The following is a 56,327-nucleotide window of genomic DNA, read 5'->3' on the forward strand; positions in this document are numbered from 1 at the left end:
CGCCCGCTCACCGCCTCAAGGGTGCCGCTCAGGCCGCCGAGCTCGCGTTCGCGCACCTCGCGCAGCAGCCACTCCATGCCTTCAAGACGCTGGCGGATCTCGTCGAGCACGGCTCCCTGAGTGCGCTGCTCGTAGACATGGTCCTGGGCGGCGCGCGCGAGGAGGTCTCGCATCCTCTCGGAGATGGCGGACTGGCCGCCTGCCTGAAGAAGGGTGGTGTGGTTGGAATGGTCCACCGAAAGGCTCCTTCGCTCGCCGACGGTCTGCCGCGCAGCGGTGGGATAGGTCCGGTTTGCAGATGAAAGGGCGAGTACGCGGGTTACCGCATAAGGGGGAGAACTCCCGCCCGTCCACCTTAGCCTTTCGATCAAGGTCAGGCGGCGTCGAAGTGAAAGATCGTATTTAGCGGAAGAATGACCGCTTTGGAGTGTTCAGGCAGGTGGAAGGGGGTTGCAGATGATAACTGAAGGCTTATCGAGAATGCGGGTCAGGATAATGACGATCGAGTTCTCGCCGGAAAGGCGGAGATCGGCGCGCAGGCGTTCGATGTCGATCGCCGACGCGCGTTTCTTGATGGTGACATTTCCGATCCGCCGTTCGCGGAGAGCCGCGCGGAGTTTTTTCAGCGAGAACGGCATGACCTCGTCCACCTCGTACCCGGAGGCCCAGGGGGTGTGGCTGGGCTCGTCGGCGGTGATGTAGGCGATCATGGGGTCGGGCAGGCGTCCGCCGATCAGCTCGGCCACCTCGCCGACGAGGTGGGCCCGGATCGCGGCGCCGTCGGGCTCGTAGACGTAGCGGCCCATCGGGCCGACGGCGGCCTGGACGCCGGTGGCGGTCAGCGTGTGCCCGCCGGGCAGCAGGGTGGCGCGCCGGGCGGGACCGACCTGGGGGCCGGTCCAGAGGGTGGCCTCCTTGACCTCGCCCTTGTAGGAGACCCATTCGGCCTCCGCGCCCTCGGGGATGAACTCGTACGGGATGCCGGGGGCGACCTTGAGGCAGGCCCGCGGCGCCCGTGCGACCAGGTCGAGCACGACCGGCCAGGGCGGCGAGTAGGCCATGGGGTCGAACGTCCGGCCTTTGCCGCTGCGCCGGGCCGGGTCGGCGAACAGCGCGTCGTACTCCTCGGGCCGGACCTGCGCCGCGTCGCCCACGCGCACCCGCACCCGGCCGGCCAGCCCGAGCGCGTCGGCGTTGGCGCTCGCCACGGCGACGGTCAGCGGGTCGAGGTCGACGGCGTCGACCTCGCAGCCGGCGCGGGCGAGCGCCAGGAGGTCGCCGCCGACCCCGCAGCAGGCGTCGATCACCCGTCCGGCGCCCATGCGCCGGGCGCGGTGGTCGGCGACCTCCCGGCGGGTGGACTGCTCCAGGCCGTGCGGGGTGAAGTACATGACCGCGGCGTCCGCGCCGAACTTCGCCGCGGCGCGCTCGCGCAGCGCCGCCTGCGTCAGCGCGGCGGAGGTGAGCGCCGCGTCGTAGGTGCGGCGCAGCCTGGTCGCCGCCGCGACCGGATCGGTCCCGGCCAGCTCAGCGGCCTCGGCGAGCGCCCGCTGCCCGCGCGGGGTCAGCAGCTCGCCGAAGGCGTCGAGATCCATGTACGCACTCCGCTCGCAACTCGGGATCGTTCACAGGGAGGTGTCGCCCAGGGAGACCAGCAGGCTGCGCAGCAGCCCGGCCAGGGCCTCGCGCTCGCCCTCGGACAGCCCGGCGAGCAGCCGCTCCTCGTTGGCGGCGTGCAGGACGAGCATCTCGTCGGCGACCCGCCTGCCCTCGTCGGTGAGGGCGACCAGCGTCATGCGCCGGTTGTGCGGCGCCGGCCAGCGGTGGACCAGGCCGCGCCGGACCAGGTGGTCCATCCGGTTGGTGAGCGCGCCGGGGCTGACCATGGCCGAGCTGGACAGGTCCTTCATGCACATCGTGGCGTCGGCGCCGCTGCGCAGCAGCGTGGCCAGCATGTCGAACTCCCACGCCTCCAGCCCGTGCTCGGCCAGGAAGTCCTTCACGCCGCGCTCCAGCAGGCGCGAGGCGCGTGAGATCCGGCCGATCACGCCCATCGGGGACACGTCGACGTCGGGCCGTGTCCGCGCCCACTGTCCGAGAATCACGTCCACCGCGTCATCCACGGGGCTCACCCTATCAAAGCTTCGACGTTGAAATGTTCGGCGTCGTGCGGTACTGTCCACGACGTCGAAATGTTCAACGTAGAAATTTTCGAGGTAGGTTCATCATGAAGGTGCTGGTGCTGGGCGCGACGGGGTACATCGGCGGCGCGGTGGTCGAGCGGCTGGCCGAGCAGGGGCACGAGGTGGCCGTTCTGGTGCGGCCCGCCGCCGACGGCTCCCGGCGGGTGCCGGGCGTGGCGGACGAGCGTCACGGAGACCTGGCCGACGTCGCGGGGCTGGCCGCCGCGATCACCCCGGACATCGACGCCATCGTGGTCGCCGCCCAGCTCGGCGGCGACAAGGAGGCCGACCTGGCCGCGATCGGCGTGCTCACCGCGTCGGGCCGGAAGGTGGTCTTCACCAGCGGCGTGTGGGTGCTGGGCGCCACCGCCGACGGGCACGAGGACAGCCCGGCCGACCCGATTCAGCTCGTGGCGTACCGGCACGAGATCGAGCAGCTGGTCATCGACGGCGGCGGCTCGGTGATCCGGCCCGGCGTCGTCCACGGGCGCGGCGGCGGCATCCCCGCCATGATGCGCGCGCAGGCCGCCGAGCGCGGCGCCGGGGTCTACGTCACCGCCGGCGGCGAGCCGCACACCTGGACGTTCGTGCACGTCGACGACCTGGCCGAGCTCGTCGTGGCCGTCCTGGAGAGGGGCGGCGCCCGCGTCTACCACGGCATCAGCGAGGAGGCCGTGCCGGTCGCCGAGGTGGCCGAGGCGGCGGCCCGGTCCGCCGGCGTCAAGCCGCAGGCAGAGCCCTGGCCGCAGGCCGAGGCGGCCCAGGTGCTGGGGGCGGGCTTCGCCGAGGCCCTGGCGCTCGGCCAGCGCATCAGCGCGACACGCACGCGCGCCGAACTCGGCTGGAACCCCTCCCGGCCCGGCGTCGTCGCCGATCTGACCGAGGGTTCCTACGTCTGATCGCTCTGAGCAGACGCGTTCGTGTTGACTGTCAAGGCCCTCTTGCATATGTTTCCTGTTGGCACTCTCACCTTGAGAGTGCCAACGTGCGACGAGGCAGGTCTGACACCCGCGACGGCAGGCCCCGCTGGTCGCCTCTTCTAGATCATTCAAATCTGAAGGGGAGGTCCGATCGTGACGACCGCCACCAAGGTTCCCGTTAAGCCGCTCGGCGACCGCATCGTGGTTCAGCCGCTTGAGGCAGAGCAGACCACCGCTTCCGGTCTGGTCATCCCGGACACCGCCAAGGAGAAGCCGCAGGAGGGCAAGGTCCTCGCGGTGGGCCCCGGCAACTGGGATGAGGACGGCGACAAGCGTATTCCGCTCGACGTCTCCGAGGGCGACGTCGTCCTCTACAGCAAGTACGGCGGCACCGAGGTCAAGTACGGCGGCGAGGAGTACCTCGTGCTCTCCGCCCGCGACGTTCTCGCGATCATCGAGAAGTAAGCCGGTTGTGTCGAGCCCCGGGCGCTCTTGAGGGCCCGGGGCTTTCGACGCCAGGAGAGGACTTTCAGCATGGCGAAGATCCTGCAGTTCGACGAGGACGCCCGTCGCGCGCTTGAGCGCGGTGTCAACGCCCTCGCGGACGCCGTGAAGGTAACCCTCGGCCCGCGTGGCCGTAACGTCGTCATCGACAAGAAGTTCGGTGCGCCGACGATCACGAACGACGGTGTGACCATCGCTCGTGAGATCGAGCTGGAGGAGCGCTACGAGAACCTCGGCGCCCAGCTCGCCAAGGAAGTTGCCACCAAGACCAACGACATCGCGGGCGACGGCACCACCACCGCCACCGTGCTGGCCCAGGCCATGGTCCGCGAGGGCCTGCGCAACGTGGCCGCCGGCGCCTCGCCGCTGTCGCTCAAGCGTGGCATCGACAAGGCCGCCAAGGAGATCAGCGACCGGCTGCTGGCCAGCGCGCGCGAGGTGGGCGACAAGAAGGAGATCGCCAACGTCGCCACCATCTCCGCCCAGGACGCCAAGATCGGCGAGCTGATCGCCGAGGCATTCGACAAGGTGGGCAAGGACGGTGTCCTCACCGTCGAAGAGTCCAACGCCATGGGCATGGAGCTCGAGTTCACCGAGGGCATGCAGTTCGACAAGGGCTACCTGTCGGCCTACATGGTGACCGACCCCGAGCGCATGGAGTCCGTCCTGGAGGACGCGTACATCCTGCTCACCCAGGGCAAGATCTCCTCCATCGCCGACTTCCTGCCGCTGCTGGAGAAGGTCGCCCAGACCAAGAAGCCGCTGCTCGTGGTCGCCGAGGACGTCGAGGGCGAGGCCCTGGCCGTCCTGGTCACCAACAAGATCCGCGGCACCTTCACCTCCGTGGCCGTCAAGGCCCCGGGCTTCGGTGACCGCCGCAAGGCGATGCTCCAGGACATGGCGATCCTCACCGGCGGCCAGGTCGTCAGCGAGGAGGTCGGCCTCAAGCTGGAGCACGTCGGCCTCGAGGTGCTCGGCACGGCCCGCCGCGTCGTCGTCACCAAGGACGCCACGACCATCGTCGACGGCGCCGGCGACCAGCAGGCGATCGAGGACCGCGTCAAGGAGATCAAGATTGCCATCGAGCAGTCCGACTCCGACTGGGACCGCGAGAAGCTGCAGGAGCGTCTGGCCAAGCTCGCCGGCGGTGTGTGCGTGCTGCGCGTCGGCGCCGCCACCGAGGTGGAGCTGAAGGAGAAGAAGCACCGCCTCGAGGACGCGATCTCCGCGACCCGCGCCGCGATCGAGGAGGGCATCGTCTCCGGCGGTGGCTCGGCCCTCATCCACGTGGGCAAGGAGCTCGACGACCTCGGCCTGACCGGCGACGAGGCCACCGGTGTCGGCGTCGTGCGCCGCGCGCTGGTCGAGCCGGCCCGCTGGATCGCCGAGAACGCCGGCCTGGAGGGCTACGTGGTGACCCACAAGGTCGCCGAGCTGCCCGCCGGCCAGGGCCTCAACGCCGCCACCGGCGAGTACGTCGACCTGATCGCCCAGGGTGTCATCGACCCCGTCAAGGTGACCCGGTCCGCGGTGCAGAACGCGGCTTCGATCGCGGGCATGCTCCTGACGACCGAGGCGCTCGTGGTGGACAAGCCCGAGGAGGAGGCTCCGGCCGCCGGCCAGGGCCACGGCCACGGTCACGGCCACTGACCCGGCTGTTTCCCCCGCGCCCGTACGGCCCGCCCGGTTCCCTCCGGCGCGGGCCGTCGGCTTCCCACGGCCCGTCCCGGTTCCCTCCGGCGCGGGCCGTCGGCTTTCAGCCAGACCGTCACGTCCCTGCCACGGCTGCTGCGATCTCTTGCCTGAGACCAGGGATCAGAACTGGGCTCCCACGGCGTCTTCGCCCTACCGCCGCTGTCCCGCTCTACTTCTGCGACTCGGCCAGCCCCTGGCAGTGAAGCTCCAACGAGGACACCAACGGCCTGCTGCGTAGTACCTCCCCCGAGGGCACCGACTCGGTCCACACCCGCGAGGGCCCCGGTGCCGTCGCCGCAGAGTAACCCGTCCGACCTCGCAGGACGATGGACTGGGACACCTGGCTGAACGCCTCACGAAGCTCCTGGCGGCCTGCGCCTGAACCCCGAAGCGGGGAGGCCGGGAGTGCGCCTGTCTCTGCAACCTTCGATCACGGCGTCGTTTGCGCGAGTTCCTCAAGCTGCTGGACGACCCTGTCGATCGGCGCAGAAGCGTCGATCTCGAGCGTGGAGGTGGCCCTAAGCAGCGGCTCCACGTGGGCCAGGTCACTCAGGACGGCTTCACGTTCCTCAGGGCGCTTGCCGAAGGGGTTGTCGGTGCGCGTCGCGATGCGAGCAAGCATGACCTCAGCGGGCGCGCTGAGCAGGACGACGTGGTCGAACTGCGGGTGGAACCGGCCCTGATTGGACTTGCAGCCGGCCACGAAGAGCGCGCCCTCACCGTGGTTGGTGAGTAGGTCGCTGATGGCCGGCTCACGCCACACCCAATCAGTGGATCCGTCCGACAAGGTCACCCAGTGGCTCCACTGGTCGGTATCGGTATCGACGGCGCGATGGCCCCGGGCCGCCAGCATCTCCAACGCCGTGGACTTGCCGGTTCCCGACATCCCCGTGACCAAGATCTTCGCCATCGGGCGAGACCACCGAACCGTCCCGACCTCGACCGGCTTCAGGTCACCCACGTCGGGATCTGGCGGTGTCCGGTCATGGGCTTCCGCAGTCCCTGCAACTCTGACTACGGAAGCCCGCTCGGTTCGCTTCGCCGGCCGCCGCCGGTCAGTGATCACCGCGTTGCGACGCCCCTTGAACACCCCCTTGGGCGGACCGGTGGCTTTCACGGCGCCTTCGGTGGGGGAGTCGGCCTTCCGTGGTCCGCTTCGGGCCGGCCGGTGTGGTGCGTCGGCTTGTCGTGGTCTGCCTCCTGGCCTTGGCGGCGTCGGTCGTCGCCGTGCGGCGGGCCCGGGGGCGGGAGCGGGGGCGGCCCGGGGGCGGGTGCGGGGAGGGGGCTGGTGGGTTTCGCGTGGTGGTGAAATGCGGCTGGGGCTTACGGGGCGGAAGGGGGTGGGGGCGGGGGAAATTGGGGGAAGAGGTGGATTATTGGAGTAAACCGGCAGTGCCGGTTAAGCGTCGGGGTCTGGCAATTGTCGTGCATTTCGGCTTATGGAGTGAAACATTATGTCAGCTCATCAGGCTTAGTGTGGTCGGCTGATTACTGCTAGTTATCGTCGCTTCAATGTGACCAATCCGTAGCCGTTCGCCATGGGGACAGGCCCGATCAGTGCGGGCATCATGCCTATCGTGAGCGAGGGAAGCGTCGCCGACGCCAAAATTGGGGTAAGGCTCGCGTCGAGACTTCCGGCACGGACGGATGACTCCGACCTTAGGGAACTGACGAGCCTCGCCGTGCAGGGAGATCGCAGTGCGATCGAATCCCTGCTCGGGGAGTTGCGTCCCATGGTGGTGCGGTATTGCCGCGCCAGGCTGGGCAGGGTTTCAGGGCAATATCACATTGCCGATGACGTAGCCCAGGAGGTGTGCATCGCGGTGTTGTCCGCGCTGCCGCGATACCGGGACATGGGGCGGCCTTTCGCGTCCTTCGTGTTCGGGATCGCCTCGCACAAGGTGGCCGACGCGCTGCGCAGTTCGGTGCGCTCGGCCGTGCCCACCCAGGATCTGCCCGACGGGCCCGACGACGGCCCGGGGCCCGAGGAGACGGTGGTCCGCTACATCGAGGTCGAGCACGCGCGCAGGCTGCTGGCCAGGCTGCCCGACAACCAGCGGGAGTTGCTGCTGTTGCGGGTGGTGTCGGGGCTGTCCGCCGAGGAGACCGGTAATGTACTCGGCATGTCACCAGGTGCGGTCCGCGTAGCCCAGCATCGGGCGCTGGCCAGGTTGCGGCAGATGGCCGAGCTGGAGTCGGCTTGACGCCGGAGGACGAGCTCCATGCGCTTCTCGAGGCCGACGACCTGCTCAAGACCGACGAGCTGCTCGACGCGGTCGCGCGGGGCCGGGCGCGGGACTCGTCCGACCCTGCGGTGCGGTTGCTGGGCGCGCTACTGGACGATGTCTCGGAGGAAGTCGATCAGCGGCGCTCCTCCGTGTCGATGACGCCGTCGACGTAGCCTCGGGCGTACTCCCAGCTGACGTAGTCGGCGGGGTCGGGGTGGAAGGCCGGCTCGTGCACCTGGGGCTGGCCTTTCTCGATCATCTGGCGAAGGTTGCCGCGCAGCAGCTCCCAGTCGAAGAAGTGCTGCTCGCCGCACTCGGGGCAGTCGAGCACGAGGCCCAGCACCCCCTGCGGTTCGAGCAGGGAGCGAAAGACCTCGACGTCTGCCAGGTCGGTGATGGCCTCGTCGCGCTCGGCCGCGGTGAGTGGCTCGGCGTCGTCGAGAGCGCCCATCGCCGAGGACGGGTCGTTCGGGTCGTCCGCGAACGGGTCGCGGGGGACGTCTTCCAGCACCTTCCCACCATATGACCGAAGCGGCCCCGGCGGAGAGTATTAGCTGAGCCATCCCCGTCTGGCGGCCTCCACGCCGGCGTGGAAGCGCGACTGCGCGCCCAGCTCGGCCATGGCGTCGGCGAACCTCGCCCGCACCGTACGGACCGAGACGCCGAGCTGGCGGGCGATGGAGTCGTCGCACACGCCCTGCGCGGCCAGGCGGAGCACCTGGACCATCCCGTCGCCCCTGCGTCCCCAGGGCAGCGGCACGGCCCGGCCCCAGAGCTCCTGGAACAGCGAGCGCAGCATGCCGACGACGATCGGCGTGCGCACCAGGTAGAAGTTGTAGGCGTGGTCGGGCAGGTTGCCGCCCCACAGCGCGGGCAGGCCGGCGACCTCGGGCCCGGCCGTCATGAACCAGCTCGGCACCCGGTCGAGCGTGCGCACCTTGCCGCCGGTGTCGAGGAGCCGGGTGAGCTGATCGCGTACGCCCGGCAGGCTCAGCGTGGAGACCGGAATGATCGCCTGAACGGTAAGAAGTTGCCGTTTTTGCGCATCAATCCATGGGTCCGCAAATTTACGAACAAAATCTGCCATTGTGCGCTCGTCCGGGATTGCGGTCAACAACTCCATGGGCGGCGATTGCACGGCTATGCCGACGACGCTCTCGTAGAGGACGTCCGCGCCGTTCACCATCTCCACCGGGAATGTGCCGCTCTGATAATCGCGGCCGGCGTCGTAGTCGTGGATCAGGCCGCGGATGGAGCCGAGCGCGGAGTCGATCCTGCGGCTCTCCTCGGCCAGCCGGTCGAGCCGCTCGGCGATGACCCGGCCGAGCGCCGCCGCCGGGTGCCTGGCCAGGTACTCGCCGGACTGCTCGTCGACCACGCCCAGCCTGACCAGGTCGTCGAGCTGGCGGCCGACCTTCTCGACGGGGCCGTCCATGGCCTGGGCGAGGTCGGTGCGCGTGGCCCTGTGCAGGCGTAGCAGCGCCGTGTAAAGGGCGGTCTGCGCCGGGTCGAGGCCCAGCGTCTCGAAGGGCTCTGCGACGCGCCTGGGCTGATTACGCATTATGGGCGGCTCCGTCGGGGGGACACGGGCGTGCCGCGAGGATAACCCCGTCCCGCCCGCGTGTCCGGGGCTTGCCGCGGAATCGCCGGCGGAACGTGCAACTTCGTGCAATTGCACGTTTTCACATTGCGTCGTGCCGTTGAGTGACGCAGGCTTTACCTAGCGTCGGCACCCTGAAGCGGGGCCTTGCGGCAGCCGCCATCAGGACGCGGAGGGGGGTTCGGTGGCGTGAACACGCCGCCAGGCCTGGGTGCCGGTGGCCGGGGGATGGGACGGATCACCGACCGTCCCATCCCCCTGCACTTTGCGCGTTCCGGACGGCGACGCCGGGCGCACGACGGGGCGTGGGGCCGTCGTGCTCCCGGCTTCGTTGCGTTTTGGAGGCAGGCCCTAGACTTAGGTCAATCAGCGCAGAGGTCAGGAGGGGGCCGAGGCATGTCCAAGTTCACCGAGATGGGTTTGACCTTCGACGACGTGCTGCTGGTGCCCGGCTACTCCGATCTCCAACCAGGTGAGGCCGACACCAGATCCCGTCTGTCACGGGACATCACGCTGTCCATCCCGCTCGTCTCCGCGGCCATGGACACCGTCACCGAGGCCCGCATGGCGGTCGCCATGGCGCGCCAGGGCGGCATCGGCATCCTCCACCGCAACCTGTCGGTCGAGGAGCAGGCCCAGCAGGTCGACCTGGTCAAGCGGTCCGAGGCCGGCATGGTGACCAACCCGGTGACCTGCAGCCCCGACGACACGCTGGCCGACGTCGAGCGGCTGTGCGCGACGTACCGGATCTCCGGCGTGCCGGTGACGGACGTGGCGGGCACGCTGGTCGGCATCGTGACCAACCGCGACATGCGCTTCGAGACCGACCAGACCCGTCCGGTGCGCGAGGTCATGACCAAGATGCCGCTGGTCACCGCGCCGGTGGGGGTCTCGCGCGACGACGCGTTCGCGCTGCTGCGGCAGAACAAGATCGAGAAGCTGCCCCTCGTCGACCCCGACGGCAGGCTGCGCGGCCTGATCACGGTGAAGGACTTCACCAAGAGCGAGCAGTACCCGCTGTCCACCAAGGACGCCGACGGCCGCCTGCTGGTCGGCGCGGCCGTGGGCGTCGGCGGCGACGCCGAGCTGCGGGCCAAGGCGCTGATCGAGGCCGGGGTCGACGTCGTCGTCGTCGACGTGGCCCACGGTCACTCCAAGGGCCTGGCCGACATGATCGCCAAGCTCAAGGCCAACAGCAAGGTCCAGGTCATCGGCGGCAACATCGCGACCAGGGCGGGCGCCCAGATGCTGGTCGACGCGGGCGCCGACGCGGTCAAGGTCGGCGTCGGCCCCGGCTCCATCTGCACCACCCGCGTGGTGGCCGGCGTGGGCGCGCCGCAGGTCACGGCCATCCACGAGGCGTCCAAGGCGTGCGCACCGGCCGGGGTGCCGGTGATCGGCGACGGCGGCCTCCAGTACTCCGGCGACATCGTCAAGGCCATCGCGGCCGGGGCCGACACGGTCATGCTGGGCTCGCTGCTCGCCGGCTGCGAGGAGTCGCCGGGCGAGCTGATCTTCATCAACGGCAAGCAGTTCAAGTCGTACCGGGGCATGGGGTCGCTCGGCGCGGTGCGCAACCGCGAGCGCGGCGGCACCTCCTTCAGCAAGGACCGCTACGCGCAGGCCGACGTCGGCGGCGACGACAAGTACATCCCCGAGGGCATCGAGGGGCAGGTGCCCTACCGCGGGCCGGTCGCGGCCGTCGCCCACCAGCTCATCGGCGGTCTGCGCCAGGGCATGTGGTACGCCGGCTGCCGCACGATCGAGCAGATGCACACCGACTGCGAGCTCATGCCGATCACGGCAGCGGGCCTCAAGGAGAGCCACCCCCACGACATCCAGATGACCGTGGAAGCTCCGAACTATCACAGAAGGTAAGTTCATGACTCAGCAGGTGGAGATCGGCCGGGGCAAGACCGGGCGGAGGGCGTACGCGCTCGACGAGATCGGGCTCGTGCCCTCGCGACGCACCCGTGACCCGGAAGAGGTGTCGATCGCCTGGCAGATCGACGCCTACCGGTTCGAGCTGCCCGTCGTCGTCGCCCCCATGGACAGCGTGGTCTCGCCCGCCACCGCGATCGAGATCGGCCGGCTCGGCGGCCTGGCCCCCCTCGACCTCGAAGGGCTCTGGACGCGCTACGAAGACCCGTCCCCGCTGCTGGAGGAGTGCGCCGCCCTCGACGCCGCGGCCGCGACCCGGCGGCTCCAGGAGATCTACGACGCGCCGATCAAGGAGGAGCTGATCGGGCGCCGGATCGAGGAGATCCGGGCGTCCGGGGTGACGACGGCCGTCCGGCTGTCGCCGCAGCGCACGGTCCAGTACCACAAGGCCGTGATCGACGCCGGCGTGGACATCTTCGTCATCCGCGGCACCACCGTCTCCGCCGAGCACGTCTCGGGCCGCGCCGAGCCGCTCAACCTCAAGCAGTTCATCTACGAGCTCGACGTGCCGGTCATCGTCGGCGGCTGCGCCACCTACACCGCGGCGCTGCACCTGATGCGCACGGGCGCGGCGGGCGTCCTGGTCGGCTTCGGCGGCGGCGCCTCGCACACCACCCGCAACGTGCTGGGCGTGGCCGTGCCGATGGCCACCGCGATCTCCGACGTCGCCGCGGCGCGCCGCGACTACATGGACGAGTCCGGCGGCCGGTACGTGCACGTGATCGCCGACGGCGGCATGGGCACCTCGGGCGACATCGCCAAGGCCATCGCGTGCGGGGCCGACGCCGTCATGGTGGGCTCGCCGCTGGCCAGGGCGTCCGAGGCCCCCGGCCACGGCTTCCACTGGGGCTCCGAGGCCCACCACCCCGACCTGCCGCGCGGCCGTCGCGTGGAGTTCGGCACGGTCGGGACGCTGGAGCAGATCCTGCACGGCCCCTCCAGCGTGGCCGACGGCTCGATGAACCTGATGGGCGCGCTCAAGCGCACGATGGCCTCCACCGGCTACTCCGACATCAAGGAGTTCCAGCGGGTCGAGGTCGTGGTCGCGCCGATCCAGCGCTGAGGCGGCGACTGACCGACGTCTACGACGGCTCCCGGGGGTTGCGACCTCCGGGAGCCGACTGCTTTCCGGGGGCCTCACCGGCCCGCCGGAGCCGACTGCTTTCCGGGGTCCCCGCCGGCTCGCCGTGTCGAATCGGGACACCGCCGTTCGTGTAGGACGCGCAAGGTGACGCGCGTGTCGGCGAGGTGGTTGCAGGATGTCCGATCAGGTCGAACAGGCCTTCCGGGAGGAGTACGGCCGGGCGGTGGCGGTGCTCGTCCGCGTGTTCGGTGACATCGACGTCGCCGAGGAGGCCGTGCAGGAGGCGTTCGCGATCGCGCTGCGGCAGTGGCCGCAGGCCGGCCCGCCGCCGAGCCCGGCCGGCTGGATCATCACGACCGCCAGGAACCGGGCCATCGACCGGCTGCGCAGGGAGTCGGGCCGCCACGACAAGTACGTGCAGGCGGCGCTGCTGCACGCCAGGGACGAGCCCGTCGAGGAGGGGCCCGTGCGGGACGAGCGGCTGCGCCTGATCTTCACCTGCTGCCATCCGGCGCTCGCCCCGCACGCGCGGGTGGCGCTCACGTTGCGGCTGCTCGGCGGGCTGACCACGGCCGAGATCGCGCACGCGTTCCTGGTGCCGGAGGCGACCATGGCCCAGCGGCTGGTCAGGGCCAAGAGCAGGATCCGGCAGGCGGGGATCCCGTACCGGGTGCCGGCGGCGGCGGACCTGCCGGACCGGCTGCGCGCGGTGCTGGCGGTGATCTATCTGATCTTCAACGAGGGTTACACGGCCAGTTCGGGCGAGCGGCTGGTGCGCGAGGACCTGTGCGCGGAGGCCGTCCGGCTCGGCCGCCTGCTCGCCGAGCTGATGCCGGACGAGCCCGAGGTGTGGGGCCTGCTGGCGCTGATGCTGCTGGTCCAGTCGCGCCGGGCGGCGCGCACCGCGGGCGGCGGCGAGCTGGTGCCGCTGCCCGAGCAGGACCGCGCCCTGTGGGACCGCGCGCTGGTCGAGGAGGGGCAGGCGATCGTACGGCGCTGCCTGCGGTGGGGACGGCCGGGGCCCTACCAGGTGCAGGCCGCGATCAACGCCGTGCACGGCGACGCGGCGAGCGCGGGGGAGACCGACTGGCGGCAGATCGTCGAGCTCTACGACCTGCTGCTGGCGTTCACGCCGGGGCCGGTCGTGGCGTTGCACCGCGCGGTGGCGGTGGCCGAGGCGGACGGCGCCGAGGCGGGGCTGGCGCTGGTGGAGGGGCTGGAGATGACAGGCTATTACCTGTTCCACGCCGTACGGGCCGACCTGCTGCGGCGGCTGGGACGCGACGAGGAGGCGGCGCGGGCGTACGGCGAGGCCATCGCCCGTGCGGGCAACGAGGTCGAGCGGGAGTTCCTGCGCCGCAGGCGCGCGACGTTGAGGGGGACGTGAGATGGACCGGGTGTGCGTGGTCACGGGGGCCAACCGGGGGATCGGGCTGGAGGTGGCCAGGCAGCTCGCGTCGGCGGGCGACACGGTGGTGCTGACCGCCAGGGACGAGCGCAAGGCCGTCGAGGCGGCGGCCGGGATCGGGGGCGAGGTGCTGGCACGGCGGCTCGACGTCGCCGACGAGCGATCGGCGGCCGATCTGGCGCGGGAGCTGGAGAAGACCCACGGGCGGGTCGACGTGCTGGTCAACAACGCCGCCATCCACTACGACACCTGGCAGCGGGCCAGCGACGCGGACCTGGGCGTGGTGTCGGAGGCGCTGGAGACGAACCTGCTGGGCGCCTGGCGGGTCACGCTCGCGCTGCTGCCGCTGTTGCGCGGCAGCGCGCACGGCCGGATCATCAACGTCTCCAGCGAGATCGGCTCGCTGGCCTCGATGGGCGGCGGCACGCCCGCGTACACGGTGTCGAAGACGGCGCTGAACGCGCTGACCAGGATGCTCGCGGCCGAGCTGCGCGGGGACGGCATCCTGGTCAACGCCGTCTGCCCGGGGTGGGTGGCGACCGACATGGGCGGCCCCGGCGGGCGGCCGGTCGCCGAGGGCGCGCGGAGCGTGTTGTGGGCCGCGGACCTGCCCGGCGACGGGCCGACCGGCGGCTTCTTCCGCGACGGCCGATCCATCCCGTGGTGACGGGCTCGTAGGGCAGGCGGGCGTATCCTGCCTTAGCATGGCCGATCTCGTGCACACCCACGTCCTCGACATCGACGGCGACGTCGTCACCAAGCGCTACGTCGACGGCAAGGAGGGCGCGGCCGAGCGCGAGTGGCGGGCGCTCACCCTGCTGGCCGAGCACGCGCCGGGCCTGACCCCGCGGCCGATCGCCTTCGAGGACGGCGTCGTCCGGATGACCAGGATCGACGGCGTGCCCCTGCGCGGCCTGGCGGCCGGGGAGGCGCCGCTGACCGCCATGGCCGAGGCGCTCACACGGCTGTACGAGGCCGTGCCGCCCGGCGTGCTGGCGGCCGTCCCGGTACGCCCGTGGCAGGTCGAGGCGGTCACCGGCCAGGTCATGGAATGGCTGGCCGCCTGGCGGCCCCGCGGTCCGGAGGCCGACCGCGCGGCCGAGGAGGGCCTGCGCTGGCTGGCGGGCTGGCGTCCGGGGGAGTCGGGCGTACGTCCGGCGTTCGGGGCGGGCGACGGCAACCTGGCGAACTTCCTGTGGGACGGCGTCCGCGTGCGCATCGTCGACTTCGAGGACTCCGGGCGCAGCGACCTGGCCTTCGAGCTGGCCGAGCTGGCCGAGCACGTCTCGATGTGGGTGGACGGCGAGGTGGAGATCGCCGACCGGTTCGAGCTGAGCGGCCCGCAGGCGCGCCGGCTGCGCGACTGCCGCAGGCTGCAGAGCCTGGTCTGGCTGTTCCTGCTCTCGCACGACAGCCCGCGCAATCCGCCCGGCACCTTCGATCGTCAGGTCGACAGGGTGCTGCGATCATTGGGGGCATGAGACTGGCGCAGGAGGCCGACAGGGCCGCCGTCGAGCAACTCGTCCATGACGCCTATCAGCCATGGGCCGAGATCATCGGCACCCGGCCGCTGCCCATGGAGGCCGACTACGCGGCCCTCATCGCCGCGGGCCGGGTGCACGTCACCGACGGTCTCGAAGGGCTGGTCGTGCTCATCCCCGAGGAGGGCGCGCTGCTGGTGGACAACGTGGCGGTGCGGCCCGACCTGCACGGCAGGGGCATCGGCCGGGGCCTGCTGGCCTACGCCGAGCGGGAGGCCGCCCGGCTCGGCCTGCCCGCCCTGCGTCTCTACACCAACGTCAAGATGGCCTCGAACATCGCGCTGTACACCTCGCTCGGCTACGCCGAGATCGGCCAGGCCGACCTCGACGGCCGGTCGGCCGTGGTGATGCGCAAGGAGCTCAGCCGGTGAGCACGCCCAGCAGGTGACTCACCTCGCGGGCCACGGCGTCGCGGCCCGCGTTGAGGTATTTGCGGGAGTCGACCACCCGCTCGTCGTGGGCCAGGTAGTCGCGGACGGCCCGGGTGAACGCCTTGTTCAGGTGGGTGGCGATATTGATCTTCTTCATGCCGTTGGCCACCGCCTCGCGCAGCACGTCGTCGGGCACGCCGGACGAGCCGTGCAGCACCAGCGGCACCGGCACCGCCGCCCGCAGCTCGGCGATGAGCTCCAGGTCGAGCACGGCGTCCTTGGTGGTCATGGCGTGCGAGGTGCCGACGGCCACGGCGAGCGCGTCGACGCCGGTCCTGGCGACGTAGTCGACCGCCTCGTGGGGCTTGGTGCGGGCGCCGGGCGCGTGCACGCCGTCCTTGCCGCCGACCTCGCCGAGCTCGGCCTCCACCCAGACGCCGCGCTCGTGGCACCAGGCCGCCACCTCGGCCGTGGCCGCCACGTTCTCCTCGTCGGGCAGGGCGGAGGCGTCGTACATCACCGAGCCGAGGCCCAGCGTCACCGCCTCCTCCACCAGCGCGCGGTCGGTGGCGTGGTCGAGGTGGACCGCGACCGGCACCTCCGCGCGGCGCGCGACGGCCAGCGCGGCCAGCGCGACGGGTTCGAGCGCGCCGTGGTAGCGCACGCAGTTCTCGCTGATCTGCAGCACGACCGGCAGGCCGAGCGCCTCGGCGCCGGCCACGATCGCGGTGGCGTGCTCCAACTGGATCACGTTGAACGCGCCCACCCCTGCGGGGGACTGCCGGACGATGTCGCCGATTCCGGCGAGGGCCATGACGAGCTCCTTACGTGATGACGATCTGGGGGTGTATGTCGGCGTAGACCTCGCCGTCGAAGTCGCCGGCGACCGGCGCGGCCACGGCGGCCGCGCCCAGCGCCGCGGCCCGCCGCAGCCGGTCGGGCCACGGGGAGCCCTCGACCAGGCCCAGCGCCAGCCCCGCGACCAGCGAGTCGCCGGCCCCGGTCGGGTTTCCCCGCACGGTGTAGGGCATCCGCGCCCGGAAGGTGCCCTCGCCCGTCACGGCGAGCAGCCCGTCGGCGCCCATGGAGACGACCACGGCCTCGGCCCCCCGCTCGCGCAGCGCCTGGGCGCCCTCCTCGGGGGTGCCGCCGGGAACCGCCCTGGCCAGCTCCTCGGCGTTGGGCTTGACGACGGCCGGACGGCCCTCCGGCGCGTGCCGCAGCGGGTCGCCGTCTGCGTCGACGATGGCCGGCACGCCCGCGCGGGCGGCGACGGCGGCAAGTGTCGCGTAGAAGTCGGCGGGGACGCCGCGCGGCAGGCTGCCGGAGACCACCACCGCGTCGGCCCCGGCCAGCAGCGACCTGTAGTGCTCCACGAACGCGGCCAGCTCGGCCGCCGTCACCTCGGGGCCGGGCTCGTTGAACAGTGTGGCCCCGCCCGGCTCGGAGACCACCAGCGTGGTGCGGGACTCGGCGGCGATGCCCGTCAGCGCGGCGGGCAGCCCCGCGGCTTGCAGGTCGTGCTCGATCGCGCGACCCGTGGGCCCGCCCGCCAGCCCCGTGACCAGGACCTCCTGGCCGAGGGCGGCCAGCACGCGGGCCACGTTGACGCCCTTGCCGCCGGCCCGCCGGTGGACGGCGCCGACCCGGTTGACGCCGTCCCAGGCGACGGACGGGACCTCGTAGGTCACGTCGAGCGCGGCGTTGAGCGTCACGGTGATGATCATCAGGGCTCCGTGATCCAGTCGCCGTTCTTCATCACGCCGTCGACCTCCAGCTCGCCGGAGAGCACCACCAGGTCGGCCGCCTTGCCGACGGCGATCGAACCGATCTCCTCGGCCAGGCCGAGCACCCTGGCGGGGGTCAGCGAGGCCACCTGGACCGCGTCGGGCAGCGACATGCCGAGCTCGCGCACGCCGCGGCGGAAGGCGGCGTCCATGGTGAGGGTGGAGCCCGCGATGGAGCCGCCCTCGACCAGCCTGGCCACGCCGTCGGTCACGCGCACCCGCATGGGACCGAGCACGTAGTCGCCGTCGCCGAGGCCCGTGGCCGCCATCGCGTCGGTGATCAGCACCGTCCGGCCGGGCCCGGCCACCTCGTAGGCCAGGCGCAACATCGCCGCGTGCACGTGGACGCCGTCGTTGACCAGCTCGACCGTGACGCGCTCGTCCTCCAGCAGGGCGGCGATCGGGCCGGGCGCGCGGTGGCCGAGCTGCGGCATCGCGTTGTACAGGTGGGTGGCGACGGTGGCGCCCGCCTCGATGGCGGCGATCGCCTGGTCGTAGTCGGCGTCGCTGTGGCCGAGCGCCGCGATCAGGCCCTCGCCGACGGCCGTGCGGATCGTGTCGAGGCCGCCGGGCAGCTCGGCGGCGAGGGTGACCATGCGCGCGTGCCCGCGCGCGGCCTTGACCAGCCCCGACAGCTCCTGCGGCGACGGCTCGCGCAGCAGGGCGGGGTTGTGCGCGCCGCAGCGGGCCTTGGCGATGTACGGCCCCTCGAAGTGGATGCCCGCCAGTAGCCCCTCCTCGCACAGCTCGGTCAGCGAGGAGGCGGCCCTGGACAGCTCGTCGAGCGCGTCGGTGACCAGGCTGGCCATCATCGTGGTCGTGCCGTGCCGCCGGTGCAGGGCCACGGCGTCGCGGGCCTTGTCCTGGTCGCCGGTGGGGAACGACCCGCCCGCGCCGCCGTGGTTGTGGATGTCGACGAAGCCGGGGACGACGTGCCGCCCCCCGAGGCTCAGGCCGGGGCTGGGGGCCGATCCGTGGCCGACATGCGTGATGCGGCCGTCTTCGATGGTCAGCCACCCTTCGTGCACCCCTTCGGGGGTCACGATCCGGGCGTCGGCGAGAGTAAGGCTCATGAAGAAAGGATCACAGATCGCGTGAGGTGCATGGGCTCGTCGGGGTTCAGCCCACGGGCGAAGGCCCGCGCGACCGCCACCCGCTGGGCGCGCACCAGCTCGGCCATGGGGTCGAGGCCGCTGTCGAAGAACGTGCCGCCGGTCGCCTCGACCTGCTCGCGCAGGCCCTCGGGGGCGTCGCCGAGCATCCACGTGACGCGGCCGGGGCCCGCGATGCTGATCGGGCCGTGCCGGTACTCCATCGCCGGGTACGCCTCCGTCCACGACCGGGACGCCTCGCGCATCTTCAGCGCGGCCTCCTGGGCCAGGCCGACCGACCAGCCGCTGCCGAGGAAGCTGAACTGCTCGGCCTCGACGAGCCCGGCGGGCAGCGGCTCGGCCAGGGCCCGCTCGGCGTCGGCGATCGCGCCGGTCAGGTCCTCGCCGAGGCTGGCGCGGAGCATGGCGAGCTGGGTGGTGGCGAAGCGGGTCTGCACGACGGAGCTCTCGTCGGCGTAGTCGAGCACGATGACCTCGTCGGCGGCCGTCATGACCGGCGTCTTCGGGTCGGCGGTGATGGCCGTCGTGCGGGCGCTCGTCCTGGACAGCAGCTCCAGCACCTCGGTCGTGGTGCCGGACCGGGTCAGCGCGAGCACCCTGTCGTAGGAGCGGCCGACCGGCGCCTCGGACGCGGCGAACGCGTCGGTCTCGCCCAGCCCGGCCCGCTCGCGCAGCGTGGCGTAGGCCATCGCGATGAACCAGGACGTGCCGCAGCCGACGACGGCCACCCGCTCGCCGGGCTCGGGCAGCGCGCCCGCGGGCACGTCGGCAACCGCGCGGCGCCAGCAGGACGGCTGGGACTCGATCTCGGCTTCGGTATGGGTGGTCACCGCGTTCCTCCCCGTTGGTGTTTGTTTCTGCCTTTTTTATACAGTAAAAGCGCAGTTTTGTGCAGTGGTCGCTCTCGCCTCCCTGCCTGTGCCACGCTTGATCCCGTCCGGATCTCATTGGAGGCTTCGTGTCCCGCTACGATCGCTGGAACGCCATCCTGGAGCTGCTCGCCCAGGAGGGCAGGCTGTCGGTGGAGGAGGCCGCCCAGGCGCTCGACGTCTCGACCGCCACGATCCGGCGTGACTTCGACCAGCTCGCCCAGCAGCAGATGCTCATGCGCACGCGCGGCGGAGCCGTCGCCCAGAGCGTCAGCTACGACCTGCCGCTGCGCTACAAGACGGCCAGGCACGCCGACGAGAAGCACCGCATAGCGGCCGCGGCGGCCGACCTGGTGAGCGCGGGCGCCGTGGTCGGGCTCAACGGCGGCACCACCACCTCCGAGCTGGCCCGCACCCTCGCCACGCTGTCCACGCTGGAGAGCGGGTTCACGATCGTCACCAACGCCCTGAACATCGCCGCCGAGCTGACCGTGCGGCAGCACGTCAAGATCGTGGTCACCGGCGGGGTGGCCAGGCAGCAGTCGTACGAGCTGATCGGGCCGCTGGCCTCGGGCGTGCTCGAACAGGTCACCCTCGACGTGGCCTTCCTCGGCGTCGACGCGATCGACGTCGAGCTGGGCGCCTCGGCCCACCACGAGGGCGAGGCCAGCGTGAACAACCTGCTGATCAGCCGGGCCGCCCAGGTCGTCGTGGTGGCCGACTCCTCCAAGGTGGGCCGGCGGGCCTTCTCCCGCATCTGCCCGATCGAGCAGATCGACACGCTGGTCACCGACGAGCGGCTCTCCGACGAGCTCACCGGCCGGCTCACCGACGCGGGCGTCAAGGTCGTACGCGCCTGAGCCGTCCCTTGCGTTACATGGAACCGGGCGTACGGGTAGGTACTGACCGCAGTCGATGCAAGGGGAGACGATGACGGCGGGTAGGAGCGTGGCCCGGCTCGGGCCCACCGAGCGCGCGGCGGCGCTGGCGGAGATGTCCGCCCAGGAGTTCGACGTGGTCGTGGTCGGCGGCGGCGTGGTGGGGGCGGGCACCGCGCTCGACGCCGCCACCCGGGGCCTCGACGTGGCCCTGCTGGAGGCCCGCGACTTCGCCTCAGGCACCTCGTCGCGCTCGTCCAAGCTCATCCACGGTGGCCTGCGCTACCTGGAGCAGCTCAACTTCGACCTGGTGCGCGAGGCGCTGCAGGAGCGGGCGCTGCTGCTCCAACGCTTGGCGCCGCACCTCGTCCGGCCGGTGCCGTTCCTGTTCCCGATGACCCATTTCGGGTGGGAACGCGGGTACGTGGGCGCCGGCGTGGCGCTCTACGACACGCTCGGCTTCGCCTCCGGGGTCACCCGCGGGGTGCCGGGCCATCGGCATCTGTCCAGGTCACGGGCGTTGCGGCTGGCCCCGGCGCTGAAGAAGAGCGCACTCACCGGCGCCGTCCAGTACTGGGACGCCCAGGTCGACGACGCCCGTTACGTGATGACCATGCTGCGCACCGCCGCCACGTACGGCGCCCGGATCGCGCCGCGCGCCCAGGTGGTCGGGTTCCTGCGGGAGGGCGAGCGGGTCACCGGCGTGCGGGCGCGCGACCTGGAGACCGGCGCCGAGTTCGACGTACGCGCCCAGCAGGTCGTCAACGCCACGGGCGTGTGGACCGACGACATCCAGGAGCTGGTCGGCGGGCGCGGTCAGATCCACGTACGGGCCTCCAAGGGCATCCACCTGCTGGTGCCGCGCGACCGCATCCACTCCCGCACCGGCATCATCCTGCGCACGGAGAAGTCGGTGCTGTTCGTGATCCCGTGGGGCCGCCACTGGATCATCGGCACCACCGACACCGAGTGGACACTCGACAAGGGCCATCCGGCCGCCTCCCGGGCCGACATCGACTACCTGCTCGACCACGTCAACGCCGTGTTGTCGGTGCCGCTGACCCGCGACGACGTCGAGGGCGTCTACGCCGGGCTGCGCCCGCTGCTGTCGGGGGAGTCCGACGAGACGTCGAAGTTGTCGCGCGAGCACGTCGTGGCGCATCCGGTGCCGGGGCTGGTGATGATCGCCGGCGGGAAGTACACGACGTACCGGGTCATGGCCCGCGACGCGGTGGACGCGGTGGCGCACGGGCTCGACCAGCGGGTGCCGCGCTCGTGCACCGACCGCATCCCGCTGGCCGGGGCCGAGGGCTACCAGGCGCTGTGGAACTCCCGCTACCGCCTGGCCCACACCTCGGGCCTGCACGTCGCCCGGATCGAGCACCTGCTCCAGCGCTACGGCTCGCTCATCGACGAGGTGCTCCAGCTGATCGAGGACGATCCGTCGCTGGGCCGGCCGCTGGCCGGGGCCGACGACTACCTGCGGGCCGAGATCGTCTACGCCGCCACCCACGAGGGCGCCAGGCACCTCAACGACGTGCTGACCAGGCGCACGCACATCTCCATCGAGACCTTCCACCGCGGCCTGGCCGTGGCGCAGGAGGCCGCCGAGCTGCTGGCCGGGCCGCTCGGCTGGGACGCCGAGCAGGTGAAGCGCGAGGTGGAGTACTACACCAAGCGCGTCGAGGCCGAGCGGCGCTCCCAGGAGCAGGACTCCGACCAGGAGGCCGACGCCATCCGGCTGGGCGCCCCCGAGATCGTGCCCGTGGTCGCGCCGGAGCGCGGGTGACCGTTCCGGCGGACCGGTCACCCGCCCGCACGCGGGTCAGCGCAGCGGGATCCAGGCCTGACGGGCCAGCGTCGTGGCGTCGTTGACCTGGAGGCCGTCCCAGGACAGCGTCCAGAGGGCGTCGCCGATGACGATCGAGCGCTGGATGCCGGGCTGGTAGGTGTAGTCCTTGTCCTGGTGGGTGGGGTGCTTGATCATGCCGAGCCTCTTGACGGCCGAGTCGTCGATCTTCAGCACGAGCGCGCCCGACTCCTTGGGGGTCATCAGCGGGAGCACCGACAGGCCGGTCTTCGGCCAGTACAGGAACGCGTGCGGGTCCCACTCGGCCTCGGAGCCCGACTCCTTCTGGAAGAGCTGCGACAGCCTGCGCGGGGCGGCCGGGTCGCTGACGTCGAACAGCGAGACCTGCGTGCCGAGCGTCCTGCCCTTGTCGCTGGCCTCCTGGCCGATGCCGATCAGCCGGCCGTCCGCGCCGGGGTGCAGGTAGGCCGAGTAGCCGGTGATCTTCAGCTCGCCGGTCACCTTGGGGGCGGCCGGGTCGCGCAGGTCGAGCGTGTAGAGCGGGTCCACCTGCTTGAACGTCACGACGTAGCCCACCGGGCCGATGAACCGGACCGAGTAGATGCGCTCGCCCTTCCCGAGGCCGCCGACCTCGCCGGCCTTGGCCATGGTGGCGGCGTCGAGCACGTACACGCTGCTGGCGCTGTTACCGCCGTCGGTGGAGGTGAGGGTGGTGGCGACGCGGAGGTGGCTCTCGTACTCCGACAGCGAGTACTGGTTCAGCAGGCGGCCGGGGACCTTGCCGGAGGCCACGTACGAGGGGGCGCCGGCGGCGCTGATGTCGAACCGGTGGACCTCGGTCTCCTCGGGCGGAGCCGTGGGGGTGGGCTCGGGTACGGGCTCGGAGGTGGCGGGCGTGGCCGGGGCGCTGCTCGTCACGGCCGGGTCGCTCGGGGTGGGCTCGACGGCCGGGGCGGCGCCGTCGGTGGCCGTCGGCACGGGCTCGACCGGCATCGGCTCGGTGACCACCGGGAACCACCAGCGGGGGTTGCTGGCGACGTACAGGCTCGTGCCGCTGCCGTAGACGGTGTCGCCGTCGGCGGCCAGGCTGATGGGCTCGGTGCCGGTCGCGGCGACGTCCTGGGTCAGGTCGATGCTGTGGACGGTGAGCAGCGAGGTGCCGGTGTAGTCGGCGGGGTGGCTGACCCGCTCGCACTTGACCGTGTCCTTCTTGACCGCGCCGGACCCGCCGGTGATCTCGACCGTGGGCAGCCAGGCGGACAGCGGCGCCCGCCGGACGACGTCCTGGTTGGCCTTCTTGCGGTCGGCCTCGGAGGCGTCCGGGCTCTTGGGCTCGGGGAAGGTGATGTCGGGCTGGCTGCGGGTGACGAGCCGGACCGTGGAGCCGATCATCCTGGCGTCCACGTACGAGCCCTGCGCCCGGATCGTGCTGAGCACCTTCGGCTGCCCGGCCAGGTCGACCACGACGTAACGGGTCTCTCCGGGCGGCGCGAAGGACTTCACCATGATGTCGCCGCCGCGGAACAGCACCAGCGCGCGGTCGCCGGAGAGCAGCAGGTCGGCGGGGGCGAAGGTCGGCTCGTCCTTCTTGGTGAGCTTGAGCGAGGCGGTGACCTTCTTGGTCGCGGTGTCGATGACCCGCAGGGTGCCGTCCACGACCGTGACGATCCGGTTGCCGTCGGTCTTGACCAGGTCGGGCTCGTCCACGCCCGCCTCGTGCACGTTCGTGGTGGAGTGCTCTGGGGTGTCGGAGGTGGTCTTCGCCCGCGCGGTGGCGGCGGTGTCCTCCATGTACATGATCTGCGGGCCGCCGAACCCCCACGGGCCGACGTTCTCCGCGGCGTGCTCCCGCAGGCCCGACAGCATGTCGTCGCAACTGTCGTAGGCGACCAGGCGGACGGCGTCGAGCGTGACCTTCGGCACGGGCGCCTGGCCGGTGGCCGCCGAGGTGCAGGCCGTCGTGGCCATGGCGAGGGCCGCGGCGGTCACGGCCGTACGGAACAGCGTCTTCATGACCTCCATGACGGCTGCGCGGGCCGGATGGTTCAGGAGCCCTTGGCCGGGTTGGCGGTGAAGACCGGGCTGAAGTCGACGTCTTCCGGCACGTCGAGGATCTTGCGGAGCAGGGTGCCCTTGAGGTCGACGACCTGGATCTCGTCCCTGGTGTTGTTGTCCTGCTCCCAGCAGTAGAGGTGGGTGTCGTCGTACCAGCCGAGCACCTTGTCGCAGTCGGAGGCGAACTTGTGCGTGCGGTCGCCCGACTTGACGTCCCACACGCAGGTGTCGCCGTCGCTGCCGTTGGGGCAGGTGGACAGGAACGACTCGCCCGAGGGGGAGAAGACGTCCTGGGTGCCGGCGGGCAGCGTGCCGATCGAGCGCAGGTCGCGGGTGGCCTTGCCGTCGGCGTCGAAGAAGCGCAGGCCGCGGTTCTTCTCCGGGCCGAAGGTGTTGATCACGCCCGTGCCCTCGCCGTCCCAGCCGAAGGCGGTCTTGCGGACGGCGGAGTCGTCCACCATGACGGTCTTCGCCTTCTTCGTGGCGACGTCCACGATGACGAATCCGGGGTAGGTCCAGGTTTCGCCGCTCTTCCGCTCGATGTTGAGCAGGATCTTGGAGCCGTCCTCGGACCAGCCGCGGATGCTGGCGATCAGCGGGCCGCGGACGGTCTTGATCGTGGTGCGCTCGCCCGTCTGGCGGTCGCTGACGATGATGTAGTCGTAGTTGTCGTCGGTGTACTTGCGGCCGCGGGTGGCCAGGTAGCGGCCGCCGGGGGAGACGTTCGACTCCCAGTTGCCGGCGTACTTGCGGAACGGCCCGCGCAGCGAGTCCCTGGCGTGGTCGATCCAGTCCTCCTTCTTCTTGTCGTAGATCTCGTAGGAGGTCAGGACGATCGCGTCGGAGGTGTTCTCGTACAGGCCGATCGCGGCGCCGGGCAGCGCCTTGCGCGGCCCCTCCTCGGGGACGGAGACCGGCGCGACCGACGCCGCGACCGACGGCGTGGCGGGCGGCACGCTGCGCCCGGACGGCTGGGCGGACGCGGGCGTCGTGTGGCCGCCGTCGGCGGCCAGGGTCGTCCTGTTGTTGGCGATGAGCACGGCGAGCCCGGCCAGCACGAGTAAGGCGACGGCCAGCGTGGCCCCGATGACCAGCGGCGCCCTGCTCTTGCCGGCCGGCCGCCGGGGGTGGACGCCCGGGTGGGTGGGCTGCGCGTACGGGCCCGGCGGGTGCCACTGCTGCTGCGGGTACGGCTGCCGGCCCCCCGGCACCGGCCCGGTCATCGGCCCGTGCGGAGGCCCCTGTGCGGGCCCGTGCGGAGGCCCCTGCGGAGGCCCCTGCGGAGGCCCCTGTGCGGGCCCGTGCGGCGGCCCCTGCGGGTGCTGCTGCGGCGGCCCCGCCATCGGCCCCGCCACCGGCCCGGTCATGGGCGGCCCGGCGGGGACGGCCTCGGCGGCGGCCGCGGCGAGTATGGGCGAGTTCGCCGGCATCGGGTGCTGGAGCAGGCGCATGATCACCTGCTCGGCCGTCGGCCGCTGCGCCGGGTCCTTGGCCAGGCACGCGGCCACGACGTCACGCAGCGCGCCGTCGAGCACGCCCAGGTCGGGCTGCTGGTTGAGGACCCGGTTGATCACCGCGGGCATGGTGTCGCTGCCGAACGGCGCCCGCCCCGACGCCGCGTAGACCATCGCGCTGGCCCACGAGAACATGTCGGCCGCCGGCCCGGCGGTGTGGCCCATGATCTGCTCGGGCGGCATGTACGACGGCGTGCCCACGACCATGCTGCTGATCGTCGAGGTCGCGTTGAGCGCCCGCGCGATGCCGAAGTCGATCACCCGCGGGCCGTCCGCGCCCAGGATGACGTTGGCGGGCTTGAAGTCGCGGTGGACGATGCCGGCCTGGTGGATGGCGGCCAGCGCGGTCGCGGTGCCGATGGCCAGCCGGTGCAGCGTGGACCCGGTGCGCGGCCCCTCCTCCTGCACCACCCGCTGCAGCGATGGCCCCTCGATGAACTCGCTGACGATGAACGGCCGGTCCAGCTCGACGCCGGTGCCGAGGACGGCCGCGGTGCAGAACGGCGCCACCTGCTGGGCGACCTGGACCTCGCGCAGGAACCGCTCGACGCTCACGTCGTCGCCGGACAGGTCGGGGCGCAGCCATTTGACGGCGACGTGCGCGCCGGAATGATCTTTCGCGAGGTAGACGACGCCCTGGCCGCCCTCGCCAAGCCTGCCGAGGAGGTCCATGCCGGCCAGACTCGCCGGATCTCCCGGGCGTAGCGGAGCGAACGATGGCATAAGAGGATTCTGACCCCACCCCGCGAATCCGCAAAAACTACCCGCCGGTAGCCAAGCGGAATATCCTTCGGGCATGCACGTCACGTCCAGCGGCAAGACCCGGGAGATCACCGCCCCCTTCACCGGCGAGCCGCTCGCCGAGCTGCCCATTTCCACGGCCGACGACGTACGCCTGGCCTACGAGCGCGCCAGGGCCGCCCAGGCCGAGTGGGCGGCCAGGCCCGCCGCGGCGCGGGCCAGACCGTTCCTGCTGCTGCACGACGCCATCCTCGACCGCAGGGACGAGATCCTCGACATCGTCCAGAACGAGACCGGCAAGGCCCGCAAGCACGCCTTCGAGGAGGTGCTCGACGTCGCCGGGTGCAGCCTCTACTACGCCCGGCGGGCGTCCGGCCTGCTCGCGCCGCGCACCCGCAAGGGCATCTTCCCCGGCGCCACCCGGGTGACCGAGCTGCGCCAGCCCAAGGGCGTGGTCGCGCTGATCTCCCCGTGGAACTACCCGCTCTCGCTCGGCGTCACCGACGCCGTGCCGGCGCTGCTGGCCGGGAACGCGCTGGTGCACAAGCCGGACACCCAGACCGCCATGTCCACCTTGTGGACCATCGACCTGCTGGCCGAGCTGGGCATGCCGCGCGAGATCTGGCAGGTCGTGCTGGGCGAGCCCGCCGAGATCGGCGACGCGCTGCTCGACGACGCCGACTACGTCGCGTTCACGGGTTCGACCAGGGGCGGCAGGAAGATCGCCGAGGAGGCGGCCAAGCGGCTCATCGGCTGCTCGCTGGAGCTCGGCGGCAAGAACCCGATGGTGGTGCTCGACGACGCCGACGTGCCGCTCGCCGTCCAGGGGGCGATCCGGGCCTGCTTCACCAACGCCGGCCAGCTCTGCCTGTCCATCGAGCGGCTGTACGTGCACACGTCGGTGTTCGACGACTTCGCCGCGCGCCTGGTCAGGCAGGTCGGCAACCTCAAGCTCGGCGCGGGCCACGACTGGTCGGTCCAGATGGGCTCGCTCACCTCGCAACGCCAGCTCGACGCGGTCAGCGCCCACGTGGACGACGCCGTGGCCAAGGGCGCGACCGTGCTGACCGGCGGCCGGGCCAGGCCCGACCTCGGCCCGCTGTTCTACGAGCCGACCGTGCTCACCGGCGTGCGCGACGACATGGACCTGTGCCGCAACGAGACGTTCGGGCCGGTGGTCGCCCTCTACCCCTTCGACTCGGAGGAGGAGGCGATCGAGCTGGCCAACGACACCATCTACGGCCTGAACGCCTCCATCTGGACCACCGACCCGGCCCGCGGCCGCGCCCTGGCCGCCCGCGTCAAGGCCGGCACGGTCAACATCAACGAGGGGTACGGCTCGGCCTACGCCTCCTACGACGCGCCCATGGGCGGCATGAAGGCGTCGGGCCTCGGCCGCCGGCACGGCGCGGAGGGCCTGCTGCGCTACACCGAGTCCAAGACCGTGGCCTCGCAGGCGTCCTGGCTGGGCTTCGAGCCGCCCTTCGACCTGACGTACGAGACGTGGGCCGACGTCCTGGCCGGCACCCTCAAGGCGATGCGGAAGCTGCGGATCAAGTGACGTTCGACGTTCTGGTCATCGGGTCGGGGTTCGGCGGCAGCGTCTCGGCGCTGCGGCTGAGCGAGAAGGGGTACAAGGTCGGCGTGCTGGAGGCGGGCCGCCGGTTCGACGACTCCGCGCTGCCGGCCACCTCGTGGAAGCTGCGCGACTTCCTGTGGGCGCCCTGGCTCGGCATGAAGGGCATCCAGCGCATCCACGTGCTGCGCGGCGAACGCGGCACCGGCGTGATGGTGCTGGCCGGAGCCGGGGTGGGCGGCGGGTCGCTGGTCTACGCCAACACCCTCTACGAGCCGCTCGACCCGTTCTTCCGCGACCCGCAGTGGGCCGGCATCACCGACTGGAAGGCGGAGCTGGCCCCCCACTACGACCAGGCCAGACGCATGCTCGGCGCGGTCACGAACCCCACCGTCACCCGCGCCGACGACGTCATGCGCCGGGTCGCCGAGAAGATGGGCGTGGGCGACACCTTCCACCTGGCCCCGGTCGGCGTCTACTTCGGCGAGGACGGCGTCGACCCGTACTTCGGCGGCGCCGGGCCGCGGCGGCGCGGCTGCATCGAGTGCGGGCAGTGCATGACCGGCTGCCGCCACGGCGCCAAGAACACGCTGGTCAAGAACTACCTCCACCTGGCCGAGCGGGCGGGGGCCCGGGTCTACGCCGAGTGCACGGTCACCTCGGTGCGCCCGCTGCCCTCCGGCGGCTACCGGGTCGTCGCCCGCCGGACGGGGTCGGCGCTGCGCCGCCGTTCGTTCACGGCCAAGCAGGTGATCTTCGCGGCCGGCACGTACGGCACCCAGCGCCTGCTGCACAAGCTGCGCGCCACCGGCGACCTGCCCGGCCTGTCGCCCAGGCTCGGCACGCTGACCAGGACCAACTCCGAGGCCCTGCTCGGCTTCGAGCGCACGTCGGCGGGCGGCGAGAAGCTCAACAAGGGTGTGGCCATCACCTCCTCCATCCACCCCGACGCCGAGACCCACATCGAGCCCGTGCGTTACGGCGACGGCTCCAACGCCATGGGCCTGCTGCGCACCCTGCTCGTGGACGGCGGCCAGCCGAGGTGGCCGGCGCTGTTCCGGGAGATCGCCGCGCGGCCCCTGGAGGCGCTGCGGCTGCTCGACCTGCGCCGCTGGTCGGAACGGACCGTCATCGCGCTGGTCATGCAGGCCAAGGACAACTCGATCACCGTCCGGCGCACCCGCTGGGGTTTGCGGTCGGCCCGCGGCCACGGCGAGCCCAACCCGACCTGGATCCCGGCCGGGCACGAGGCCGTCCGGCACGCGGCGGCCGAGATCGGCGGGGTGCCCGGCGGCACCTGGCTCGACCTGTTCGACATCCCGACGACGGCCCACTTCCTGGGCGGCTGCGTGATCGGCGACTCGCCCGAGACCGGCGTGATCGACGCCTATCACCGCGTCTACGGCCACGAGGGGCTGCACGTCGTGGACGGCTCGGCGGTGTCGGCCAACCTCGGGGTGAACCCGTCGCTCACCATCACCGCGCAGGCCGAGCGGGCCATGTCCCTGTGGCCCAACGCCGGCGACCCCGATCCCAGGCCCGCCACGGGCTCGCCGTACGTCCGGCTGCCCCCGGTGGCGCCCCGCCGGCCCGCCGTGCCGGAGCGGGCGCCGGGGGCACTCCGTCTGTATACACTGTAAACGTGAGCGAACGAGGGACGGCGGCGCGCATCGAGGCCGTGGCCCGGCAGATCCTGCTGGAGGAGGGCGCCGACGCCGTCAGCATGCGGCGGGTCGGCGAGGCCGTGGGCGTCACCGCCATGGCCATCTACCGGCACTTCCCCAACAGGGAGGCCCTGCTGCGCGCCGTCGCCGACGCCGCCGCCCGCGAGCTGGCCGAGGCGTGGACCCGCAGGCCCAGCGCGGGCGACGTGGAGCAGCGCATGATGGCGGCGCTCGACGACTTCCTCGACTTCGCGCTCGGCAGCCCCCACCTGTACAACTTCCTGACCTCCGACGCCTGGGCGCGGGCCCGCCGCTTCCCCGAAGACTTCCGCGACGGCCAGGGCCCGCCGTTCAGCGTGGTGGTGGCGCTGGCCGAGGAGGGCATGCGCGCGGGTGTGCTGCGCGAGGACGACCCGCTGGAGACCGCGCTCGCGGTCACGGCGAGCACCCAGGGCCTGGTCCAGCAGTACCTGAGCGGCCGGATGAGCATGGCCGAGCCCGACTTCCGCGCCCTGTGCCACCGCACGGTGACCCGGGTGCTCAACGGCGTGCGGAATAAACCTTCTGTGCCCCTTTGTCCTTGACGGACATGAAGATTCGTTACGCCGGTGGCCCGACCGCCGTCATCGAGCTGGGCGGCGTCCGGCTGCTGGTCGACCCCACCTTCGACGCGCCGGGCGACCACCCGGTCGGCGCCAGGGTGCTCAAGAAGACGGCCGGCCCCGCCTTCGGCCCCGACGAGGTGGGTCCGGTGGACGCCGTGCTGCTCTCGCACGACCAGCACCCCGACAACCTCGACGACGCGGGCCGCGCGTTCCTCGCCGCGGCCCCGCTGGCGCTGTCCACCGCCTCGGCGGCCGAGCGCGTCGGCGAGCCGGTGCGCGCCCTGCCCAACTGGAGCGAGACCGAGGTCGGCCCGCTGCGGGTGACCGGCGTGCCCGCCCAGCACGGCCCCGACGGGACCGAGCACCTGACGGGCGAGGTCACCGGCTTCGTGCTCAGCGGCGAGGGCCTGCCCACCGTCTACGTGAGCGGCGACAACGCCTCGCTCGACGTCGTGCGGGCCGTGGCCGCCAGGTTCCCGCGGATCGACGTGGCGCTGCTGTTCGCGGGCGGCGCGCGCACCCCGCTCGTGGACGGTTTCCTGACGCTGACGAGTGAGGACGCCGTCACCGCCGCCGACATCCTGGGCGCGCGGCACGTCGTCCCGCTGCACTTCGAGCAGTGGGCGCACTTCACGCAGGGCCGCGACACGCTGGAGAAGGCGTTCGCCGGGCTCGGCGAGCGGTTCGTGCTGCTCGCCCCTGGCGAACAGGTCGAGCTTTCCTGAGCTCGTCCTGACAGGGTGGTCCGGTGAGCTGGAGCACGCGCGCGCTCGACGCGCTGGCCGCCGGGCCGCCGACCAGGCTGATCGACTTCCCCGTCCGGGTCCCCGGCGTGCGCCTGCTGCTGAAGGACGAGTCCGGTCAGCCCACGGGCAGCCTGCGGCACCGGCACGCCAGGGCGCTGTTCCGGCGGGCCGTGCTCGACGGCTCGATCACCGAGGGCACCACCGTGGTCGAGGCCACCGGCGGCAACGCCGCGGTCGCGCAGGCGTGGTTCGCCCGGCGGCTCGGCCTGCCCTACGTCGTGGTCATGCCGGGCGCGCCCGACCCGGCGCGGGCCCGCGCGGTCGAGGCGCTGGGCGGCGAGTGCAGGTTCGTCACGCCGCCCCTGGCCATCTACGACGCGGCCAGGGAGGCGGCCGGTGAGGCCGGGGGCCACTACCTCGACCAGTTCGGCCGGGCCGCGCCGCACGACCTGGCCGAAGAGCTGTTCGACCAGGTCCGTCCCGACTGGGTGGTGACCGGCGCGGCCACCGGCGCGACCTCGGCCGCGCTCGGCGCCGCGGCCGGGGCGCACGGCTGCCGGGTGGCGGTCGCCGATCCCGACAACTCCGCCTACTTCCCGGGCTGGACCCTCGACGTGCCCGACTACGCCACCGGCATGCCCTCGCGGATCGAGGGCGTCGGCCGTCCGCGCGTGGAGCAGGGGTTCCGGCCCGACCTGGTCGATCTGGTGGTGCCGGTGCCCGACGCGGCGAGCGTGGCGGCGGCCAGGCGCATCAGGGAGGTCACCGGGCTGCCGGTGGGCGGCTCGTCCGGCACCGCGCTGTGGGCCGCGCTCGAACTGGCCGGGCGCATGCGGGCCAGGGGCGAGAGCGGCACGATCGTCTCGCTGGTGGGCGACGCGGCCGAGCGGCACCTGGCGACGTACCACGACGACGCCTGGGCCGCCGGCAAGGGCCTCGACGTCGCCGGCCGCCTCACCGAGCTGCGGCAGCGGGTCTGATCCAGCCTTCCAGCCCCGCCAGGAAGTCCTCGAACAGGTGGCGGTGGATCGTGTGCTCGGCCCCCGTGACCACGCGCACCTCGAACCCCTTGCCCCGCAACTCCTCCTGGAACGCCGGCGGCACCAGGAAACTCGGGTCGGCCACCTGCACCAGCGACGGCACGACGGGAGCGGGCGTGAAGTCCATGCCCGACGCCTCGACGAGCGACAGCGCCGACCCGCGGTCCCAGCGCGCGAGCATCTCGACCTCGACCGCCACCTCCTCGGCCGAGAAGCCGGGGTGCAGGGCGGCGATCAGCTCGCCGGTCTCGTCGGTGAAGCCGGCCATCGACTCCAGGGCGCCGCTCTCCGGCGTCGGCAGGCGGAAGGCCGGGTCGGAGTAGATCGCCCGTCCGGGCATGAGCCGTTCGACGGCGAGGCCGAGCGTGAGGCCGCCCAGGGAGTGCCCGATGGCCAGCTCGGGGCGCGCGGGCACCGACTCCGCCAGCGACGAGGCGAACAGCTCGGGCGGGTAGGCGTCGGCGCGGGGGCTCTCGCCGTGGCCGGGCAGATCGACGGCGATGACCCGGTAGCCGCGCGCGGCCAGCTCGGGGCCCACCCGCCACCAGCATCGCGAGTCGGCCATGATGCCGTGGACGAGGACGGCCAGGCGGTCGCCCGAACCCCATTCACGAGTGTGCAGCTTCATGCGGCGGCCTCTCCTGATTATACGTATAAGCAGTTGATACCATCCACCCCGTGAACACGACAAGGGGGGACCGTCCGCCGACCAGCGTGGACGTGGCCAGGGCCGCGGGAGTGTCCCAGGCCACGGTCTCCTACGTGCTCACCGACAACCCCCACGCCCGGGTGAGCGAGGAGACCCGCAGGCGGGTCCGCGACGCCGCCGCCCGGCTCGGCTACGTCCCCGACGCCGCCGCCCGCGCGCTGCGCACGGGCCGCAGCGACATCGTGCTCATGCCGCTGTCGCGGGCCAGGACGGGCCGGCTGGCGCAGCAGGTGTCCGAAGAGCTGGAGGAGGAGTTCAGGACCCGCGGTTACACCCTCGTCCAGTACGGCGAGCGCACCCTCAAGGGCGTGGCGGCGGCCAGGAGCTGGCTCGCCCTGCGGCCCTCAGCTGTCCTCGTCGAGGCCGCGCGGCTGACCAGGCCCGCCGTGGACCTGCTGCACGCCTCGGGCGTCCGGGCCGTCGTCGGCCTGTCCGACCAGCCCTCGCCGCTGGTGCCGGCCGTGGTGTTCGACCACCGGGCCCTCGGCGCCGTGGCCGCCCGCCACCTGGTCGCGCGGGGGAGCAGGCGGCTGGCGGCCGTCGTGCCCCGGGAGGAGGGCGTCGACGCCATGGGGCGGGCCCGGCTGGCGGGGGTGCGGGAGGTCGTTCCCGGGGCCGCGCGCATCGACCTGGCCTTCTCCGAGGAGGAGGCGGGGCGGGTCGTCCGCGCGGGCGACCTGCCCGACGGCGTCTTCGCCTACAACGACGAGTACGCGATGCTGCTGATCAGCGCGTTGCAGGACGCCGGTCTGCGGGTCCCCGGCGACGTCGCCGTGGTCGGGGCCGACGACCTGCCGATCTGCACGCTCATGCGGCCCCGGCTGACCAGCGTGCACTTCGACGCCACCGCCAGCCCGGCCGATCTGGCGGAGGAGATCGACGGGATCGTCCGCGGTGTGCGGCCGTCGGTGGCGGGCGAGGTCGTCGCCCGGTTCGAGCCCCGGCTGGTGGTCCGGTCCAGCGCCTGAGGCGCGTAACGAGGGTCCAGCGCCTGAGGCGCGTAACGAGTTGGACGCGCGTCTTGTCAGCCCTTCCCGCGCGACCTACAGTCCAGAGCAATCGTCGGTGATACGTATCACCATCGCTCGGAGAGGTCCCCCCATGGCTGAAGTTCTGAGCGGCGCGCACCGGGAGACCCGGCGCCTCGGGCCGCTCTACCTGACGCTTCCGCTGGCCAACGTCGCCGTCATGTTCCTGTGGTTGAGCGTGGGCGCGTTCGTCCTGCCCGTTCACGTGCAGCGCATCACCGGCGTCAACGACGTGGCCGCGCTGGGCCTGGCCAACTCGATCGGCCCGCTCATGGCCACGCTCGCCAACCCGGTCTTCGGCCAGATCTCCGACCGGACCAGGTCGCGCTTCGGCCGGCGTTCGCCGTGGATACTCGGCTGCGTCCTGCTCGGCGTGCTCGCCCTGCTCGCGCAGGCCAATGCGGGCAGCGTGCTCATGCTCGGCGTCAGCTGGGCGGGCGTGCAGACCATCATGAACGGCTACCAGGCCGCCATGACCGCGATCCTGCCCGACCGGGTCCCGCCGAGCCGGTACGGCACCTACTCCGGCCTGTTCGGGCTCGGCATGCCGCTGGCCACGATCGCGGCGGCGATCATGTTCATCGTGTTCCCGCAGTTGGCCGCCGGCGGGGCGTACTACGTGGTGATGGCGCTGCTGCTGGTCGCGGCGGTGCTGGTCGTGGTCGCGACGCCGGACACGTCCTCGGTGGGGATGGCGCGCGAGCCGTTCGGGCTGGGCGCGTTCCTGGCCGGGTTCCTGCGGCCGCTGAAGACCCCGGACTTCGCCTGGGCCTTCGTGTCGCGTTTCGGCGTCATGCTCGGATATTTCGTCATCTTTACCTTCAACCTCTTCCTCCTTGAGGACTTCATCAAGATCCCCAAGGGCGAGGTGGTCGCCACGATGGGCCTGCTGATGCTCATCGGCCAGGCCGCCACGCTGCTCGCGGTGCTCGTGATCGGCCCGATCTCCGACCGCCTCGGCCGCTTCCGGCTGTTCGCGCTCGTCGCCGGGCTGTCCTCGGCGGTGTTCCTGGGCATCCCGCTGGCGATGCCGACGTTCGAGGGCATGATCGTCTACAACGTCGCGCACGGCATCGCGTTCGGCGTCTACATGGCCGTGGACATGGCCCTGGTGACGAAGGTGCTGCCGGACCCCGGCGACGCGGGCAAGGACATGGGCGTCCTCAACATCGCCAACGCCGGGCCGCAGATCCTTGCGCCCGCCCTCGCCGCCGTCGTGGTGGGGACGGGCGGCTATCCGGCGCTGTTCGTCGTGGGCATCGTGATCTCGCTGGTCGGCTCCGTCGGGGTCCTCAGGATCAGGGGTGTGCGCTAGCGTCGGCGACATGACGGAACTTGACCCCAGATTGCGCGCGATCACCGATTTGATGGTGTCCGAGGCGCGCGAGGGGGGCGGCAGGCACGAGTACGACGGCCAGATCCAGGACCTGTCGCCCGAGGGCGTACGGGACGGCCTGGCGCGCCTCGGCAAGGGCGACGCGCCGGCCGACCCGCACGACGCCGAGCATCTGCAGATCTTCGAGGAGGCCATGCGCACCCAGTTCGGCGAGCTGGAGCTGCACCGCAAGAACCCGCTGCTCCACCTGTCCAACCTCGACCTGGCCTGCTACGACCGCGACTACGGCCCCGAGGCCGAGCGCGCCGCCGCCAGGGCCACCCACCTCGCGCAGTGGCCGGCCGCCGTGGACGCCGCGGTCGCCGCGCTCGACCAGGTCGCGGCCCCGGTCGCCACGTCCCTGCTGGGCGCGGTCAAGGGCCTGGCCGCGGGCATCACCGACGAGGCCGCGATCGAGGCCCACGGCAGGCTCGTGGCCCATGTGGCCCGCGCCGCCGCCGAGGGCGACCCCGACGCCGCGCTTGGCGGCGCGGCCCTGGTCAAGCTCATGAGCAGCGCCGAGGGCCTGCCGGTCGACCTGGGCAGGCTGGCCGAGCGCGCCGACGCCGAACGCGACCGGCTCATGGGCCTGCTCGCCGAGTCCTGCGCCAAGCTCGGACGTTCCGAGCGGCCCCTCGACGTCGTCCGCGAGCTGGTCAAGGACCACCCCGACGCCGACGGCGTGATCGAGGCGGCCAGGATCGGCACCGAACGGGCCATCGCCTTCACCCGTGAGAAGGACCTCGTGCCCTACCACGACGGCGAGTGCCAGGTCGGGCTGGCGCCGGAGTCGCGCCGCTGGGCCATGGCCATGATGGCGTGGAACTCGCCGGGCGAGCCCGAGGGGCCGTCCTGGTACCACATCACGCCGCCGGACGCGTCCTGGAGCGAGCAGGACCAGGAGGAGTGGCTGGAGGTCTTCAGCGCCACCACGCTGCCCGCGATCAACGTGCACGAGGTGGCCCCCGGCCACTTCTCGCACGGCCGCGCGCTCCGCCGGGCCCCCTCCGACGTGCGGCGGCTGCTGCAGTCGATGGCCTTCGTCGAGGGCTGGGCCCACTACGCCGAGGAGCTGTGCGTCGAGGAGGGCTACGCGCCCGACGACCCGCGGTTCGAGATCGGCGTCTGGGTGGAGGCCCTGATCCGGGTCACCCGGCTGGCCTGCGCGATCGGCGTGCACACCGGGCAGATGACGGTCGAGGAGGGCGCGCGGCGCTTCGAGTCCGACACCCACCTGGCCGGTCCCGCCGCGCTGTCGGAGGCCCGCCGCGCCTCCTTCGACCCGACGTACGGCCGCTACACCTGGGGCAAGCTGCTCATCCTCGACCTGCGCGAGCAGGCCCGCACGCAGTGGGGAGCGGGCTTCACGCTCCAGCGCTTCCACAAGGCGCTGTTCGACCTCGGCTCGCCGCCCCTGGGCCTGATCGGCGCGATCCTGTAGCGTCGGGGTAGCCGAGCGAGCGCTAGGGAGGTTCAGGCGGTGCGTGAACTGTCCGGCAGGATCGCGGTGGTGACGGGCGCGGCCAGCGGCATCGGCAGGGCCCTGGCCGTCCGGTTCGCCGCCGAGGGCATGGCGTTGATGCTGGCCGACGTCGATCCCGGCGGGCTGGCCGAGACGGCCGCGCTCGCGGGGAAGGCGTCCGCCGGGCCGGGCGAGGTGCTCACGCAGGTCACCGACGTCTCGGACGCGGCGGCCGTGCAGCACCTGGCCGACCGGAGCTTCGGCGAGCTGGGCGCGGTGCACGTGCTGTGCAACAACGCCGGCGTCTATCAGGGCGGCCGCCTGTGGACCAGGACCGCCGAGGACTTCGCCTGGCTGCTCGGCGTGAACCTGTGGGGCGTGCTGCACGGCGTGCGCGCGTTCGTGCCGCGCATGATGGCACAGGACACCGAGGGGCACGTGGTCAACACCGTGTCCGTGGCGGGGCTGCTCGCCGCGCCGGGCGCGGGCGGTTACGCGGTCACCAAGTACGCCGCGCTGGCCGCCTCGCAGTCGCTGGCCCAGGACCTGGCCGCCGTGGGCTCCAAGCTCCGCGTGACCGCGCTGTGCCCCGGCGCGGTCAGGACGCGGATCGACGACTCGGCCCGCTCCCGCCCGGCCGACCTGGTCAGCACCCCGACGGACGACGAGACGGCCGCCCGCGAGGCCGTCGGGGCGGCCATGGCGCGCGGCGTCGAGCCCGCCGAGGTCGCCGCCCTGGTCGTGCGGGCCATCCACGAGGAACGGTTCCTCGTGCTGACCCACCCCGAGTTCGCCGACCGGCTGCGCAGGCAGACCGAGCTGCTGCTGGCCGGCGAACTGCCCGGCGCTACCAGCGGCGCTCGTGGGACAGCACGCTCACCACGCTCCCGCGCCGCGGATTGACCAGCAGCCGGACGAAGTCGCCCGGCAGCACGTCCTGGTAGACGCGCTCCTTGGCCCGGTACGCCGGCGCCCGCTCCGACGTGCCGTCGTGCACCGCCAGGTAACAGGTGCGCGAGGAGGACAGGTCGTCGCCGTGCTCGGTCACGATCCAGCGCTTGACCACCCGCCCCTCGACCTCCTGCCGCTTGGGCGCGCCGCCGTCGCGCGGAGCGGGCTCGACCAGGACGCCGCGCCACCCGTCGCCGGTGAAGATCCACTCCTGCCGCGGGTCCACCGGGGCCGGCTCGGGCCCGGCGACCTCGCGGCCGAGCGGCGTCAGCACGAACCCCCGCCCGCCCAGCAGCAGCGCGGCCCCGGCCACGAACGCCCCGGCCGTCGCGATCCAGCCGGGCCACGACACGCCCGCCTGCGAGATGGTGACGTACCAGGGCACGGCGAGCCCGGCGGCCAGCAGCAGCGGCACGAGCATGCTCTGCCAGCGCCGCCGGGCGAGCCCGAGGTCGATGGCGCTCTGCCGCACCAGGGGCACGAACTCGGCGTCGAGGTCGCCGCTGTCCGGCATCAGGGCGACGACCGGCGCCTGCGGCGCTCCGCCCATCCGCGCGGCCACCCGGTCGAGCACCCATCGCTCGTACGGCCACACCTGCCCCTCGCCCGTCGCGGAGAGCGTGAGCCGGTCGCCCCGGATCGTCAGGAACCCGCGCCTGGCCAGCTCGAAGACCGTGGCGTGGAAGACCTCACCGGCCCGCAGCCCGCGTAAGAGCTCGACGACGGCGGGCGGCGCCGGGGGAGCAGGGGCTGCCGGGGGCGCGGCGGCCCGGCGCGTCGTCAACCCGAACGCGGCGGCCAGCGCGGCGAACCACAGGGCCCATGCCGAGGCCGGCCAGACAAGATCCACCGTTCTGTGTTAGCACGAGTGACGGTGTGAGGCCAGGCGTAATACCCGAGGCCGATACAATGAAGGCACCGCATTTCGCCTTTGGGGGGTTCTCACGGTGTCTGAATTCGACACAGTGCTGGTGGTCGACTTCGGCGCACAGTACGCGCAGCTCATCGCGAGGCGGGTGCGCGAGTGCCACGTCTACTCCGAGATCGTGCCGTCGTCGATGTCCGTCGAGGAGATGATGGCCAAGAATCCGAAGGCGATCATCCTGTCCGGCGGCCCGTCGTCGGTCTACGCCGAAGGCGCGCCGCCCGTGCCGCACGGCCTGTTCTCGACCGGCGTGCCCACGTTCGGCATCTGTTACGGCTTCCAGGCCATGGCCCAGGCGCTGGGCGGCGAGGTCGCCCGCACGGGCGTCGCCGAATACGGCGGCACCGCGCTGGAGGTGCTCGAGGAGGGCGTCATCTTCCAGGGGCTGCCCGCCGCGCAGACCGTCTGGATGTCCCACGGCGACAGCGTGGCCGCGGCCCCCGAGGGCTTCGCGGTCACCGCCTCCACGAGCGAGACGCCGGTCGCCGCCTTCGAGCACCCCGAGCGCGGCCTGTACGGCGTGCAGTTCCATCCCGAGGTGCTCCACTCCGAGCACGGTCAGGCCGTGCTCAAGCACTTCCTCGACGCGGCCGGCTGCCGTCCGTCGTGGACCATGCTCAACATCGTCGAAGACTCCGTCGAGGCCGTGCGCCGGCAGGTCGGCGACGGCCGCGCCATCTGCGCGCTGTCGGGCGGCGTCGACTCCGCGGTGGCCGCGGCGATCGTCCAGCGGGCCATCGGCGACCGGCTGACCTGCGTCTTCGTCGACCACGGGCTGCTGCGCAAGGGCGAGGCCGAGCAGGTCGAGCGCGACTTCGTGGCCGTCACGGGCGTCAAGCTGCGCGTCGTCGACGCCGCCGACCGCTTCCTGAAGGCGCTGGAGGGCGTCACCGACCCGGAGGAGAAGCGGAAGATCATCGGTCGCGAGTTCATCCGCGTCTTCGAGGACGAGCAGCGCGCCATCATGGCCGACGGCCCGGTCGACTTCCTGGTCCAGGGCACCCTCTACCCCGACGTCGTCGAGTCCGGCGGCGGCACGGGCACCGCCAACATCAAGTCCCACCACAACGTCGGCGGCCTGCCGGAAGACCTTCAGTTCAAGCTGGTCGAGCCGCTGCGCGCGCTGTTCAAGGACGAGGTCCGCCGGGCCGGCGAAGAGCTGGGCCTGCCGCCCGCCATGGTCTGGCGGCAGCCGTTCCCCGGCCCCGGGCTCGGCATCCGCATCGTCGGCGAGGTCACCCGCGACCGCCTGGCGCTGCTGCGCGAGGCCGACGCCATCGCCCGCGAAGAGCTCTCCCGCGCCGGCCTCGACCGGCAGATCTGGCAGTGCCCGGTGGTGCTGCTGGCCGACGTGCGCTCGGTGGGCGTGCAGGGCGACGGCCGCACCTACGGCCACCCGGTCGTGCTCCGGCCGGTGACGTCCGAGGACGCGATGACGGCCGACTGGGCCCGGGTGCCCTACGACGTCCTGTCGCGCATCTCCACCCGCATCACCAACGAGGTGCGCGAGGTCAACCGGGTGGTGGTCGACGTCACGAGCAAGCCCCCGGGCACCATCGAGTGGGAATGACGCCGTGTGCGAACGGCCCGGACCGGCTGACGGTTCCGGGCCGTTCGTATGTCCGGCCATGAGCGGTTAATGCAGGTCAGGGCGTTGGTTATGGTGGAAGGAGGTCGATTCGCCAGACCCCCTCGACCCCGGCCCGTGACGAATTGCTTGGCCTGTGGACGCATACCGGAAAGTTTCCTGGGAAAAGTGCGTGAGTTTGGGCCACTTCTTGGCCGTAGTGGGCAGTGGGGCACCTGAGGCGTCGATTCGTTAGAGCCCAGTGCCGGTGACGAAGGGTGCAATTGCCAACATGGCCCATGCGAGTGAGGATGTCCGGCAGCCGTTGGTGTTGCTCGTGGAGGACGATCCGCAGGATGCGCTGATCGTCAAGGAGCTGCTGGAGGACAGCGGCCTTGCCGTCCGGCTGGAGTGGGCGCGTTCGGTGGACGAGGCCCGCAGGGCGCTGGCCCGGCTGCGCCCTCAGTGCGTGCTGCTCGACCTCGGCCTGCCCGACGCCTACGAGTTCTCCGCCCTGTCGTCGGTGCTGGAGGAGGCCGGGGACGCCGCGGTCGTCGTGCTGACCGGCCTGGCCGAGGAGAGCGCCGGCCTCGCCGCGGTGACCGCCGGAGCCCAGGACTACCTGGTCAAGGGCCGGGTCGAGGCCGAATGGCTGGGCCGCACGCTGCGTTACGCCATGCAGCGCAAGCAGGCCGAACAGGCGGCCGTGGCGCTGCACACCGCACGGATGCGAGCCAAGGAGAACGCCCGCCTGGAGCGCGGCCTGCTGCCGACCCCGCTGCTGCAGGAGATGCCCCTGGAGGTCGCCTCCCGCTACCGGGCCAGCCGCGGCTCGGCCACGCTCGGCGGCGACTTCTTCGACGTCGTCGAGACCGACGACAAGGTCGTGCACGCGGTGATCGGCGACGTCTGCGGCCACGGGCCCGACGAGGCGGCGCTCGGCGTCTGCCTGCGCATCGCCTGGCGGGCGCTGGTGCTCAACGGCATGACCGGCGTCCCGCTGCTGCGCCAGCTCGAACGCATTCTGCGGGCCGAGCGGGCCGGCTCCGAGATCTTCGTCACGATGTCCACGGTGGTCCTGGAGCCCGACCGGCACACGATGCGCGTCTGGCGCGCCGGACACCCCGGCCTGCTGGTGCACACGGCCGACTCGGTGCTCCTCGCCGACCCGCGGCAGGGGCCCGCGCTCGGCCTGCCCATCGAGGCCGACTGGGAGGAGGACCTCCTGGAGCTGCCCGAGGGCGGCGGCGTGACGCTCTACACCGACGGCCTCTTCGAGCGCCGGCTGCCGGGCGACACGCCGCGGTGGCTGGGCGAGGAGGGCCTGCTGGAGCTGTCCTCCCGGTGGACGGGCCTGGGCAGCGAGGAACTGCTCGACGCGATCCTCGCCGACGTCGAGGCGGCCTCCGTCCATGACGCGGCGGCCGACGACGTCGCCGTCGTGCACCTGCGCTGGAAAGACGAATCGTGAGCGAACAGGCGTCCGTGCTGGAGAGGCAGGCCGTGCAGAAGGTTTCCCGTACGCGTGGCGGCGAGCAGGGCTGGCGGCGGCTGACCGTCCACGGCTGGTTCGTGCTGATGATCGCGGCCGTGTCGGTCCTGGTGGTCACCTGCGTCGTGGTCGCCACCGTGATGCTCGACCGCACCGCGCGGCTGTCCGACCAGGTCATCCTGCGCATCTCGCCGGCCAGGATCGAGGCCGCCCAGTTGCGCAGCACCCTGATCGACCAGGAGACCGGCGTACGCGGTTTCCTGCTGACCGGCAACGAGGACTTCCTCCAGCCGTACACGGCGGGCGTGGCGGCCGAGCGGCACAGCCGCGAGCGCATCGCCGCGCTCATCGGCGACCGTCCGGAGCTGGTCAGTGAGCTGAACGCGGTCAGGGACGCGGCGGCCATCTGGCGGCGCGACTACGCCGAGCCGCTCACCGCCGACAAGCGGGCCGACGGGGTCATCTCCGCCGCCCGCATCGAGAGCGGCAAGCACGCCTTCGACCAGATCAGGGCGCTGCTCGACCGGCAGGACGACCGGCTGGCCAAGGCCCGGCAGCGCGCCCAGGAGGAGCTGCGGCAGGTCGAGCAGGTCCGCAACCTGGCCTTCGTCATCATGCTGGTCCTGTTCCTGGTGGCCGGCGTCGCGATGGCGGTGCTGCTGCGGCGGGCGATCGGGCGTCCGCTCGACGAGCTGCGCGAGGCCGCCCGCGACATCGCCGCCGGCGACTTCGACCGGGCGATCCCCGCCAGCGGGCCGGCCGACATCCGCGAGGTCGCACGCGACGTGGAGTCGATGCGGACGAAGATCGTCTTCGCCCTCGAAGAGTTCCGCAAGCAGCATGTCGTGCTGCGCGAGCAGGCGGCCGGCCTCGACGCCCAGGCCGAGGAGCTGCGGCGGTCGAACGCCGAGCTGGAGCAGTTCGCCTACGTCGCCTCCCACGACCTCCAGGAGCCGCTGCGCAAGATCGCCACGTTCTGCCAGCTCCTCCAGAAGCGCTACGGAGACGTGCTCGACGAGCGCGGCGTCCAGTACATCCACTTCGCCGTGGACGGCGCCACCCGCATGCAGGTCCTGATCAACGACCTGCTCACCTTCTCCCGCGTCGGCCGCCTGTACGACGACCGCAAGCCGGTCGACCTGGCGGAGTCGCTCGACAAGGCGCTGGTGGACCTGTCGGCGGTGATCGAGGAGACCGGCGCCGAGATCGAGCGGCCCGACCCGCTGCCCAACGTGATCGGCGACCCCACCATGCTCGGCATGCTCTGGCAGAACCTCGTCGGCAACGCGCTGAAGTTCCGCGCCCCCGACCGCGCCCCGCGCATCCGGATCACCTGCGAGCAGCGGGAGAACGAGTGGCTGTTCTCGGTCACCGACAACGGCATCGGCGTGGAGGCCGAGTTCGCCGATAAGATCTTCATCATCTTCCAGCGCCTGCACAGCCGCGAGGCCTACAGCGGCACCGGCATCGGCCTGGCGATGTGCAAGAAGATCGTGGAGAACCACGGCGGTACGATCTGGCTCGACACCGGCCACACCGAGGGAGCCCGGATCAGCTTCACCCTGCCCGCCGTCACCGACGAAGGAGCAACCGCATGACCGTCCAGCCCATCGAAGTGCTCCTGGTCGAGGACGATCCCGGTGACGAGCTCATCACCCGCGAGGCGTTCGAGGACAACAAGATCCGCAACAACCTCCACGTCGTGCGCGACGGCCTGGAGGCGCTCGACTTCATCTACCAGCGCGGGGCGCACGTGGGCGCGCCGCGGCCCGACCTCGTCCTGCTCGACCTCAACCTGCCCAAGTACGACGGGCGGCAGGTGCTGGAGAAGATCAAGGGCGATCCGGAGCTGCGGGCGATCCCGGTCGTCGTCCTGACCACCTCCTCGGCCGAGGAGGACATCCTGCGCAGCTACAAGCTGTTCGCCAACGCGTACGTGACCAAGCCCGTCGACCTTGAGCAGTTCATGGCCGTCATCCGGCAGATCGACGAGTTCTTCGTCACCGTGGTGCGGCTGCCGGGCCGTACCCGGCTGCCCGACGGCCAGGGCCTGGCCTAGCCGCCCTGGTCGTCCGGCCCGGTCTCGGCGGCGGGCGGGGCCGGCCGGCGCGGCGCGCGCCACGCCGACCGGGCCGCGGCGAGCAGCAGCCGCCCGGCGCTCGCCAGGAGCAGCGGCACCAGCAGCAGCCCGACGAAGATCGGCGCGGCCATGTACCGGAAGTCCTGGGCCGAGATGTTGGCCAGCACGGCGAGCTGCTGCCCGGCCACGACCGCCGCCACCCCGACCACATAGCGGTTGCGCAGGGCCAGCGCCCCCAGCGCCACCGCCGCGTACGACAGGTAGGCCCACGAGGCCCCCCGCCACAACACCCAGTCCCACTGCGGGAGCAGCGCCCCCGTCAGCCACGGCTCGGCCACCTGGTTCAGCTCGGCCGACAACGGCCGGAGCGAGAACACCCCCCGGCCGGCGAAGTCCGGCACCTTGCCGGGCCCCACGTAGGTGTCGGCGCTGGGCCGTCGCGAGAACCGGTACGTCATCCCGCCGACCACGTACGGGTCCTGCACCGGGCTCCACGCGATGGCCCCCCGGCACAGGCGGGCGCCGACGATCATCCCGGGGTCACTGGTCAGCAACCGCTCCCACAGGCCGAGCAGCTCGCCCGCGTGCGCGTCGGCGGCCGGCCAGCTGAAGTCGCGACGCCAGATCAGCAGGTTGACCGTGGCGCAGGTGCCGCCCTCCCACCACCTGCTGAGCGGCGCGACCGAGGTCATCAGCGCCTTGTCCTGCTCGGTGAACAGCTCCGGCCGCTCCCTGAACGCCACCGCCACGTCGGCGTAGGCCGTGTGGTAGACGTACGTGCTGGACGGCGGCGTGATGCCGAAGCGGGGGAACAGCAGGTTCGTCAGCAGCAGCGGCACGGCGGCCGCCACCGTGCCGACGAGCGCGAGCCGGACCCGCCGCGTGGCGACGACCACCAGCAGGACGACGACGGCGATGCCCACCACCAGGAAGCCGTTCGCGCGGAACAGCCCGAGCAGCGTCATGAGCACGCCGAGCCCGGCCAGGGAGACCCGCCGGCGCGCGGCCATGCGCGCGCAGACCCCGGCGATCATGATTGCGCAGATCGTGAACGGCACGTCCTTCCACAACGTGACCGTGAACGCCCCCACCGTCGGCGTCACCGGCGCCAGCACCGCCACCAGCGTCGTGGCCCACCGCGGCGCCCCCAGCGCGCAGAGCGACCGCGCCAGGTACGTCAGCGCCCCCGCCATCGCCGTGGTCTGCGCGAACGTGACCGCCCCGAGGTCACCCGTCCTGGTGAAGCTCAGCCACAACAACGCGTCGTAGGCCACCGAGTGATCGCTCACCCACGGGCCGACGATCGTGTGGCTGAGATAGAGCACCGAGTCGCGGCTGAACAGCCCGGGGTAGAAGGCCGCCCACCAGCAGGCGAGCACCGCCTGAATGATCAGGAAGGTGACGAGGGCGACCCACGGCCTGGGACGTGCGGCGGCGGGGCTGACGCTCTCCATGGTTCCAGCACTCAGGAGGAAGACGTGCTCAGAAGTAGCTCACTCCGGAGTCGGGCCCCTTGCCGCGCAGCAGCGTCGGGACGGTGACGAGGGTGTAGCCCTGCTTCTTGAGCTCCTTGAGGATCTCGGGCATCGCCTTGACGGTCTGCGGGACCGTGTCGTGCATGAGGATGACGCCGTCGCGCTTGGCCAGCTTGAGCACGGTCGCCTTGATCTTCTTGGCGTCGCGCAGCTTCCAGTCGAGGGTGGTGCCCGTCCACAGGATCTCGGCGAGGTCCTGCTGGTCGGCCATCCGCAGCACGCGTTCGTCGGTGTGCCCGTAGGGCGGGCGGTACATCGTCGGCCGCCGGCCCGTGGCGTCCTGGATGAGGGCCTGGGTGGTGCGCAGCTCCTCGATGATGTCGTCGTCGCGCAGCGTCGGCAGCGAGGGGTGGGAGTAGGTGTGGTCGCCGATCGCGTGCCCCTCCGCGGCCTGCTGCCCGGCCAGCGCCGGACGCCGCTCGACCTGCTTGCCGACGAGGAAGAAGGTGGCCTTGGCCCCCTCCTTCTTGAGCACCTTGAGCAGCGTCGCCGTGTGCTCGCCGGGGCCGTCGTCGAAGGTCAGCGCCAGGCACTTGAGCCGGGCGCAGTCGATCTTCGGGGCGGCGGCCGCGGGCGTGGCGGTCAGGGCCAGGGTGGCCGCGAGGAGGGCGTGAATCACCACACGCGACAGCCTAGAACCATCCGGGCCCGTCCGCGTCACCGGACATCGACTTGAGATCTGACCCCGGCCTGTGGTTCGGCAGCCGTCACCTGCCCAGCCTGGCCCGCAGGAACAGCGTCACGCCCTTCAGCGACCTGACCGGGAGGTAGCGCTCGGCGCGCACCACCATCGACAGGCCCGCGTTGACGACCGCAGGCGTGCGCTGCAGGTCGCTGCCCCTCGACCGCCGCCGGTGCCGGGCCACCAGCGGACGCAGCAGCACGTTCCAGCTCCACAGCCGGTCCACCCTCAGCCCGGCCTTCTCCACCACGACGGTCAGCGTGTCGCGGCCGTAGCGGCGTACGTGGCCCACGGCGTCGTCGTGCGCCGACCACAGCGCCATGTCGCACGGGACGGCGATCAGCGCGTGCCCGCCGGGCGCCAGCACCCGGGCGATCTCCTCGGTGACGAGATGGTCCTCGTGGATGTGTTCGAGCACGTCGAACGCGGTCACCAGGTCCATGCTCGACGTCTCGAACGGCAGTGCCCGCGCGTCGGCGTGCACGGCCTTGAGCCCGCGTTCCCTGGCGACCTCGACCGCCGTCTCGCAGTAGTCCGTCGCGGTGGCGTCCCAGCCCGCCTCGACCAGCACCCGGGTGTTCCCGCCGCCGGCCGCGCCGACGTCGAGCGCCCGTCCGGGACGGCCCAGCTCGCGCAGCTCCCTGCGCAGGATCGCCCGGCGCTCGCGGTACCACCAGTGGGTGTCCTCAAGGTCGAGCAGCCGGCGGATCTCAGTGGTTTCCATGTGGTTGGTTCCTTGTGCGGGAGAAGACCCAGCGGTCCAGGGCGGTGAAGCGGATCAGGGTGAGCAGTCCGTACGTGGCGACCACCGCGCTCATCTCCATCAGCCGCCCGGACCCCGGCGACACGCTGCGCAGGCCGAGCACGGCGGAGGTGGTCAGGAGGTAGTTCGCCAGGAAGAGCAGCGCCGCCCGGAAGTGCATCGCGGTACGCCGTCCGCCCAGCCGGTTGAACGTCCAGCGCCGGTTCGCCTCGGTGTTGACGAACCCGGTGAGCACCAGCGCGCCCAGGTTGGCCGGCGCGGGCGCCCACACGCCGCGCAACGGCAGATAGATGAGCGCGTACAGCAGGACGGAGAACACGCCGATCGCGGCGAACGAGGCGAACTTCGCCAGCGTCACCGCCCTCGGCCGGGCGACCACCGCGTCGGGATGCGTGGGCCTGAGCTCCGAACGCGCCACCTCGACGTCGGCCCGGCCCATGGACATCGACCAGGCGACCCTGGCCAGGCCCTTCAGGTCGTCGATCGCCGTCCTGACCACGCGGACGCGCGAGTCGGTGTCCTCGATCCAGTCGACGGGCACCTCGTGCACGCGCAGGCCGTTGTGCTCGGCCAGCAGCAGCAGCTCGGTGTCGAAGAACCAGGCGTCGTCCTCGATCTTGTCCATGAGCGGCCGGACCACGTCGGTCCTGGCCGCCTTGAACCCGCACTGGGCGTCGCTGAACCTGACCCCGAACCCGTACCTGAGCAGCGCGTTGTAGCTGCGCGAGACCACCTCGCGGCGGATCGAGCGCAGGGTGCGGGCGCTGTGCGCGAGCCGGGTGCCGATGGCGATCTCGGAATGCCCGCTCGCCACCGCCGCGACCAGCGGGAACAGCGCGCCCAGGTCGGTGGACAGATCGACGTCCATGTACGCGACGATGTCGGCCGGGCTCTCCCGCCAGGCCGCCTTGAGCGCGGCTCCGCGGCCCCGGATGTCGAGCCGGCGGGCGTGCACCCGGTCGTGCTCGGCGGCCAGCCGGGTGGCGATGGGCCAGGTGTCGTCGGTGCTGCCGTTGTCCACGACCGTGATGCGCCACGGCAGCGGGAACCTGTCCTCCAGGAACGCGGCCAGCGTGCGCACGCAGCCCGGCAGCGCCCGCTCCTCGTTGAGCACCGGGATGACGATGTCGACGGTCGCCAGGCCGGCCGAGGTGTCCAGGACGTTGGGGCTCGGGTCCATGGCGGCACGCGTGTCCATAGAATTCCCTGATCGCTTGCGGCGGTAGGTTCACGGAAATGGTGCTGGGGGCGTCCAGCGGGGCGCGTGCCGTTTCTGCTCACCATTCCATGAACGGGGGCAAGCTTTACCTGGTCGTGAGCTCGTACACGGAGACGTCGGCGTTACGGAAGCGCAGTTCGGCGTATTTCTCCAACGCCGGATCATTGCTGGTGAACAGCCATTTGACGCCGTATTTCCACCAGAGCCTGCGGACGTTCGCGGCCGACGGCTCGTGGAAGGCCGCGTCGTTGTCCGCCAGCCTGGCCTGGTCGGCGAACGGCACCTGGAGGTAGGGGGTCACGAACATCTCGGCGCGCGACAGCGTGCTCTCGGCGTACGCCCAGCCCTCGACCAGCACCCGCCGCTCGGTGAACCCCGACACCCAGAAGTGCCTGCTGTCGCACGTACGGCGGGGCGGCGGGTTGCGGCAGTGGAGGTCGGTGGCCACCACGTCACCGGGCGCGGAATGGTCGCGCAGCCACCGTCCGGCCTCCAGTGCCCCGGCCGGGATCAGCCGCTCGCGCTCCCACGGCTCGGGCGCGACGTGCACGACCACCTCCCGCAGCGAGGTCGGCACCGCGTACCCCGCCAGCAGCGCCACCATCGCCAGCGAGAACCCCCTGCGCCGGAACGCCAGCACCACCACGGCCACCCCCGCGAGCACCAGGTACGGGACCAGCACCCGCACCAGCGCCGCCCCCGGCGGCACCAGCCGCGCGGCCGCGACGGCCACCGCCGCCCCCGCCCCGGCCAGGCCGGCGACCACCGCCCACGGCACCCGCCGCCGCTCCACGGCCGCCACCACCCCGCACACCGCGGCCACCGACAGGTACGGCCGCACCCCCTCCAGGAAGTAGAGCTGCGCGTCGGACGGATGGCCGAGCACCATGATCGCGCCGATGCCCGCCAGCCCGACGCCCACCGGCAGCAGCAACCCCGGATCCAGCAGCCGGGCTTTCAGCGCCACCACGCCGCCCCAAACGCAGAGCAGGCAGAACAGGTGCACACCGGCGAACACCAGCACCGGCCCCCACGGCTCGGCGGCCAGCGCGGGCGGCTGCACGTCCGCCACCACCCCCCACAACGTGCGCATCGTGGCGAACGGCGCCACCACCGTGCCCTGCGCCCCCCGCCCGAACACCACGAACTGCGCGATCAGCAGGCAGCCGGACGTGATCGCCGCCGGCACCAGCCACTCCCGCCGCAGCCGCCGGTCCACCGGCAACCGCACGACCAGCACGAACGCCAGCCCGGCCAGCAGCAACGGCAGGAACGTCGCCTTCGCCCCGGTCAGCGCCAGCAGCAGCACGGCCACCGCCGCCCACCCCCTCGGCCGCATGGCGGTGAGCACCAGCATCACGGGCGCGAACAACAACGCGCCGAACGTCTGCGTCGGGCTGGCCCACGCGGTGAACATCGACCGCGAGGTGAACACCACGCCCTCCTGCAGCACCGGCGCGAACAGGAAGTACGTGACGCCGACCGCCGCGAGCCCCGCGCCCCACCGCCCGCCGAGCCGCCGCCCGAGCACCGCCACGAGCACGATCATCGCGAACGTCATCGGCAACGTGGACAGCCGGTAGACCAGCGTCACCGGCTCGATCCCGGTGACCCAGCTCGTGGCCGCCATCTCGGCGTAGACGAACCAGTGGTAGGACAGCCGCTCGCCCAGCACCGACGGCAGCGTGGGCGGCACGTGGTTCCTGACCTCGCCGAGCAGGGCCAGGTGGTAGGGCATGTCGACGTACGCGTCGGTGATCGGCACGCGGTAGAGCGACCGGGCGCAGAAGGCCAGCAGGTAACCGGCGACCCCCGCCAGCGACCAGGCGCACCACCAGGGCATCCGTTCGCGTTCGGCCCGGCCCCGCCAGTGACGCCGCAACCGCGGCACCGCGAGGAACGCCAAGACGGCGGTGACCGGCCAGCCCAGGACGAGCAGCGGCAGGCCGGCCGCGCGGGCGGGGATGTAGACCAGGACCTCGACCGCGTACCCGAGGGCCAGCCCGGCGGCCACGTCCTCGGCGAACGACCGGCCGCCGCCGGTGAGTGCCCGCCACAGCAACGTCCCCGGCAGCGCCACCCTGAGCAGGACGTACGCGCCGAAGGCCGCCAGATCGCCTGCCGGAACGCCGCACCAGAGCAACACCCAGGCCGCCCCGCCCAGCACCGTCCCGGCCGGCAGCCACCCCGCGAGCAGCCGCCGCGCCCGCCCCGGCGCCCGCCGTCCCCTGACCGCGGCCTCCGCCATCACAGCCGTCATCGCCAAGCCACCCCCTCATGCCCCCGAGCCCCGGCCAGGGATCGCGGGTCGTGTCCAGCCCGCATCGGCGCGACCACCACGAAGGAGAGCGCCAGGCGCCGGGGGCCGCCCGCCCCGGATGACGGGCCGGTCGCCACGGGGGGATCACCGCCCGGCGGCGCGATGGCCTGCGGTGGAACGGTCGTCATCGGTGCTCCGGCCCCGAGCGCGGCCGGTTCGTCCGATGAGGGCTCATCTGACCACGGTCACCAGTCGCGTGAACTCGCCCGGCAGGTCGACGCCGTCCCACACCCGGTGGAAGCTCAACGCGCTGCCCACCGGCACCATGCGATCGACCCCGCGCCCGGCGAGCTCCCGGGCCAGCTCCTCCAGCTCGCCCAGCGAGAAGCCGAAGTGGGTCAACGTCTGGTCCTTGCGCTCGACCATCGGGATCAGCTCCGCCAGGGTCCGCACCCGCGCGTGCGCGAACGTGCCCGCGCCCAGCCACCGCCGCGGCATGGCGGCCGCCGCCGCCAGCGTCACGTTGGCCAGCGCGTTGCCCCGGAACTCGATCAGATCGACCAGCCCGTCGGCGGCCAGCCCGTAGACCGAGACCCGCTTCTCCACCGCCATCGCCGCGTCGACGTCCCAGCCGCGGCCGGCCAGCACCCGCGACACCTGCTCGGTGAAGTCGGCCCGCGCCGCCTCGCAGTCGTCGTCGGCCCCCACCCAGAACACGGTGCGGGGGGAGGAGCAGGCGGCCTGGTCGAACCAGTAGCTGTCGTTGACGAACCCCTCGGCCGCCGCCACCCTGGCCGCGCGCGGCGCGCACAGCCAGGCCGCCGCGTTCACCACCGCGAACGACGAGCGGTCGGGGAAGGTCAGGTCGCGGGCGTGCGGCGCGAGCGGGTGGCGGCGCACCTCGCGTACGGTGTCGTCGCCGCCCCAGATCACCCGCAGGTCGCAGGCCGCCGACAGGGCGGCGGTGACCGCCTCGGCACGCCGGTCGTAGGAGACGATGCGCTGCGTGGCCGTCACCACCGGATCGGCGTCGGCCAGCGCCTCCCGGAGCGTGTCGAGGACGACCGCGGCGACCGCCCCCGCCCGCGGCGACAGGCGGACCACGTTGCGGTTGCCCATCAGGGCCGACAGGGCCCAGGAGTAGACGAAGACCGTGTCGACGTTGGCCGGCGGGAGGTGGAAGACCAGGCCGCGCGGCACGCGTACGTGCGGGGTGCGCAGCTCTTCGAGGGTGCGGGCCAGCTCGCTGGGCCGCAGGAAGAACCCCAGCGAGCCCAGCTCGGGATGGCGGCGGGCCAGCGCGGGCCGCAGCAGCCGCTTGCCGAACGCCGCCAGGAACGCGCGCATCCGCTCGTCGCCCACCTCAAGGGGCGCCCCCCGCCGCACCTGCGCGACCAGCTCCTCGACCGGGACGGGCGAGCCGCCGGGCGGAAAACGCACCTCGACCCCGCCCGCGTCGCCCACTCGCGGGATCCGGGTGGTGATCGATCGATCGGTCATCAGCCGCCCTGCCCGAACGTGTCGCTGCAGCCGCGCGCCTCGGCCCGCGGCAACCTGCCCAGCACGGTGAACCGCTTGCCCGGCCAGTGGCCGTCGTCGACGCCGTGCACCATGCCGAGGTCTTCGGTCAGCAGCGCGTGGCCGGGATAGGAGGTGGGCAGGGTGCTGACCACCTCGATCAGCCCCGGCTCGCCGGGCGGGACCTCCCGCCAGGTGCCGGGGTCGCGGATGACGACGTCGGCGAAGTCGGGGCAGTAGAGCCCGTCGCCGTCGGGGCCCTCCAGGAAGACCGTGCCGATCTGCTCGACCATGCCGTAGAAGTTGTGGACCCTGGTCAGCCCGCACTCGGACGCCAGCCGCCGGCGGAAGGCGTCGTTGTCGACCGCCTGCTCGGCCAGCCGCTTCCAGCCGCCCGAATGGATCAGCACGCCCTGGGACAGGTCGGCCCCCAGGCTGAGCAGGTAGAGCCAGACCATGAACGTGAACCCGAAGACCAGGAACGGCTCGCCGCCGTGGCGGGCCAGGAACGCCTCGACGGCCGCCGCGTCGACCTCGCCCTGCTCGTCGAGGACGAAGGTGTGGTCTCTGCCGAAGTTCATCATCCCGAGCACCCCGGCCCCCCGGGCGCTCAGGGCCGGGCCGCGGACGACCGAGCGGCCGTCGACGATCAGCATCGGCAGCCGCCGCTCGCCCAGCACCGCCCGCAGGGTCGCGGCCAGCATGCGCGGCTGCGCGGCGGCCGCCTCCCGGTCGAGGTAGACCCGGCTCGGCCGCTGCCCGGTGGTGCCGCTGGAGGTCAGGACCCGGAACACCGCCTCGGACGGGACGCTGCGCAGCTCGTGGGTCTTGAACAGCCGCACCGGCAGCCACGGCAGGTCGGCCACCCGCTCGTAGGGCGGATGGGCGCCGATCGCGTCGAGGATCCGCCGGTAGGGCGGGCACGCCCGCCGGTGCCGCTCGGTCAGCGCCGCCAGCTCCCCGGCCAGCACCTCCTCCCGCGCGGCCGCGTCGAGCGTGAACACGCTCACCGCCCGGCCTCCGCGGCCGACTCCAGCGTCCGGTAGTCGATCTTGCCGGTGGGCAGCAGCGGCAGCCGTTCGACGGCGCGCACGTCGAAGCCGCTCCAGTGGAGCCGCAGCTCGGCGCCCAGCCGGCGGGCCAGGTTGCGGCACCCGGCGGCGTCGAGCCCTTCGGCCCACACCGTGACCCGGTCGTCGCCGCTGGTCGCCGCGACCGGCACGGTGTCGCGCAGCAGTTGCTCGACGTCGTCGAGGTTGACCCGTACGCCGAAGATCTTGGCGATGCGCCTGAGCCGGCCGGTGACGTAGAGGAAGCCCTCGTCGTCGAGGCGGCCGAGGTCGCCGGTGCGCAGCACCCCGCCCAGGTCGTCGGGCCTGGCCAGGTCGGCGGCGGTCTCGGCGTAGCCCATCATCACGTTGGGCCCCTGGTAGACGACCTCGCCGCCGTCGATCGTCAGCCGCCCGCCGGGGACGGCCTGCCCGGCCGAGCCCGGCTTGTCGGCGAGCCGGTCGGGCGGCAGGACGGCGATGCGGGCCGTGGCCTCCGTCTGCCCGTACATGACGAAGAAGCGGTCGGCCTGGGCGGCGAACAGGGACACCAGCTCGGGGCTGAGCCGGCCGCCGGCCTGGGTGAGCGTGCGGATCGTGGGATGCTCGGCGCGGTCGAAGCGGAGCCTGCGCAGCATCTCGTACTGGTAGGGGACGGCCGCCAGCGAGGTGCACTTGTGCTCGTCGAGGTGTGTCCAGAAGGACCGTTCGAGCAGCCCGGCCTCGGTCAGGACGACCGTCGCCCCCGCGTGCAGGTGGCTGTTGAGCACCGACAGGCCGTAGCTGTAGTGCAGCGGCAGGCTGGTGGGCGCGATCTCGCCGGGCATGATCGACAGCGCCGAGGCGATGGCGGCGGCGTTGGCCGCGACCGCCTCCCGGGACAGCCGCACCAGCTTGGGGTTGCCCGTCGAGCCCGAGGTGGCCAGGAGCACGGCCAGGTCGGGATGCGGGTCGGGGGCCTGGCCGCGGGCGCCCGGCGGCCCGTCGGGCGCGTGGGTGAACCCCACCAGCGCCGCGGGCCGGAACCGGCCCACCAGGTCGGCCAGGGCCGCGGCCGACAGGTCGGGGTCGAGCAGCGCGATCGGCCTGCCGGTCTGCCAGGCGGCGAGATAGCGCAGCACGGACGCCAGGTTGTTGCGCATGCCGCAGAACAGCGGCCCCGGCCGCAGCCGGGACAGGGCTTCGGCCACGCGGGCGACGCGCCGGGCCAGCTCGTCGCCGGCCAGCCCCTCCTGCTCGCCGGCGACGACGAGCCCGGCCTGCCGGGATGGGAACATCACGGCACCAGCCCGCCGTCGACCCCGAGCACCTGGCCGGTGATGTACGACGCGGCGGGCGAGAGCAGGAACGCCACCGCCTGGGCGACGTCGTCGGGCCGGCCGATGCGCCGCAGGGGGGTCGCCGAGATCGCCGTCTCGCGGTCGTCGGGCCGCAGCGTCTTCAGCATGTCGGTCTCGACGTAGCCGGGGGCCACGGCGTTGACCCTGATGCCCGCCGGGCCCATCTCCCTGGCGGCGGCCAGGGTGAGGCCGATGACGGACGCCTTGGTCGCGGAGTAGGCCGCCTGGTTGGCGCCGCCCGCCCGGCCCATGAGCGAGGAGACCAGCACGACGGCGGGCCCCTGCCCGCGCAGCAGCAGCCGGAACGCCAGTTGCAGCGTGTGGGCCGGGGCCAGGGCGTTGGTGCGGTAGAGCTCGTCGAGGGTCTCGGCGCGGGTCATGGCCAGCGGGCCGGAGGCGTAGACGCCGGCGTTGACCACCAGGGCGTCGAGCCGCTCGTGGCGCCGGCCGATCTCGCGCATGTGGCCGGCGACCGTGGCCCGGTCGGCGACGTCGCCGTGGACGGACCACGTGCGGCCGCCGGTCGCCGCGGCCACCTCGGCGGCGGCCTTCTCGGCGCGCTCGGCGTCGCGGCCGTGCAGCACGACGGTGTGGCCGGTGGCGGCCAGGGTGGTGGCGATGGCCCGGCCGATGCCCCTCGTCGACCCCGTGACCAGGGCGACGCGGGCCTCAGACCGCGGCTGCGCCGATTCCATGCTTCTCCAGCAGCTCGCCCGCCTTGGCGAACGAGCTCATGTCGATCATGTCGTCAGTGTCGATCATGATGGAGAACTCGTCCTCCATCGCCGCGATCAACGCCATGTGGGCCAGGGAGTCCCACTGGGGGATGCCGCGGTATTCGAGACCGTCGACGTGTGCGTCGGCCGGCAGGTTGAGCGCCGTGCGGAAGACGGCCCGCAGGCGGTCGAGATGACTCATGATGTCTCACTCTCTGTCCTCAAGCCACGACGCAGTGTAGCGGGGATTGCGGTGGCAGGAGAAACCAAACCCCCGACGTGAGTAATGGAAGCGTATAACGGCGCGTGGCCGTCGTTCGGGGCTGGGAATGTCCCAAGGGGCGCGCCAACCGCTACAGGGGGAATGATGGACGAATCCAATCACTGGTACGGGCACTCGCGCATTCTGGGCAGGTACTGCGAGCTGCCGGACGAGACGCCGAAGCGAATTCAGGGCTTCCTTCAACACGGATGGAACTATCTCCACGGATTTCCCCCGAACGACCATTGGTGCAGCCCTGGATATCCCCGTTTCATCTGGTCTGACGTGCTTCGTCGCCGGGGCTGGTCGATGGGCAGACGCGGCCACTACCTCATCGGCGCGCCCTGGATCTACCTGCTTCACCTGGAGCCTGAGCTCGGCGTGGTCTCCGAACGCAAGGGTACGATCTGGTATCCCTTTCATGGCTGGGAGAAGTCGTCCGTGACCGGGGATCATGCCCTCCTCGCCGACGAAATCCGAAATGTCGAGACCGAACCGGTAACTGTCTGTCTTTACTGGCTGGAATATGCGAATCCGGACATTCGGCGGGCGTACGAATCGAGGGGATTCAAGGTCATCTGTCATGGCGAGCGCGGCTCCCGGTGGGAGAGCAAGGGGCGCGACTTCCTGCGCCGGCAGCTGATCCAGTTGCGGCGCCACCGCAGGGTGGCCTCCAACCGGCTCGGCAGCGCGCTGTTCTACGGCGCCTCCGTCGGCTGCGAGGTCGCCGTCTACGGAGATCCGATGCAGTACGAGGACGAGCGCCCCGAGTACGGCGGCACGGCGCGCCGCATGCGGCTCTGGCCCGAGCTGCACGGCACGCACGTCGATCCCGAGCTGGCCGCCGAGGTGGCGCGGCAGGAGCTGGGATTCGAACATCAGGCGACACCGGAGGAGCTACGGCGAATGTTCGGATGGAAGCGGGTGCCCGGGGGAGCGCCGCCAGGAGGAGGCGCGGCGGGAGCCGGACGTCCCGGGCCCTGGGTGAGGGCGACCGCCTCCGGGCGGCCGGGCGCGCTCCACGGGGTGACGTCATGAGCGAGCGCGTGAGCGAGGCGCCCGCGAACGTGCGCCTGATCGGCGGCGAGATGCTGCTGTGGTCGGACCTGTCCAACGTGGCCGGCGTCACCGACTGGCGCGGCGCGGCCCTGGAGCTGGTCAGCCGCGTGATCCCGGCGACCGGCCGGGTGCTGCTGGTCGGGCCGCACCCGCAGGTGCTGGTCGACGACGTGGTGGACCGGGCCGGCGAGACGGCCGTGCTGCTGCGCTCCTACCCCGACGCCTGCGCACTCGGCGAACGCCACCCGCGGCTCGCCGTCCACTGCGGGCGGCTCGACCTGTTCGACGCGGACGAGCCGTACGAGCTGGTGCTGGCGCTCGACGGGCTGCTGCGCACGCACTCGGCCGAGGCGCCGGCGGCGGCGTGGATCGAGTCGCTGCACGCGCTGTCGGCCCTCGTCGCGCCCGGCGGGCGGCTGGTGCTGGGCGTGCGCAACGACCTGGGCGTAGACCGGTTCATCGA

The 56,327-nt window shown here is 72.1% G+C and carries 52 protein-coding genes (2 of these 52 cut by a window edge); 28 read left to right on the forward strand and 24 right to left on the reverse strand.

Features of this window, described 5'->3' with window-relative positions; all coding sequences use genetic code 11:
- The 3 genes from ACIBQ6_RS39360 to ACIBQ6_RS39370 form a co-directional block, all read right to left on the reverse strand.
- Positions 1-236, reverse strand: partial view of a hypothetical protein gene (locus tag ACIBQ6_RS39360; protein WP_352362844.1) — the 5' portion only. Its footprint begins 1,573 nt before the window's first position; only the first 236 of its 1,809 coding nucleotides appear in the window; it begins with the start codon at positions 234-236; the stop codon falls past the left edge of the window.
- Between the two features lie 195 nt (positions 237-431).
- Complete coding sequence (locus ACIBQ6_RS39365) at positions 432-1,595, reverse strand: methyltransferase domain-containing protein (protein WP_397218264.1); 1,164 nt, start codon at positions 1,593-1,595, stop codon at positions 432-434.
- Between the two features lie 30 nt (positions 1,596-1,625).
- Complete coding sequence (locus ACIBQ6_RS39370; protein WP_358282172.1) at positions 1,626-2,123, reverse strand: MarR family transcriptional regulator; 498 nt, start codon at positions 2,121-2,123, stop codon at positions 1,626-1,628.
- 104 nt (positions 2,124-2,227) lie between these two features.
- Here ACIBQ6_RS39370 and ACIBQ6_RS39375 point away from each other — a divergent pair, with 104 nt between their 5' ends.
- The 3 genes from ACIBQ6_RS39375 (at position 2,228) to groL (ending at position 5,257) form a co-directional block, all read left to right on the forward strand.
- Positions 2,228-3,082, forward strand: coding sequence for an NAD-dependent epimerase/dehydratase family protein (locus ACIBQ6_RS39375; RefSeq protein ID WP_397218265.1), 855 nt, complete (start codon positions 2,228-2,230; stop codon positions 3,080-3,082).
- 171 nt (positions 3,083-3,253) lie between these two features.
- Entirely contained in the window at positions 3,254-3,568 is a 315-nt protein-coding gene (groES, locus tag ACIBQ6_RS39380) for a co-chaperone GroES (RefSeq protein WP_226899011.1), read from the forward strand.
- Positions 3,569-3,637: 69 nt separating this feature from the next.
- Entirely contained in the window at positions 3,638-5,257 is a 1,620-nt protein-coding gene (groL, locus tag ACIBQ6_RS39385; RefSeq protein ID WP_352318685.1) for a chaperonin GroEL, read from the forward strand.
- A 475-nt stretch (positions 5,258-5,732) separates the two neighbouring features.
- Here the strand turns inward: groL and ACIBQ6_RS39390 are convergent, their stop codons facing one another.
- Positions 5,733-6,212 (reverse strand): AAA family ATPase, encoded by a 480-nt coding sequence (locus ACIBQ6_RS39390; RefSeq protein ID WP_397218267.1) that lies wholly within the window; start codon positions 6,210-6,212, stop codon positions 5,733-5,735.
- 658 nt (positions 6,213-6,870) lie between these two features.
- On the opposite strand from ACIBQ6_RS39390, the gene ACIBQ6_RS39395 reads away from it, so the two are divergent.
- Together ACIBQ6_RS39395 and ACIBQ6_RS39400 are read left to right on the forward strand one after the other, a co-directional pair.
- Positions 6,871-7,506, forward strand: coding sequence for a sigma-70 family RNA polymerase sigma factor (locus ACIBQ6_RS39395; protein WP_090930520.1), 636 nt, complete (start codon positions 6,871-6,873; stop codon positions 7,504-7,506).
- Positions 7,503-7,703: a hypothetical protein gene (locus tag ACIBQ6_RS39400; RefSeq protein WP_358282178.1), complete on the forward strand. Its 201-nt coding sequence runs from the start codon at positions 7,503-7,505 to the stop codon at positions 7,701-7,703. Before ACIBQ6_RS39395 ends, ACIBQ6_RS39400 begins: the two co-directional genes overlap by 4 nt.
- On the opposite strand, the gene ACIBQ6_RS39405 is transcribed toward ACIBQ6_RS39400, so the two are convergent.
- Together ACIBQ6_RS39405 and ACIBQ6_RS39410 are read right to left on the reverse strand one after the other, a co-directional pair.
- A complete protein-coding gene (locus tag ACIBQ6_RS39405) occupies positions 7,664-8,041 on the reverse strand; it encodes a DUF5319 domain-containing protein (RefSeq protein WP_090930411.1) in 378 nt (125 codons plus the stop codon). The genes ACIBQ6_RS39400 and ACIBQ6_RS39405 overlap by 40 nt on opposite strands.
- Before the next feature lie 39 nt (positions 8,042-8,080).
- Entirely contained in the window at positions 8,081-9,091 is a 1,011-nt protein-coding gene (locus ACIBQ6_RS39410) for a LuxR C-terminal-related transcriptional regulator (protein ID WP_358282180.1), read from the reverse strand.
- Positions 9,092-9,526: 435 nt separating this feature from the next.
- Here ACIBQ6_RS39410 and guaB point away from each other — a divergent pair, with 435 nt between their 5' ends.
- From guaB to ACIBQ6_RS39440, 6 genes are all read left to right on the forward strand, one after another.
- Entirely contained in the window at positions 9,527-11,008 is a 1,482-nt protein-coding gene (gene guaB / locus ACIBQ6_RS39415) for an IMP dehydrogenase (RefSeq protein ID WP_358282182.1), read from the forward strand.
- A 4-nt stretch (positions 11,009-11,012) separates the two neighbouring features.
- Positions 11,013-12,134 carry a GuaB3 family IMP dehydrogenase-related protein gene (locus ACIBQ6_RS39420; RefSeq protein ID WP_352362831.1) on the forward strand — a complete coding sequence of 374 codons (1,122 nt, stop codon included), beginning with the start codon at positions 11,013-11,015 and terminating at the stop codon, positions 12,132-12,134.
- Positions 12,135-12,330: 196 nt separating this feature from the next.
- Positions 12,331-13,542 (forward strand): RNA polymerase sigma factor, encoded by a 1,212-nt coding sequence (locus tag ACIBQ6_RS39425; RefSeq protein ID WP_397218269.1) that lies wholly within the window; start codon positions 12,331-12,333, stop codon positions 13,540-13,542.
- Position 13,543: 1 nt separating this feature from the next.
- Positions 13,544-14,230, forward strand: coding sequence for an SDR family oxidoreductase (locus tag ACIBQ6_RS39430; RefSeq protein WP_397218271.1), 687 nt, complete (start codon positions 13,544-13,546; stop codon positions 14,228-14,230).
- Positions 14,231-14,267: 37 nt separating this feature from the next.
- The gene (locus tag ACIBQ6_RS39435) at positions 14,268-15,044 is read left to right on the forward strand and encodes a phosphotransferase family protein (RefSeq protein WP_397218272.1); all 777 of its coding nucleotides are present in this window, start codon (positions 14,268-14,270) and stop codon (positions 15,042-15,044) included.
- Positions 15,041-15,475, forward strand: coding sequence for a GNAT family N-acetyltransferase (locus ACIBQ6_RS39440; protein WP_397218273.1), 435 nt, complete (start codon positions 15,041-15,043; stop codon positions 15,473-15,475). The genes ACIBQ6_RS39435 and ACIBQ6_RS39440 overlap by 4 nt, the downstream gene beginning before the upstream one ends.
- On the opposite strand, the gene ACIBQ6_RS39445 is transcribed toward ACIBQ6_RS39440, so the two are convergent.
- The 4 genes from ACIBQ6_RS39445 to ACIBQ6_RS39460 are packed head-to-tail and all read right to left on the reverse strand — an operon-like array spanning position 15,465 to position 19,204.
- A complete protein-coding gene (locus ACIBQ6_RS39445) occupies positions 15,465-16,289 on the reverse strand; it encodes a class II fructose-bisphosphate aldolase (protein WP_358282192.1) in 825 nt (274 codons plus the stop codon). The genes ACIBQ6_RS39440 and ACIBQ6_RS39445 overlap by 11 nt on opposite strands.
- A 10-nt stretch (positions 16,290-16,299) precedes the next feature.
- Positions 16,300-17,202 (reverse strand): 1-phosphofructokinase family hexose kinase, encoded by a 903-nt coding sequence (locus ACIBQ6_RS39450; RefSeq protein ID WP_358282194.1) that lies wholly within the window; start codon positions 17,200-17,202, stop codon positions 16,300-16,302.
- Complete coding sequence (gene nagA, locus ACIBQ6_RS39455; protein ID WP_397218274.1) at positions 17,202-18,335, reverse strand: N-acetylglucosamine-6-phosphate deacetylase; 1,134 nt, start codon at positions 18,333-18,335, stop codon at positions 17,202-17,204. Before nagA ends, ACIBQ6_RS39450 begins: the two co-directional genes overlap by 1 nt.
- Entirely contained in the window at positions 18,332-19,204 is an 873-nt protein-coding gene (locus ACIBQ6_RS39460; RefSeq protein WP_397218275.1) for an SIS domain-containing protein, read from the reverse strand. The genes nagA and ACIBQ6_RS39460 overlap by 4 nt, the downstream gene beginning before the upstream one ends.
- A gap of 128 nt (positions 19,205-19,332) precedes the next feature.
- On the opposite strand from ACIBQ6_RS39460, the gene ACIBQ6_RS39465 reads away from it, so the two are divergent.
- The gene (locus ACIBQ6_RS39465; protein ID WP_358282199.1) at positions 19,333-20,103 is read left to right on the forward strand and encodes a DeoR/GlpR family DNA-binding transcription regulator; all 771 of its coding nucleotides are present in this window, start codon (positions 19,333-19,335) and stop codon (positions 20,101-20,103) included.
- Positions 20,104-20,173: 70 nt separating this feature from the next.
- Positions 20,174-21,910 (forward strand): glycerol-3-phosphate dehydrogenase/oxidase, encoded by a 1,737-nt coding sequence (locus ACIBQ6_RS39470; RefSeq protein WP_352362815.1) that lies wholly within the window; start codon positions 20,174-20,176, stop codon positions 21,908-21,910.
- Between the two features lie 36 nt (positions 21,911-21,946).
- On the opposite strand, the gene ACIBQ6_RS39475 is transcribed toward ACIBQ6_RS39470, so the two are convergent.
- A complete protein-coding gene (locus tag ACIBQ6_RS39475; RefSeq protein ID WP_397218276.1) occupies positions 21,947-23,944 on the reverse strand; it encodes a beta-propeller domain-containing protein in 1,998 nt (665 codons plus the stop codon).
- Between the two features lie 32 nt (positions 23,945-23,976).
- Entirely contained in the window at positions 23,977-26,172 is a 2,196-nt protein-coding gene (locus ACIBQ6_RS39480) for a protein kinase (protein WP_397218277.1), read from the reverse strand.
- Between the two features lie 124 nt (positions 26,173-26,296).
- Between ACIBQ6_RS39480 and ACIBQ6_RS39485 the strand changes: the two genes are divergently transcribed.
- From ACIBQ6_RS39485 to ACIBQ6_RS39505, 5 genes are read left to right on the forward strand one after another with little or no spacing between them, the layout of a single operon-like run.
- Positions 26,297-27,802: a succinic semialdehyde dehydrogenase gene (locus ACIBQ6_RS39485; protein ID WP_397218278.1), complete on the forward strand. Its 1,506-nt coding sequence runs from the start codon at positions 26,297-26,299 to the stop codon at positions 27,800-27,802.
- Entirely contained in the window at positions 27,799-29,457 is a 1,659-nt protein-coding gene (locus ACIBQ6_RS39490; protein ID WP_358282207.1) for a GMC family oxidoreductase, read from the forward strand. Before ACIBQ6_RS39485 ends, ACIBQ6_RS39490 begins: the two co-directional genes overlap by 4 nt.
- Before the next feature lie 2 nt (positions 29,458-29,459).
- Positions 29,460-30,065, forward strand: a complete 606-nt coding sequence (locus tag ACIBQ6_RS39495; RefSeq protein WP_358282209.1) for a TetR/AcrR family transcriptional regulator — start codon at positions 29,460-29,462, stop codon at positions 30,063-30,065.
- 5 nt (positions 30,066-30,070) lie between these two features.
- Positions 30,071-30,811 carry an MBL fold metallo-hydrolase gene (locus tag ACIBQ6_RS39500; protein ID WP_364338170.1) on the forward strand — a complete coding sequence of 247 codons (741 nt, stop codon included), beginning with the start codon at positions 30,071-30,073 and terminating at the stop codon, positions 30,809-30,811.
- Positions 30,812-30,834: 23 nt separating this feature from the next.
- Complete coding sequence (locus ACIBQ6_RS39505) at positions 30,835-31,812, forward strand: pyridoxal-phosphate dependent enzyme (protein ID WP_397218279.1); 978 nt, start codon at positions 30,835-30,837, stop codon at positions 31,810-31,812.
- Here ACIBQ6_RS39505 and ACIBQ6_RS39510 read toward each other — a convergent pair.
- Positions 31,787-32,500 carry an alpha/beta fold hydrolase gene (locus tag ACIBQ6_RS39510; protein ID WP_397218280.1) on the reverse strand — a complete coding sequence of 238 codons (714 nt, stop codon included), beginning with the start codon at positions 32,498-32,500 and terminating at the stop codon, positions 31,787-31,789. The genes ACIBQ6_RS39505 and ACIBQ6_RS39510 overlap by 26 nt on opposite strands.
- 50 nt (positions 32,501-32,550) lie before the next feature.
- Between ACIBQ6_RS39510 and ACIBQ6_RS39515 the strand changes: the two genes are divergently transcribed.
- From ACIBQ6_RS39515 to ACIBQ6_RS39530, 4 genes are all read left to right on the forward strand, one after another.
- Entirely contained in the window at positions 32,551-33,549 is a 999-nt protein-coding gene (locus tag ACIBQ6_RS39515) for a LacI family DNA-binding transcriptional regulator (protein WP_397218282.1), read from the forward strand.
- 133 nt (positions 33,550-33,682) lie between these two features.
- On the forward strand, positions 33,683-34,924 hold the full coding sequence (locus ACIBQ6_RS39520) for an MFS transporter (RefSeq protein WP_397218283.1): 1,242 nt from the start codon (positions 33,683-33,685) through the stop codon (positions 34,922-34,924).
- 10 nt (positions 34,925-34,934) lie between these two features.
- Positions 34,935-36,425, forward strand: a complete 1,491-nt coding sequence (locus ACIBQ6_RS39525; RefSeq protein ID WP_397218285.1) for a DUF885 family protein — start codon at positions 34,935-34,937, stop codon at positions 36,423-36,425.
- A 39-nt stretch (positions 36,426-36,464) separates the two neighbouring features.
- Positions 36,465-37,349 carry an SDR family NAD(P)-dependent oxidoreductase gene (locus ACIBQ6_RS39530; RefSeq protein ID WP_397218287.1) on the forward strand — a complete coding sequence of 295 codons (885 nt, stop codon included), beginning with the start codon at positions 36,465-36,467 and terminating at the stop codon, positions 37,347-37,349.
- On the opposite strand, the gene ACIBQ6_RS39535 is transcribed toward ACIBQ6_RS39530, so the two are convergent.
- Positions 37,294-38,247 carry a hypothetical protein gene (locus tag ACIBQ6_RS39535; protein WP_358282218.1) on the reverse strand — a complete coding sequence of 318 codons (954 nt, stop codon included), beginning with the start codon at positions 38,245-38,247 and terminating at the stop codon, positions 37,294-37,296. The two genes, ACIBQ6_RS39530 and ACIBQ6_RS39535, sit on opposite strands and share 56 nt — an antisense overlap.
- A gap of 97 nt (positions 38,248-38,344) precedes the next feature.
- Here ACIBQ6_RS39535 and guaA point away from each other — a divergent pair, with 97 nt between their 5' ends.
- From guaA to ACIBQ6_RS39555, 4 genes are all read left to right on the forward strand, one after another.
- Positions 38,345-39,892 carry a glutamine-hydrolyzing GMP synthase gene (gene guaA / locus ACIBQ6_RS39540; RefSeq protein WP_397218289.1) on the forward strand — a complete coding sequence of 516 codons (1,548 nt, stop codon included), beginning with the start codon at positions 38,345-38,347 and terminating at the stop codon, positions 39,890-39,892.
- Between the two features lie 289 nt (positions 39,893-40,181).
- Complete coding sequence (locus tag ACIBQ6_RS39545; protein WP_397218290.1) at positions 40,182-41,360, forward strand: PP2C family protein-serine/threonine phosphatase; 1,179 nt, start codon at positions 40,182-40,184, stop codon at positions 41,358-41,360.
- Positions 41,357-42,979: a CHASE3 domain-containing protein gene (locus ACIBQ6_RS39550; protein WP_397218291.1), complete on the forward strand. Its 1,623-nt coding sequence runs from the start codon at positions 41,357-41,359 to the stop codon at positions 42,977-42,979. The genes ACIBQ6_RS39545 and ACIBQ6_RS39550 overlap by 4 nt, the downstream gene beginning before the upstream one ends.
- The gene (locus tag ACIBQ6_RS39555; RefSeq protein ID WP_352318742.1) at positions 42,976-43,440 is read left to right on the forward strand and encodes a response regulator; all 465 of its coding nucleotides are present in this window, start codon (positions 42,976-42,978) and stop codon (positions 43,438-43,440) included. Before ACIBQ6_RS39550 ends, ACIBQ6_RS39555 begins: the two co-directional genes overlap by 4 nt.
- Here ACIBQ6_RS39555 and ACIBQ6_RS39560 read toward each other — a convergent pair.
- The 10 genes from ACIBQ6_RS39560 to ACIBQ6_RS39605 form a co-directional block, all read right to left on the reverse strand.
- Complete coding sequence (locus ACIBQ6_RS39560; protein ID WP_397218293.1) at positions 43,437-44,915, reverse strand: hypothetical protein; 1,479 nt, start codon at positions 44,913-44,915, stop codon at positions 43,437-43,439. The genes ACIBQ6_RS39555 and ACIBQ6_RS39560 overlap by 4 nt on opposite strands.
- Before the next feature lie 28 nt (positions 44,916-44,943).
- Positions 44,944-45,618: a polysaccharide deacetylase family protein gene (locus tag ACIBQ6_RS39565; RefSeq protein WP_397218294.1), complete on the reverse strand. Its 675-nt coding sequence runs from the start codon at positions 45,616-45,618 to the stop codon at positions 44,944-44,946.
- An 85-nt stretch (positions 45,619-45,703) separates the two neighbouring features.
- On the reverse strand, positions 45,704-46,402 hold the full coding sequence (locus ACIBQ6_RS39570; RefSeq protein ID WP_358282229.1) for a class I SAM-dependent methyltransferase: 699 nt from the start codon (positions 46,400-46,402) through the stop codon (positions 45,704-45,706).
- Positions 46,389-47,639: a glycosyltransferase gene (locus ACIBQ6_RS39575; protein ID WP_397218296.1), complete on the reverse strand. Its 1,251-nt coding sequence runs from the start codon at positions 47,637-47,639 to the stop codon at positions 46,389-46,391. The genes ACIBQ6_RS39570 and ACIBQ6_RS39575 overlap by 14 nt, the downstream gene beginning before the upstream one ends.
- Before the next feature lie 106 nt (positions 47,640-47,745).
- Positions 47,746-49,920: a hypothetical protein gene (locus ACIBQ6_RS39580; RefSeq protein WP_397218298.1), complete on the reverse strand. Its 2,175-nt coding sequence runs from the start codon at positions 49,918-49,920 to the stop codon at positions 47,746-47,748.
- A 231-nt stretch (positions 49,921-50,151) separates the two neighbouring features.
- Entirely contained in the window at positions 50,152-51,420 is a 1,269-nt protein-coding gene (locus tag ACIBQ6_RS39585) for an acyl-CoA reductase (protein WP_358282232.1), read from the reverse strand.
- A complete protein-coding gene (locus ACIBQ6_RS39590) occupies positions 51,420-52,448 on the reverse strand; it encodes an acyl-protein synthetase (RefSeq protein WP_397218300.1) in 1,029 nt (342 codons plus the stop codon). The genes ACIBQ6_RS39585 and ACIBQ6_RS39590 overlap by 1 nt, the downstream gene beginning before the upstream one ends.
- Complete coding sequence (locus tag ACIBQ6_RS39595) at positions 52,445-53,764, reverse strand: AMP-binding protein (protein ID WP_397218301.1); 1,320 nt, start codon at positions 53,762-53,764, stop codon at positions 52,445-52,447. The genes ACIBQ6_RS39590 and ACIBQ6_RS39595 overlap by 4 nt, the downstream gene beginning before the upstream one ends.
- A complete protein-coding gene (locus tag ACIBQ6_RS39600) occupies positions 53,764-54,522 on the reverse strand; it encodes an SDR family NAD(P)-dependent oxidoreductase (RefSeq protein ID WP_397218304.1) in 759 nt (252 codons plus the stop codon). Before ACIBQ6_RS39600 ends, ACIBQ6_RS39595 begins: the two co-directional genes overlap by 1 nt.
- Positions 54,497-54,745, reverse strand: a complete 249-nt coding sequence (locus ACIBQ6_RS39605; protein ID WP_352362763.1) for an acyl carrier protein — start codon at positions 54,743-54,745, stop codon at positions 54,497-54,499. Before ACIBQ6_RS39605 ends, ACIBQ6_RS39600 begins: the two co-directional genes overlap by 26 nt.
- A gap of 162 nt (positions 54,746-54,907) precedes the next feature.
- On the opposite strand from ACIBQ6_RS39605, the gene ACIBQ6_RS39610 reads away from it, so the two are divergent.
- Both ACIBQ6_RS39610 and ACIBQ6_RS39615 read left to right on the forward strand, forming a co-directional pair.
- Positions 54,908-55,843 carry a hypothetical protein gene (locus ACIBQ6_RS39610; RefSeq protein ID WP_358282238.1) on the forward strand — a complete coding sequence of 312 codons (936 nt, stop codon included), beginning with the start codon at positions 54,908-54,910 and terminating at the stop codon, positions 55,841-55,843.
- Positions 55,840-56,327 carry the beginning of a hypothetical protein gene (locus ACIBQ6_RS39615; protein WP_397218307.1) on the forward strand. It continues 1,150 nt past the right edge of the window, so 488 of the gene's 1,638 nt are visible here — the first part of the coding sequence; the start codon lies at positions 55,840-55,842; its stop codon lies beyond the right edge, outside the window. The genes ACIBQ6_RS39610 and ACIBQ6_RS39615 overlap by 4 nt, the downstream gene beginning before the upstream one ends.

Source organism: Nonomuraea sp. NPDC049655 (assembly GCF_044465465.1).
Taxonomy (GTDB): Bacteria; Actinomycetota; Actinomycetes; order Streptosporangiales; family Streptosporangiaceae; genus Nonomuraea.

Excerpts from the sequence above, each read along its gene's own strand:
- ACIBQ6_RS39555 (WP_352318742.1), top strand. The coding sequence starts at position 42,976 with ATGACCGTCCAGCCCATCGAAGTGCTCCTGGTCGAGGACGATCCCGGT.
- ACIBQ6_RS39450 (WP_358282194.1), bottom strand. The coding sequence starts at position 17,202 with ATGATCATCACCGTGACGCTCAACGCCGCGCTCGACGTGACCTACGAG.
- ACIBQ6_RS39435 (WP_397218272.1), top strand. The coding sequence starts at position 14,268 with ATGGCCGATCTCGTGCACACCCACGTCCTCGACATCGACGGCGACGTC.
- ACIBQ6_RS39440 (WP_397218273.1), top strand. The coding sequence starts at position 15,041 with ATGAGACTGGCGCAGGAGGCCGACAGGGCCGCCGTCGAGCAACTCGTC.
- ACIBQ6_RS39510 (WP_397218280.1), bottom strand. The coding sequence starts at position 32,500 with ATGAAGCTGCACACTCGTGAATGGGGTTCGGGCGACCGCCTGGCCGTC.
- ACIBQ6_RS39575 (WP_397218296.1), bottom strand. The coding sequence starts at position 47,639 with ATGGACACGCGTGCCGCCATGGACCCGAGCCCCAACGTCCTGGACACC.
- nagA (WP_397218274.1), bottom strand. The coding sequence starts at position 18,335 with ATGAGCCTTACTCTCGCCGACGCCCGGATCGTGACCCCCGAAGGGGTG.
- ACIBQ6_RS39605 (WP_352362763.1), bottom strand. The coding sequence starts at position 54,745 with ATGAGTCATCTCGACCGCCTGCGGGCCGTCTTCCGCACGGCGCTCAAC.
- ACIBQ6_RS39500 (WP_364338170.1), top strand. The coding sequence starts at position 30,071 with ATGAAGATTCGTTACGCCGGTGGCCCGACCGCCGTCATCGAGCTGGGC.
- ACIBQ6_RS39375 (WP_397218265.1), top strand. The coding sequence starts at position 2,228 with ATGAAGGTGCTGGTGCTGGGCGCGACGGGGTACATCGGCGGCGCGGTG.
- ACIBQ6_RS39525 (WP_397218285.1), top strand. The coding sequence starts at position 34,935 with ATGACGGAACTTGACCCCAGATTGCGCGCGATCACCGATTTGATGGTG.
- ACIBQ6_RS39395 (WP_090930520.1), top strand. The coding sequence starts at position 6,871 with ATGCCTATCGTGAGCGAGGGAAGCGTCGCCGACGCCAAAATTGGGGTA.
- ACIBQ6_RS39585 (WP_358282232.1), bottom strand. The coding sequence starts at position 51,420 with ATGACCGATCGATCGATCACCACCCGGATCCCGCGAGTGGGCGACGCG.
- ACIBQ6_RS39470 (WP_352362815.1), top strand. The coding sequence starts at position 20,174 with ATGACGGCGGGTAGGAGCGTGGCCCGGCTCGGGCCCACCGAGCGCGCG.
- ACIBQ6_RS39560 (WP_397218293.1), bottom strand. The coding sequence starts at position 44,915 with ATGGAGAGCGTCAGCCCCGCCGCCGCACGTCCCAGGCCGTGGGTCGCC.
- ACIBQ6_RS39410 (WP_358282180.1), bottom strand. The coding sequence starts at position 9,091 with ATGCGTAATCAGCCCAGGCGCGTCGCAGAGCCCTTCGAGACGCTGGGC.
- ACIBQ6_RS39365 (WP_397218264.1), bottom strand. The coding sequence starts at position 1,595 with ATGGATCTCGACGCCTTCGGCGAGCTGCTGACCCCGCGCGGGCAGCGG.
- ACIBQ6_RS39445 (WP_358282192.1), bottom strand. The coding sequence starts at position 16,289 with ATGGCCCTCGCCGGAATCGGCGACATCGTCCGGCAGTCCCCCGCAGGG.
- ACIBQ6_RS39480 (WP_397218277.1), bottom strand. The coding sequence starts at position 26,172 with ATGGACCTCCTCGGCAGGCTTGGCGAGGGCGGCCAGGGCGTCGTCTAC.
- ACIBQ6_RS39485 (WP_397218278.1), top strand. The coding sequence starts at position 26,297 with ATGCACGTCACGTCCAGCGGCAAGACCCGGGAGATCACCGCCCCCTTC.
- ACIBQ6_RS39475 (WP_397218276.1), bottom strand. The coding sequence starts at position 23,944 with ATGAAGACGCTGTTCCGTACGGCCGTGACCGCCGCGGCCCTCGCCATG.
- ACIBQ6_RS39390 (WP_397218267.1), bottom strand. The coding sequence starts at position 6,212 with ATGGCGAAGATCTTGGTCACGGGGATGTCGGGAACCGGCAAGTCCACG.
- ACIBQ6_RS39420 (WP_352362831.1), top strand. The coding sequence starts at position 11,013 with ATGACTCAGCAGGTGGAGATCGGCCGGGGCAAGACCGGGCGGAGGGCG.
- guaB (WP_358282182.1), top strand. The coding sequence starts at position 9,527 with ATGTCCAAGTTCACCGAGATGGGTTTGACCTTCGACGACGTGCTGCTG.
- ACIBQ6_RS39580 (WP_397218298.1), bottom strand. The coding sequence starts at position 49,920 with ATGACGGCTGTGATGGCGGAGGCCGCGGTCAGGGGACGGCGGGCGCCG.
- ACIBQ6_RS39595 (WP_397218301.1), bottom strand. The coding sequence starts at position 53,764 with ATGTTCCCATCCCGGCAGGCCGGGCTCGTCGTCGCCGGCGAGCAGGAG.
- ACIBQ6_RS39600 (WP_397218304.1), bottom strand. The coding sequence starts at position 54,522 with ATGGAATCGGCGCAGCCGCGGTCTGAGGCCCGCGTCGCCCTGGTCACG.
- ACIBQ6_RS39430 (WP_397218271.1), top strand. The coding sequence starts at position 13,544 with ATGGACCGGGTGTGCGTGGTCACGGGGGCCAACCGGGGGATCGGGCTG.
- groL (WP_352318685.1), top strand. The coding sequence starts at position 3,638 with ATGGCGAAGATCCTGCAGTTCGACGAGGACGCCCGTCGCGCGCTTGAG.
- ACIBQ6_RS39520 (WP_397218283.1), top strand. The coding sequence starts at position 33,683 with ATGGCTGAAGTTCTGAGCGGCGCGCACCGGGAGACCCGGCGCCTCGGG.
- ACIBQ6_RS39425 (WP_397218269.1), top strand. The coding sequence starts at position 12,331 with ATGTCCGATCAGGTCGAACAGGCCTTCCGGGAGGAGTACGGCCGGGCG.
- ACIBQ6_RS39545 (WP_397218290.1), top strand. The coding sequence starts at position 40,182 with ATGGCCCATGCGAGTGAGGATGTCCGGCAGCCGTTGGTGTTGCTCGTG.
- ACIBQ6_RS39610 (WP_358282238.1), top strand. The coding sequence starts at position 54,908 with ATGATGGACGAATCCAATCACTGGTACGGGCACTCGCGCATTCTGGGC.
- ACIBQ6_RS39570 (WP_358282229.1), bottom strand. The coding sequence starts at position 46,402 with ATGGAAACCACTGAGATCCGCCGGCTGCTCGACCTTGAGGACACCCAC.